Consider the following 57,671-nt stretch of genomic DNA (forward strand, 5'->3'; position numbering starts at 1 on the left):
TACCCTTCTATTCTTATTCTTTGCCAACCTATTCTTATGCGCCTACCGTCTCTTCCAAAGGGTTGTCCCTTATTTTGATCGCAACCCTTATTCTGGTTGCTCTAGATCTAGTATTAGTTCGCCCTCAGAAATCAAGGCCCGAAGTCCAAAGTTCCCTGTCCACCCCTTTATCCCTTGAATGGTTAACCCTCTAAAAAAGGACCCGTAGCGCACATTGTACGCCTACAGGTCCTTTTTTCATATAATTAACGGCTTGCCATATACAACTGTTTTAAGCGCTCCGGCAAGATATCATTTCGAAGCAAATCTGAATAAGTTTCACGTTTTACAATAACGTCTGCTTGACCATTCCGTACAAGAACCACTTCAGGCCTAGTAAGACGATTGTAATTCGAGGACATAGAATAGTTATAAGCACCCGTAGACGATACAGCCAGCAAATCACCAGGCTGAACTTTAGGCAAATCAATATCCCAAATCAGCATATCCCCAGATTCGCAACATTTACCAGTAATCGAAACAGTCTCAATTCCCTCTTCATTAGCGCGATTAGCAAGCACCGCTTCATATCGAGCTTGATATAGTGAAGGCCTAGGATTATCAGCCATTCCTCCATCGACTGCAACATATTTTCTAATTCCAGGGATCTCTTTAGTAGAGCCGATGGTGTAAAGAGTGGTTCCAGCCGTTCCCACGATTGAGCGACCGGGTTCAACAATAATTTTTGGACGCGGAAAGTTTTGCTTTGAGCAGGCTTCCTCTATCGCTTTGTGGACTGTTTTAGCATAATCCGAAATTTGGGCAGGATCATCACCTGAGGCATAATAAATCCCAAATCCTCCCCCGAGATTTAACTCTTGCAGGAGACAACTGGTTCGCTTTTGAATATCCGCCATATACTCAATCATGACCTGAACTTCATGTCGGAAAGATTCCAATTCAAAAATTTGTGAACCGATATGGGCATGAAGTCCTTTTACCACAAGGTTTGAATAAGATAAGGCCAAATCCAAAGCCCGATCTGCAGTGCCATCTGATAAAGTAAAACCAAATTTCGAATCGATCTGACCCGTCTGAATGTATTCATGGGTATGTGCTTCTATCCCTGGCGACACTCGGAGCAGGATGTTGACTTGGTGCTTAAGCTCTTGTGCTAAATCATTGAGTACACTCATCTCATAAAAATTATCAACGACTATTCGTCCGACCCCAGCTTTGATGGCCATGGTTAATTCATCTCGGGATTTATTATTTCCATGGAAATAAATACGAGCAGCTGTAAAATCGGCTTGCAGGGCAGTATAGAGTTCCCCCCCCGAGACAACATCCAGCCCCAGCCCTTCTTCCTCGATAATCCGACACATAGCCAATGTGGAAAATGCTTTTGAAGCATAAATGACCTCTGAATTATCAAAACCTTCCACAAACGAACTGTAATATTGCTGGCAGATATCCCGAATATGGGCTTCATCCATGACGTACAAAGGCGTCCCAAATTGATGGGCTAGCTCTACTGTGTCACAGCCACCAATTTCAAGGTGTCCTTGTTCATTCACTAATTGCGAACCGTGCAATCTCATTTTTCTTCCTCCCTTTTCTAAACAATAACTTCAATTAAAAATGGCAACAGAAGGAGGTCCTCTGTTACCATACACGATGCACGGAACAATGACCCTCTTCTCCTGTTGTGAGTAGTTCTCCACACGATAGCCTAGAGTATTGCACCGTATGACAGTCCTGTAGCTCTTTACTACAGACCCAGCACCAAAAAGCACGTATTTTTGGGCTTCGGCGAACTTCCCTTTCCCATGAATTCATCGGCCTTCGTAACCTTCTTCATGGTAATCTTGTCGTCCGCGCCTCTACCACACCCCCAAAGAGATGAGGTAATATGAAATTCTATCCATTAATAATACAGGGAATTTCTGCTTAAGTCAATCGAATTATTTGTTATGCTCCTCGTTGTCCCCTTTGTTGATCCGCCAACTTGTTATCGTTACTGGTACCAACTGTAAGAGACCACTTTCCACATCGATCTCCCCACCTTGCCAGACTTATCCCCTCTTGAATAATCTCTACAATTTCACAACGGTTTGCACACCCGGAGCACTCAAAACTTTTTGCTTGAAATTGTGTCTCAGAAAGTTTTAGGCCACGAAAACCAGTCGAGCTTTCTGGTCGATTTGCTAATCTTTCTTGGGCTAAAAACGCAGCACCCAAAGCACCCATGACTCCATAATGCTCCGGCACTATAATTGACTGTCCTAATTCTTCTTCAAAGGCCTTGCATATGCCAGGATTGGCTGCCACGCCCCCTTGGAAGAAAATCGGTCCCTTGATGTCTTTATTTTTACCAACGTTATTCAGATAGTTCCTGACCATCGCCTGACAGAGACCCGCCAAAATATCGGGAAGAGAGTGCCCTAACTGTTGTTTATGGATCATATCGGATTCCGCGAAAACTGAGCAACGTCCAGCGATCTGAACTGGAGTCTTTGACCTAAGGGCTAGAGGTCCAAATTCTTCAATAGGAATTCCCAATCTTGCCGCTTGTTGGTCAAGAAAGGACCCAGTCCCGGCTGCACATACGGTATTCATGGCAAAATCAGAAACAACTCCATCTCGAAGAATAATGATTTTCGAATCCTGCCCACCAATTTCCAGGATGGTTTGTACTTTAGGATTAACTCTTGAAGCAGCTACGGCGTGAGCAGTAATCTCATTTTTTACGACGTCAGCACCTAATAAAGTTGCCGCTAGCTGACGTGCACTACCAGTTGCTCCCACGCCAATAATTTCAGAAGAATTCGGAATTCGAGATCTTAATAGCTTAATTCCCTCTTGAATTGTTTGCATAGGACGTCCCTGCGTTCTCAGATAAAGTGCCTCTTTCAAGGTATTGTCTGGTCGCAACAAGACCATGTTTGTACTTACCGACCCAACATCAACACCCAGAAAGAATTTATCTTCCCCCAACTCCTAACACTTCCTCTCTTGTTTGTTCAATTCCTCGCAGCATAGTTGGTCTTTCCAAAAGATCAACAAACGCTTCTAAACGGGTTTTAATCCCCGCTTGACCCGTGTGTTCATCAACTATTAAGGTCATAATAGGTATCTTATAAGCTTCTTGAATTTTTGGTAAAACACTTGCGGCTACTATTTCAGGCATGCAAGATAACGGAAAAATTTGAATGATTCCATCAAAGCCCTCCCGTGCAAATTTCACGGCAGCTCCCACTGTTTCTTGACCATGTCCTCCTACAAAATGTGGTAAATATTGTTTAGCATAACCTGGATACGATTTAATAGAGCGATATCCCGGTGCAAGACCTTGAAAGACATGGTTCCCAACCCACCCCGAAAGATAAATTGAACGATCCACTTCTATTCCTAATCGTCCAAGCTCTTGCTCGACACCCATAGAAGAATAGGGATCAAGAATCGTGTATATCTCTCCAACGACTCCTATGCGTAGAGGTTTATAAATTCCGTCTACAGAGCTGCGTACATTTACTTGCCGTTCTCGAATAGTCTCTTGTACCCAGTGAATCGTATCAAAGATCCCCTTTTCCGACATCGTTTGTGCTAATCGAGCCTTGCCCTCTTCGTAAAGCTTTTCTGTATCCAAGGGAGATGGAAGCCTTGGCCGTGCTGCATGGATCAAATCTTCAATTCGATCTAACCCAACACTTTTGAGGTAGGAAAATCTTAGAGCCTTCAGGATTTTTATCCATGAATTTTAGTACCCGCTAGGAAACGGATGCGTTTGGCCAGCCCCAGCAAGCTTCCGTTAGGGGGTTCAAGAGTCACTACTTCATAATCATATCCAGCATCCCGCATGATTTCTCGTTCCACTTCGCCATAATAACCAAAGCGGCAGGGACCAATCCCTCCTGTAATCACAATCGTATCTGCCCCTTGATTTGCTGCTTCAATATAATTGCCCAGATTTAGTTTTAAGGGGAGACAGGCTGACTCTGGTGATAGCCTTGTTCCTAAATTCAGAGTTCGTTTACTATTGACTGGCGGGACCACTACCTCAACATTTAGGGATTCAAAGAGTGTTTGAATAACAATCCAAGCGTTCCCCATGTGTGGAAACGTAACCTTCATGGACCCTCCTCCTTTCGACCATATCCAAAAAGGCTTCTAACCGGGTAATAAGGCCAGCTTCACCACTGTGTTCATCCAGCGTAATCACCATATAAGGTTTATGTCGTTGACGGGCCTTTCGAGATAATAGTTCTTGAACTATTGAGTCTGTGCCACAACCGAAGCAGGTTAAATAAATAATTCCATCAATCTCTGGATCGGCCAAGAATTTGTTTCCAGCACCGTAAATTTGCTTAGAGTGACTCCAGAATAACTTTTTGCGCAACTCTAACAAATTCGTCTCTATTTCATTTTGATCAACATGTTGAATCAACTCCACCCTTGCTTTTTCACGAAGTTTCTTAAGGAGGTTCAAGTTAGCGTAGGATTCTTGAATTAAGTAGGAATGCCCAACAAGGGCAATTTTTAAACGATCAGGTTCGGGAAGCAATTGAGGGTTGGTCGGTTGAGGTTTAACCAGACAAGTCGATAGATTTTCGATTTCCCGAATGCTTTCCTCAAAATTCCACTCCGCTCCCCTAGTTTTCTGGAACTTTTCTTGCCACTTCTGACCCTCATAAAAGGCCTGTTTGATTTCAATTTTACTCTTACCCAGTGTCTCACCCATCTTTTGAAGGTCTTTTAAAACAAGACGTTGACCCTTACGCCAATTCAACGTGACTGTAAGGACTGGAATTCCCGTGGGAACCGAGGAAAGTAGGCTTTCCGGAATCCCTAAAAATTTGGGGCAGGTGTAGGTTTCTGCTTCTACACTGACCATACGGGGCAAGAAAACCCAATCAACTGCTTTAAGTGCTTGAATGTGCCCAGAAAGGAGCTTTAAAGGTAAACACGTTTCGTCGCTGGCATTCTTTAAACCGAGATCCATAATTTGTCGGTTTGTTGGCGGAGAGATTACCACTTCAATATTTAACTGATGGAAAAAACCAGTCCAAAAAGGGAAAAAATCAAAATAATAAAGTGCACGAGGAAAGCCTATCTTCACTTAACAAACATCCTTTCATGTTCCAATCAATTTGCCCTTCGTACCTCGCTTACGGCTGCCGGTCTTGATCTTGTGGTTTTAAGATACTTGGGCGTTGATTTTTAATGGGTACTGGAGAACGCACTAGAATAGCTTTCATGGCTTGAAGATCTAAAGGCAAGAGGGGCCACAGGTAGGGCACACCAAACGACTTTGTCCGCCATAAGAGAAAAAAGACAAGGGCAGCGCCGATCCAAAATCCCCAAAAATTAAAGAGACCCGTCATAATGACAAGAAATAACCGTGATAACCGATTTGCTAAACCCAACTCGTAACTGGGCGTTGCAAACGTTCCAACAGAAACAATGGCAATATACATTACCACTTCTGGGGAAAACAATCCTACCTTTACCGCAATATCCCCTAACATAAACGCTGCAATCAAACCTAGAGCCGTTCCTAAAGGACCCGGGGTATGAATTGTGCCTAGCCTCAAGAGATCTACCCCAAATTCAGCGATTAAGACTTGGGCAAGTAAGGAAACTTTAGCTGGTTTGGTAACGCCGATAAAATCTAACCATCCTGGTAGTAATTGTGGATTAAGTGCAGCACCTAGCCAAAGGGGAAGTAGAAAAAGGGCTGCAAAGATCCCGCCAAATCGAACCCAACGCAGATACGCCCCGACAATCGGTTCTTGTCGATATTCTTCTGCATGCTGAACGTGACTCCAGAAGGTCGAGGGTGCAATCATGACTGAAGGAGACGTATCAACCAGGATAACCACATACCCTTCCAATAAATGAATTGCTGCAACATCTGGTCGTTCAGTATACCGTACCCGAGGATAGGGATTCCATAATTTACTGCCGAGAATAAATTCTTCGACACTTTTCTCCGCCATAGGTATCCCGTCTATTTTAATGGCTTGAATATCTTTTTGAATCTTACTGACCATCTCCAAGTTAGTGACATCTTCAATAAAGGCAATACAGACGTCTGTCTTAGAGCGACCTCCTACTTGAACCAACTTCATCCGCAATTTCGGATCACGCAAACGCCTGCGAATTAAAGCTGTGTTCATAACGAGGGTTTCTGTAAATCCGTCACGAGATCCTCGAGTCACGCGCTCAATATCCGGTTCCATTGGCTGACGACTTGGGTAGGCGCGGACATCCACTATAATTGCTTTATCTTGACCCTCAACAAAGATGGCCATCGGACCGGAAAGAATGAAGTAAAACACTTTATCCATGGTTCGAGCATCTGAAACTTGTAAATTGACAATCCGCCCTTTAACCAATTTATCTAAGGCATTGACAATTAAATCTGAACGTTCCAGATCTATTAGAGCATCGAGTATCAAACTCACCACTTGGGAGTTGACCATCCCGTTGACAGAGTAAATGGCGATTCGTTTTCCACCCACGGACATTTCTCGAAGCACTATATCAAAACTATCTGGAACCCCTAATTCCTTATTAAGGTAATCCACATTTTCTTGATAATTCTTACTGACCGGAATATTTTTCTCGCTTGAATTATTATCCATGCAACTTCACCCCCTTATCGATGTTCGTGGTTCGTAGTTCGTGGTTCGAACATCAAATATCGAGTAGCCCTCTTGTCGTAGTTCGAAAATCACTGTTATGTGTTCGTATTTGTAATTCGAACCTCGAACCTCGAACCTCGTGTTATCCTTTGGGTTTAAAAGCCACTGACATTAAATACCCGAAAAACACAGCCGATGCGATCCCTACCGCGGTTGCTTCGACCCCCCCTGAAAAAGCCCCGATAATCCCACGTTTTCCAACTGCCTCCATAGCCCCTTTGGATAAGCTATAGCCAAACCCTGATAGGGGGATTGAAGCTCCCGCCCCACCTATTTTTATAAGAGGTTCGTAGAGGCCTAATGCCCCTAAGATTGCTCCACCCGTGACAAAGGTAACAAGGACATGAGCTGGAGTAAATGCTGGTTTTGTTAGATCCATAAGCAATTGTCCAATAACGCAAATTACCCCACCAACGATGAAGGCTGGAATAATCATAGCAAACATAGTTTCTACTCCTTTCAAGCATCAATAACAACAGCATGCCCAATTCCAGGAATGGACTCTCCCTGCAGCGAAGAGGTCGGACTATGTAATGCTCCGCTTCCCACTAGCATGACTCGCTTTAATTCTCCAACTTTGATTCGGCGCATAACGTTTCCAGCAAAAACTACTGCTGAGCAGCCACATCCACTCGCTCCCGAATGAACATCTTGGCTAGGATCAAAAACCATAACCCCGCAATCAGTAAATGCAGTTCCCATATCGATACCACTTTGCTTTAAAACCTCAGTAGCAAGTGCTAATCCAACTGCTCCCAGATCCCCGGAAGCAATTAAATCATAGTCAGTTGCTTTGCGCTGTAAGTCATGAAAATGATTCAGAATCGTATCCGCAACCGCAGGGGCCATGGCTGAGCCCATATTATTGACATCCTTTTCAGCGTAGTCGATAACCCTTCCAATCGTTGCGGATGAGATTCGAGGGCCTTCTCCTCTCCTCCCTAGAAGTACACTCCCTGCGCCTGTCACCGTCCACTGGGCGCTCATCGGCCTTTGAGTACCCTGCTCAGTTGGCGCACGGAATTGCCGCTCGGCTGTATCATGATGACTAGATGCACCTACTAAAACATTCCGAGCAAACCCTCCATCGATTAGCATGCTCCCTAAAGCTAGGCCCAAGGCCATTGTTGAGCAGGCTCCGTAAAGCCCGATAAAGGGAAGTGCTATCTTACGGGCCGCAAAACTTGAGGAAATGATTTGATTCAGTAAATCTCCAGCTAACATGTAATCAATTTGGTCCTTAGCAATGCCTGCTTGATCTATGGACCCTTGCATTGCCTCTTGGAGCATATTGCTCTCCGCAACCTCCCAAGATTTTGCTCCATTTAGCTGATCCTTCCATACTTTACTAAATGTTTTTCCTAGTGGGCCTTGTCCTTCTTTAGGCCCCACTACAGAATAGGAGGCTAAAATGACCGGAGGATTGGTAAACACCACGGTCTGATTTCCTGCTCGCTTCAAATCCATATCTGATTCATCCCCATTCATACATACAGTGTTTGGTCAAACCAGCCAACACGCTCCAATTTAGGGTTAGTGAATTAGAAAATATATGATTCCCACAACAATCGAAGTCGCAATACCATAGACAAGTACAGGACCTGCAACCGTAAATAACTTTGCTCCGACCCCTAACACATAACCCTCCCGCTTAAACTCTATGGCTGGAGAAACGATGGAATTAGAAAAACCAGTAACCGGAACAATCGAACCTGCACCTCCAAATTTACCAATTTCATCATAAATACCCAAGCCAGTTAAAAGTGCTCCTAAAAAGATCATCGTCGCTGTTGCAGCCGTTGATGCTTCAACACTAGTCAACCCAACACTCACAAAGAAATTTATGATCACTTGACCAATGGCACAAATAATTCCGCCCACCGCAAAGGCTCTTATAACATTTTTAACAATAGTAGGTTTGGGAGTATATTGTTGAGCTAGTGTTTTATAGTTTTCAGGGCTTACCGCGAGCGTAGGCTTACGTAAAGACTGGTTAGCCAATGTATTTCCTCCTTTCCTTTAATGACAGATAATTCCTATTATTAAACTGATTGACCAAAATTATACGAGAGAATCTTAAACCTACATTGAAAGCTTCAGATTCGACAGAGCTTTCTATGATATTCTAAAAAAATAAGCAGGAAAATTATGGATTACATCGAATTGATTAGTACTGCTAAAAGTAAGGGGGAATGGTCTTGAATCTTGAAAAAAAATAGAGCGCCTGACCCTAATCTTGCGCTTAGACGGCGAACTGGATATGTCCACAGCTAATATGCTAAGACAGACCATTGATGGTGAAATAGATAAGCGAGGAATTCGCACAGTCATTCTCAATCTTCAAAACGTCCAGTTCGTTGATAGTTCAGGTCTGGGAGTTATTTTAGGTCGATATAAAAAACTACTTCCTTTGGGCGGTAAACTCAAAATTACTAACGTACCTCCTCACATTTATAAAATCATGGAACTGTCAGGTCTGCCTAAAATCATCAATTTTTATCTGGATGAAGCACACGCTTATGAGGAAGGAAGGGGAGCCTAGTATGAAATCAAACCAGATCAACCTAACATTTTCAAGTATCGCAGAGAATGTAGGCATTGCCCGTTTGTTGATTGCTTCTGTAGGAGCACAACTGGATCTTCCACTTAACGACATTGAAGAACTAAAAGTCGCTGTTTCTGAGGCGGTCTCCAATGCTATTATTCACGGATACCGCAACATCCCAAACAACTTAGTCTATTTTGATTTGGAAGTCACTAGAGATACCCTCAAAATTGCTGTAAGAGATCGAGGGTGTGGTATCTCGAATGTCGAGCAAGCGATGCAACCTGCTTTTAGTACAGATCCAGAACGTATGGGCTTGGGCTTTGTCTTTATGCAATCATTTATGGACGACCTTCAAGTAGAATCTGTACTTGAAGAGGGAACAACCGTAACCATGATGAAGTACTTCAAGCAAACACCCAGCCCTACGCATTAGGGGGGCGGCAAATTATGATTCAACGATTATCCGAAATGAATCTCCCCCATTTTCCACTTCTCTCCGATAAAGAGATGATGCAACTCCTCCATGCTGCGAAAGAAGGAGACGTCGAGGCACGAGAAAGGTTGATTAATTGCAACCTTAAACTTATTTTTAATTTGGTTCAACGCTTTACTCATAGGGGCTATGAACTGGAGGACCTCTTTCAAATAGGGACAATTGGATTAATTAAAGCGATTGATAAATTCGATTTTACCTATGGAGTAAAATTTTCCACGTACGCAGTGCCTATGATTATCGGTGAAATCCGACGTTTTCTCCGTGATGACCATCCAGTGAAGGTCCCTCGTTCCTACAAAGAACTAGTTTATAAAGTCAATCGTGCTCGGGATGAACTTTCTGCGACGCTTGGCAGAGAGGCTACCATCGGGGAAATTGCAGCCAATATTGGGGTTGATCGGGATGAAATTGTCGCAGCACTTGAAGCAATCCAAAGTCCCACCTCGATCTACGACACCCTTTATCAAGACGACTCGGATCCCATATACGTACTTGATCAGCTCTCTGAAGAAAAGGGGCCAGAGTCTAGTTGGTTTGAAAAAATTGCCCTTCACGAAGTCTTAGACAAATTGCCCGAGCGAGAAAAGCGTGTCCTTATGATGAGATTTTTTGAAGATAAAACTCAAAGTCAAATTGCAAGTCTCCTCAATTTATCTCAAGTTCAGATTTCTCGCATTGAACGTGCCGCACTGCTTAGAATTCGTGAATTGGCGAAAATTAGTGATCGTTCAGATTTAAACTTCCCTGACTCAGAATGATAATTTTATAATTCATGACTTAATAACCGAAAACTCCTTTAAAAGTTCGTTCCAACTGGTCAACTAAACCGGCCTTTGCCACAGCATGATCCGCTATCAAATTTACGCTTGTCTGAAGTTGATCATTACGAAAGAGGAGAACTTCTCCTAATATTTGTCCCTTCTGAATAGGAGCATTGATTTCTGGGTTCAGCTTTGTCTCGACCCAGAAATTTTTATCTTTTCCTTTTTCCACTGTAGCGCCAAGGGGTTTTTCCGTATTGGCAATTACCTGATCTTCAACTCCCTTACGAACTGTAACAACACCCTGCTTTTCATTTGCGGGAGCAAATTGTTTAAACTCATATTTTGCAAAACCATAGTTAAAAATCTTCATGGATTCGGCAAAATGTCCTCTAACTTGAGGAACACCCATTACAACGCAAATCAACCTTAATCCATTTCTTTCAACAGTCGAAGCTAAGCAATATTTGGCTTCGTTAGTCCACCCAGTTTTAAAACCATCAGCTCCTGGATACCACCATAACAATTTATTGGTATTCCAAAGTTTAAATTTGCCGTCTCGCAAATCATATTCTTTAATACTAGTTAACTTTCGTATTAAGGGGTAGTTTAAAGCTTCTTTAGAAATCATCGCAAGATCATACGCGCTTGTATAGTGCCCCTCTGCCGGTAACCCGTAAGCATTCGCAAAATGCGTATTCTTCAACCCCAGTTCCTGCGCCTTACGATTCATTTCCTCTACAAAGGCTTCGTGAGTTCCGTTAATATGTTCCGCGACTGCAACACAACCATCATTAGCTGAACCAACAGCTATGGCAATCAACATTTGTTCTAATGTAAATGTCTCGCCCGGCTCAAGATAGATCTGAGAACCTCCAAGTTTGCTTGCATTCTCACTGGCGGTCACCTTGTCTGTTAATTTTACTTTTCCTGAAGCCACGGCATCGGCTGCAATCAGTAAGGTCATTATTTTTGTGACACTTGCCGGTGGCAATTCTTTATGAGATTCTTTTTCATAGAAAATCTCTCCGGATGCCGCATCCATTAAAATTGCACTTGCAGCTTCTGTCTGAATCTCAACCCCGAGCGCCGGTTGCACGCTTGCAAAACCAATATTCCCCAAGACAAGCAGCATGGTTAAAACAATCGCGAAACATTTCCTCATCATAAACCCCCTCAATATAGTGTGATTTTATTATTCCCAAAAAATAAAATTATATTGGACATATGAAATGAAATTGCACGTTCACCATAGCTCCCGGAGCTAATCGTAGATGAACAAGAAACAGCAAAAAACCTTAGGGTTGCTATCATCAGAAGAGCAACCCTAAGGCTTTAACATTAGATATAATTATTTAAAGGGAAAGTGGGTTTCGCAAGCTTTACTTTGCTGCAACTTTTTGAACCAATCCGTTAGAGATGGAAGAATACGTCTGTAAGATCTTGCGAATTGAATCGACAACTATGATCGCCGCCAAAATAATCATCAAACCAGCCAACACAGCGGGAAGGATTTGATGTTTTGGAATGTAGTTATTCACAATCGTCAAATATCCGGCAGTTGAAGACGTAATCCCCATGAAGAGCATCGGAATAAAAGTCGTCATCATATAACTTAGTTTCTTAGTACGGCGTAGAATCATGTTGGAGCCAATCGCCAAAGCCAACGTTGCCAGCAATTGGTTAGACACTCCAAAGATCGGCCAAATCGTTGTAATGTCTCCGCCATAGAGAAGATATCCCCAGGTAAAAGATACCAAAGCACTTAACACAATAGACAATATGATTGACTTAGAATTCTTTAACGGTTTATATATTAAACCCAGAAAATCTTGAGCAATATAACGGGCAACGCGGGTCCCTGCATCAATCGTCGTTAATATAAAGAGCGCTTCAAACATAATGGCAAACTGATACCAGTAGGCCATTAACCCTTTCATACCGGGAATACTTGAGAAGATGTGGGCCATTCCAACAGCCAAGCTTACTGCACCACCAGGACGTCCAGCAACATTTTCTCCCACCATTTGCGAAAGTATCGGTAAGTCTTTGACCTGCATCCCTAAGTTAGCAAAGACAGCCGGAGCGGTATTAATAGCAAAGTAATCTCCCGGAGCCAATACCGTAGCGGCAATAAGAGCCATCATCGCCACGAAGGCTTCCATGATCATTCCACCATACCCAACCAGCCTAATCTCCCCTTCGTCTTTCAACATTTTAGACGTTGTTCCAGAAGCAATCAGGGCATGAAATCCGGAAACTGCGCCACAGGCAATCGTAATAAAGAGGAATGGCCATAATTTCCCATTAATGATTGGACCGCCGCCATGGATAAATTGAGTAACTGCTGGCATTTGAAGTTGTGGGTGCACAAAGACAATCCCCAGCGCTAACGCAGCTATAGTTCCAATTTTCATATAAGAGCTGAGGTAATCCCGAGGGGCCAGAAGCAACCAGACGGGAAGGGCGGCTGCAACAAAGCCATACACTGGAAGAATGATTTCGAGCGTTTTAATATCATAGAAGAATAAATAGGCAAGAGGAGAATTCTTGATAACTGGTCCCAGCGCCACTGCTAAAAGGATCAAGACAACCCCGATGACCGAGGCCTCCCCCAACTTACCAGGACGCAGTTTATGCATATAGATGCCCACAAAAACGGCGATGGGGATCGTCATGGAAATTGTAAAAACACCCCAAGCATTTTTATACAAGGCATTGACGATAACCATAGCCAATCCAGCCATCGTAATGGTAATAATGAAGAGAATGGCAATCCCGGTAATAAAACCCGTGATCGGCCCGATTTCTTCCTTAGCTATTTCAGAAAGGCTTTTACCATCATGACGAATAGAGGCAAAGAGTACGACCGCATCATGGACCGCGCCTCCCAATACGGCTCCGATCAGTATCCAAAGTGTACCCGGCAAATAACCAAACTGAGCAGCCAATACTGGTCCAACCAAGGGACCCGCCCCGGCAATCGCAGCGAAGTGATGTCCAAAGACAACCCACTTGTTCGTCGGAACATAATCTTGCCCGTCCTCCAGGCGCACCGCCGGAGTAGTGACACTTGAATCTAGGGCAAGTACTTTGGCAGAGATAAAGGCCCCATAGAAACGGTACGCTAACATAAGAATTAGTGCTGCAGCAATAATGAGAGTTAAGGCATTCATTGTTTTTTACTCCTTTCACAATAAACTAAAACGTTATGTGCACAGTATACAATCGAATGGAATCGTTGCGTAAAATCGAACAAAAAACACAAGATTTGAGGTCTAATACACCCAAAATCCTGTGTAACTCTACGTCGTATTTATCTAGAGGCTGGTTGTTCGATTAGACTATAACCCCATTCGCTCACGAAAGACTTTAACATACGTTCTGCTAACCGGAATCTCACTATTATCGTTCATGATCAAATTATATGTATTGTTAAACCAAGGAATAATGGAATGAATTTGTTCCAGATGAGCTAAGTAACTTTTGTGAACACGCAAGAAGGACGACTTCAATATACTTTCTAATTCAGTCAAGGTGTAATTCGTTAGATAACTCCGTTCTCGTGTAACGACACGTACGGAACGCTCCTCAATGGTGGCATACAAAATCTCGCCAAAAGGGATGAGCAATATTTTTCCATTCTCTTCGATTTTTAACTTACTTTCTCGTCCCTCTACAGCGTGTAACGAGGTATAAATTTGATCTAATTTAGCCATAAATTCCCGAGTTTGACCCTGCTCGGTCATGGTTTGAATCCCTTCTGAAGTTCTCCCCTCTAGACGTTTCTTAATACGCTCTACGGTTTCCCATAAACGCTCCTCATGAAAAGGTTTCAAGAGATAATCCACTGCGTTAACGTCAAACGCTTCTATGGCATATTGGTCATAGGCTGTGGCAAAAACAATTGCTGGAGAGAACCCTAGCAGAGATAATTCCCTAGCGATATCCAACCCCGAAGTATCCGGCATCTGAATATCCAGAAAAATGGCATCTGGCTTATACTCTTGGAATTTTCGAATCGTTTCCTCTCCAGTTCCAGCTTCAACAACGATTTCCACACCGGGAATTTCACGCAATAAATAACAAAGTTCGTCTCGTGCAGGACGTTCATCATCCACCACCATTACCCGCATGCAATCTTCTCCTTTATTCCAGCATTTCAAAACGTTCTACTGCTGTGACAGGGGGAATCCTTAAAGTAACCTCAGTTCCCTTCCCTTCCCAGCTTACAATGTCAAAATCAGCTCTTTTTCCATATAGAATCTGAAGACGCTGTGCAACATTTTGGAGACCAATGCCCAGTCCCGAAGTCGATACTTCAACACCGGCATGGATACGGGTCAATTTTTCAGCAGGAATCCCCACACCATTATCCCAAATCCGCACCACCAGGATTTCTTCTTCGACAAGTGCAGAAATCAGGATCTCTGCAGGTGTGCTCATGGGATAAATCCCATGCTTGATGGCATTTTCGACGAGGGGCTGCAACGTAAGTCCTGGTAATCTCCAGTTTAATGCCTCATCCGTAATCTCCTCACGCACGCAAAGGCGTTCGGAAAAGCGGGCCTGTTCAATCGCCAAATAGGCACGGATATGTTCGCACTCCTCACGAAGCGTAACAATTTTTTCCCCACTTTTAAGATTCTTGCGAAAGAAATCTCCCAGTTGCAAAATAAGATGGCGCGCCTTTTCTGGATCAGTACGGCAAAACGAGACTACGGTATTTAACGCATTAAACAAAAAATGGGGATTAACTTGGGCCTGAAGCGCTTTAAGTTCTGCCCGCCTCACTAAACTTGCACGTGTCTCCAGAGTGGCTAATTCCAATTGCGTGGAAAAAAGCATGCCTAAACCAGCACCAAATTCCCAATCCACCGGGCTTATCCCCCGTGCCCGTTCCCGATAAATTTTTAGTGTCCCGACAATCGATTGTTGAAAATGGAGCGGAACAACTAATGCGGAAAAGAGCGGACAATCTGGTTCAGCGCAGCCAATTTCTACGCGAGTCGCGGCAAGCTTCAATTCACCTGAATCCAGGGCCTGATGGGTGGCCAGCGTCTGGATGGCATGTCCTGCTTCATGGTGATCGGAACCTTTTCCAACATGGGCTAGGATTTGATCTCGATCCGTTAAGGCCACGGCAGCCACATCGGTCTGTTCATAAATAATTCGTGCTACACTGCGTGCCGTTTCTTTAGTTAATCCTAAACGTAAGATTGGTAAGGTTAAATTAGCAATATATAGTGCCTTTTGCGCTTGAACCGCGCCAATTCGATCTTCTTCTTCCAATGATCCATTAATAACGGTCACAAAAATAGAAATTCCTATGCCATTCATAATAATCATAGGCAGCCCGATGTCTTTGACCAAATCCCAAGCCGCAGTATAGGGCCGAGCGATCAACAGAATAATAAGCATTTGGACGACTTCAATACCCATACCGATAAACAATGACCGTTTTCCGGTTAGGTTTCCAGAAAATTTCCGCCCCAAGTATCCGGCAATAGCTCCCTCGACGATCGTTGCAATACCACAGGCAATCCCAGTAAATCCACCCAAAAGAGCGCGATGCCCCCCAGCCAGTAGCCCTGCAGCAATCCCAACGAGAGGCCCACCGAGAAGCCCTCCAACTGCAACTCCAATAACCCGTGAATTTGCCAATGCACCTTTGATTTCTACCCCTGTATAAGTTCCTGCTATCCCAAGGCACCCAAAAAACAAAACCAGAAAAACCTTTTCCTGCGTATTCGCCTTGCCTCGCAACATACGCCTAAATAACTTCGTTCGAGTCATCAGATACGCTAACGTAACAATCAGACTAATATTGATCGCTAGGTCTTCGAATAATACCCAGAACATTATATATCCCCTTACCTTTTGTCACTCTCATTAAGATGATATCCAAATTTCTAAATCTTAAAGAAGATTTTAAATGAAAAAGGGCCCTAATACCTGCCAAAACGCTTCGCTGGCACCTTAACATCTCTTAGACCGTGCCAATAACAAGGACTAAAATAACGCAGGCTTATTTTAGACGGATAAGCTCTATGCCGTAACACACACCCGCGAATTACTTCAATTCCTGAGTTTTCACATTCTTGTTGAAGTTCCGGTGTCCACGTCTGTTCTTGGAACCAAATCTTGCTAACCCCTGCGGATACAGCGTCATTGACCAGCGAATCAAGTCTCTCCGGAAGTAGGCAGGGCACAACGACCGTCACCTTCCCAGTTAGTGATGCCAAATTTGGATAAACCTTACTCCCGTCTATGCGTTGGATTTCCTCTGCCACAGGATAAACCACACAGCCCAACTCTTTCAATGCCCTCCAAACCTTCCAAGCGTGTTTATGCTTTTTGAATTTTTCTACATCCCCAAGCGCGGCATACGTATCTTGAGTTGTCAACCCTTCAGCTAAAGGGTAATACTTCTTTTCCCTCACCATCATGAAATCCCCCTCCCCAATTGCACTCATATTATGCATACGTGAAGAAGGGGATTTTATGAATACTGAGCTGTTTACTGAATTACTTCTTCGATTAACGGAGGCAACTCAGGGGCTTCGTTCCCAACTGAAACTAAGCGATTAGCAAGCATAAGTCCCTCTGCCAACGTTTCCTTAGAGCTGCCATACAGTTGCAAGATGGGTTCTCCAGCTTCAACCCACTCTCCAGCTTTTTTAGCAAGGACAACCCCTGTTCCTAAATCTATTGAACTTTCTTTAGTAGCTCGCCCTGCCCCAAGGGTCATAGCCAAGATCCCAATTTTGTGAGCATCAAACTCTTGTACAAATCCAGAATCATGGGCAAGAATCGGTAGATTCCATGGTGCAATTTTTAGATGACGACCTGCTACCGCTTGAGCATCTCCCCCCTGTTCGGATAGAAAGGACAAGAATTTATTCCACGCAGCTCCACTAGTTAAGCTAGCACGTAACTTTTCCTTACCTTTCTCGACATCCGAAACGACCTGTCCGGCCACGAGCATCCAGGCCCCCAGTTCAAGACTTACCTCCATTAAATCGATAGGCCCTTTCCCTTGAAGGGCGTCTGCCACTTCAAGGATCTCAAGGCTATTCCCCACGGCTCGCCCTAAGGGTTGATTCATATTACTTAACACCGCAATCGTCTGACGTCCGAGTTCTTTTCCTATACCCACCATGGTCTTAGCGAGCACCCGTGCCTCCTCGAGAGTTTTCATAAAGGCACCTGAACCATACTTTACGTCGAGGACGATCCCTTGGGCTCCAGCAGCAATTTTCTTGCTCATGACTGAAGAGGCAATCAAGGGAACGGAGCTTACGGTCGCCGTGACATCACGAAGAGCATAAAGCTTTTTATCGGCTGGGACGAGATTCCCCGTTTGAGCGATAACGGATAACCCGATTTTTTTTACTTGTGCTAAAAATTCCTCTTGATTAAGTTCGACCCGAAAGCCCGGTACCGCACTTAGTTTATCAATAGTTCCTCCTGTATGCCCTAGCCCTCTGCCCGACATTTTCGCCACTGGCACTCCGCAAGCCGCAACCATGGGCCCAAGAAGTAGGGTAGTTTTGTCTCCTACCCCTCCAGTACTGTGTTTATCGACAAATCGCCCTCCGAGCGCGGATAGATCCAGTTGATCTCCACTTTGGGCCATCGCCAAAGTTAGGTCAGCAGTTTCATCAAGCGACATCCCCCGGAAATATACTGCCATAGCCCAGGCTGACATTTGGTATTCAGGGATAACCCCTTGGACATAGTTCCCAATAATGAAGCCAATTTCCTCCTTGGAAAGGATTTCTCCCTCCCGTTTCTTTTCGATCAGATCCACCATACGCATTAGAATCACTCTCTCTATATCACAATTCTCAGTTCTCAGGTCTTTCCTACAGTTCCTTAACCAGCCCTCGAACAAAGCTCACAAACTGCTTAGTAACCCGATCTGCAGTTTCCATTACTTCTGCGTGATTGAGTTTTTGGGGTAAGATTCCAGCGGCCATATTGGTCACACAGGAGATTCCCAAAACTCGCATTCCCCCGTGATTGGCTACAAGTACTTCTGGTACGGTGCTCATGCCAACCATATCAGCGCCAATCGTTCGTAAGAAACGAATTTCGGCAGGAGTTTCATAGTTTGGACCACTCATAGCCGCATAAACTCCTTCCTGGGGGCGTATTCCATAGTTTGGCATGATTGCTAACGCTTTTTGACGCCATTCCGGATCATACCCTTCACTGAGATCTGGAAAACGAGGTCCAAAACTTGATAAATTTGCCCCACGTAACGGATTATCCCCCATCATATTGATATGATCCTTGATAAGAATAAGGTCACCTGAACGAAATTCGGGATTGATTCCCCCTGCGGCATTTGTAACAAGAAGGCCCTTGACTCCTAGTCCTTGCATAACTCGAATCGGGAAGGTCACCTCATGCATCGCGTACCCTTCATAATAATGAAAACGCCCTTGCATGACGACAATCGGTAGACCATCCACCTTTCCGAAAACCCATTGTCCAGCATGCCCTTCCACCGTCGAAACTGGAAAATGAGGGATTTCCTGATAGGGAATGGCAATTTTCTCTTCGATCAGGTCTGCAAAAGAACCTAATCCTGAACCTAAGATTATTCCAAGTTCAGGTGATAGCCCTACCTGGTCCCTAAGGTAGTGTTGTGCTTCTTCTAATTTGGCATTCTGTTCTAGTTCCGAGATCATTAACTTATACCCCCTCAATTTCTGCGTAAAAACTTTTTCCATTGACGATCTGCTCAGTCCCTAAATATTCAGCGACAGTCGCCCCTAAATCTGCAAAGGAAGATCTCACTCCAAGGCTTGCACCGTGAAGCAGATTTAGCCCATAAACTAGTAAAGGCACGTATTCCCGAGTATGATCCGTACCTAAAATAGTCGGATCACATCCATGATCAGCTGTTATGATGAGCATATCCTCTGGTCTCAGGGCAGCGTAGATCTCTGGTAGACGAGCATCAAACTCCTCTAAGGCCCTCGCATACCCTTCTGCATCGTTGCGGTGACCATACAACATATCGAAGTCGACTAAGTTGCTCATGATCAATCCCTTTTCTACCTTTGTCATATAAGCTAAGGTTTTATCCACGCTTTCCATATTCCCCTTTGAGGTCACAAAGTCAGTTACACCCCGTCCTGCATAAATATCCTTTATTTTTTCCAACCGCACAGACCTCAAGTCCTCGTTCTTGAACAGATTCCAATAGAATTTTATGTGGGGGTAGCATCGCAAAATCATGTCGGTTTGGAGTACGATAATACGTCCCAACCGTACCGAGAAATGGCCTCGCAATCACTCGTCCAACTTGCATCTCGTCGGTTAGCATGTCGCGCGCAATCTGACAGATACGCATAAGTTCCGAAAGTGGGAGTACCTCTTCATGCGCTGCCACTTGAAAAACCGAATCTGCGGAAGTATATACTATTGGCTTTCCCGTCTTAACATGTTCTTCCCCAAGGCGCTGGATGATCTCTGTACCAGAGGCAACTTCGTTACCCAAGACCTCTCTCCCGATGGCTGACTCGTAGCGTTGAATAAAGTCTTTAGGAAAGCCATAAGGAAAGGTTGGAAGTGCCCTCTCCAAAATGACCCCCGCCATCTCCCAATGTCCAGTAGTAGTATCCTTCCCAACAGACTTTTCCGCCATTTTTCCATAACAACCTTCTGGCTGGTGGATAGCCGGAACACCCATGATTTGCTCAATATTACCCAGTCCGAGTTTTTGAAGATGCGGAAGATGAAGGCCCCCCCGAAAATCTGCGATGTTTCCTAAAGTATGGCTCCCAAGATCTCCATAATCGCCAGCATCAGGCATTTCTCCGATGCCTACACTATCTAAGACAATAATTATGGCTCTTCGTGACATGTTCTTGATTCACTTCCTTGTTCATTAATCCGCCCTTGGATGCGCTTTTCTAAAGACATCCAATAAACGATTTCGGGTTAGATGCGTGTAAATCTGAGTCGTAGCAATATCGGCATGCCCGAGCAATTCTTGCACAGAACGCAAGTCAGCTCCGTTATCAAGCAGGTGGGTTGCAAAACTGTGCCTAAACACATGAGGAGAAATCGTTTGCTCCAAATTATGAGTTTGTGCCCACTTTTTTAAGATGAACACGACTCCTTGACGCGTAAGAGGTTGACCATGGACATTCAAAAAAAGGATATCAGTTTTTTGCTTACCACATAAACGCTCTCTTGGACCGTTTAAATAACACATCACGTCTCGGACCGCAGGTTCTCCTAACGGTACAATCCGTTCCTTGCTTCCTTTGCCAATGCAACGAACATATCCGACGTCCAACGATACATCCGTCAAACGCAATCCGATCAGTTCAGAAACACGAAGACCACTACTATAAAGAACCTCTAACATTGCTAGATTGCGTAGATTAAGGTCTGTTTTATCATCTACTCTTAACAGGTTGTCCATTGTCACTTCTGATAACACCCTCGGAAGTGGCTGATTTAGTTTTGGAGTCACAATATAAGTACTTGGATTATCGTTTCGATGACCTTCCTCTTGCAAAAAGGCAAAAAATCCTCTCAGCGTGGCATTACAGCGAGCAATAGTACGAGGTGCCTTGCCATTCTCTTTACATTTAAGCTGAAATAAAAACAGATCATTGCCTTCACAGAGAGTGATATTTGTTTTCCTCTGTCTTAGAAAGCTTAAGAGTAGACGTAAATCTCGCTCATAGGCCTGCCTCGTGTTCTCTGAAAGCCCCCGCTCAACATGCAAGAAGGTCAGGTATTGTTCAATGAGTTGTTCCTCGAAGGTCACCCTTATGTCCCCCTTCTCGCCATTTTTGGCCGGCGGTTGCCTTAGTTGCACCTAAACTTCCAGAAAGTGTTACTGACAAATAGTGTTAAAAAGCTCCCTTTCTTTTATTATGTTCTACATAGCATGAGAGTTTTCCTTGTACCCGACAGAAGTCAAAGTATAAACTTTACTGAATCGTCTTTTCGAGTATAATTTTCGTCTCCCCTAAGGGGTACATCCACTCGCAATGGGTGACCAACAGGTTTTTGATCATTATGTAAGAGCGTTGACATCCAATTATTACAGACCATAACTAACTTGGGAAGAAGCACCGCAAGTAAAATAAGGAGGATTAAAACCCTTCCAAGATAAAGAAATAAATCACTCCAGCGTTTGGTTGGTGGCATTATACACTCCCCCCTATCCTTTAAACCTATGCACCGCCTGTTTGTACTTATCCTAGAAACAATATTCTTGATTCAGGTGGAATTTTTACCCCATCTGAATCTTAGAAGCTGTTATCCAGGAACTTAGTGCCCCTTATTCCGCGATGGCGAGAAGCTACCCTAAATAACTAATTCTTTAATAGCTTCTTTGCGGAAGATCCTAATGTGGGTCAAATGGCTGTACAAAAAAATCGAGTGGAACCCTAGCGACGGATTCCACTCGACATTATTTTAGAACATAGACTTTCAGTATGAAACATCGCTTAAGACCTCGGTCTAAAGCAACGCTTCCTCTAACGGAGTATACATAATGTTCAGCCCTTCGGCAACTGCTTTATAGGCTAATTTGCCATTAACAACATTAACCCCTTTACGAAGAGAACGATTTTCCTGAATTGCTTTGAAATATCCTTTATTGGCGATCTCAAGAGCATAACCCAACGTCACATTGGTCAAAGCAAACGTTGACGTTCGGGCAACTGCTCCAGGGATATTGGCCACTGCATAATGCACCACTCCGTATTTTACATAGGTTGGGTCACTGTGGGTGGTAACACGGTCAATCGTAGCAATACTACCACCTTGGTCAATTGCAACATCGACGATCACGCTTCCAGGGGACATTGCTTTCACCATGTCCTCTGTTACTAAATGCGGTGCACGGGCTCCAGGAATTAGTACTGCCCCCACCAACAAATCTGCCTTAGCTACACTATTGGCAATATTAAAGGGATTGGACATCAAGGTTCTAACCCGACCATTAAAGGCTTCATCAATCTCTCTTAACCTTTGAGCGCTTTTTTCCACAATGGTAACTCCAGCGCCTAAACCAATTGCCATCCTAGCTGCATTTGTCCCGACAATTCCGCCTCCGATAATGGTGACGTTAGCGGGAGTAACGCCGGGGACTCCACCCAGCAAAACACCTTTTCCACCGAAGGGCTTCTCGAGTAACTGAGCTCCGATTTGAATCGCCATTCGCCCAGCTACTTCGCTCATAGGGATAAGTAGAGGCAGTGAACCGTTATCAAGTTGGATCGTTTCGTAGGCTATCGCCACAACTTCCTTTTTCATAAGAACTTTCGTTAATTCTGGTTCTTTTGCTAGATGTAAATAAGTAAACAGAATTTGTCCTGGTTTAAAGTATTCGTATTCAGCAGCAATAGGTTCTTTAACCTTTATAATCATGTCGGCATTCCAAACATCTACTGCAGAATCAACGATCTGAGCGCCTGCATCAATATACTGTTGATCTGTGATGCCACTACCTTCACCAGCAGACTTTTCCACAACCACATGATGCCCTGTCAAAACAAAAGCATGGACACCTGCAGGAGTAATAGCCACACGACTCTCATTGTTTTTAAGCTCTTTCGGTACGCCAATCAGCATTAGTTTACCCTCCATCTCAATCATTAGGCCTTGTGTATTATTATAATTAACTATTGTGCCCTTAGCAAGCAGTTTATACTGTTACTTATCTTCAATATAACCCAAAATCAAGTCTTACAATCTCAATAAACGAAGGCCGAGGATCGAAAAATAGCCTTGTGCAACCCCTACCGCAACCGCTCCAATCGAAACAAAGGCTGCTGCAGCCGTATAGTAAAGAAATTCTCTGCGCAAAGATTCGCCTCTAGCTTTCCCTCGAAGTAACAGAAATGAGAAGATAGTTGCTAGTCCTGCCCCAAGGAGCAACAATGGAATAGCAAAAATTGTGGGTACAAGTACAGTCGTAAGAATCAAAGCAATTCCAAGCGTTCCTTTTACTCCGATGATAAAGCTTACAGCAAAGCCAAGAATAAATCCCCTTGTAAAAACAATCAGATAGATTAATGGTGCGCCGATGATCGTGAGCCCTAAGATCCAAATTCCAGCCATCATAATAAACATGTCCCTGGCAAGTTGCCCAAGGAAAGTAGGTTCAAAAGTTGTAGGTTGGCTTTTTAACAGCATGTCCAAAAACTTACCGAGCTGAGAGGTTTCGGGCACTCCCAAAGCACCGACTCCTACCGTCCCAAACACCACACCTGCAAGATAAACGCTTGAAAGTGTGAGATAAATTACCCAATATTGACGAATGTGTTCACCGAGTTGTTTCCACATCCCCGCATCCCCTCCCATACCTTTCTATGGGAAGTTTATTCCATTCAAAGAGAAAGTATGTCCACAACTCTTCCGAAAATACCCCCGCCTCCTGCCTCGATGATTAAATCACCCTGACGTCCCCCCGCAAGTTGGTCAAGTCAGCATAGGCGCAGGATTTCTAATAACCTTTTTCACAGGTTAAACAATACGTACGATGGATATCTCCGAACGAGGACTGTACCTGCTCGAACGTATTATATTCACGAGCAATATTTGGCAAAGAGTGAGCATCTACAATTAAATCTGCGAAGATCATTTAATGAGCCCCTGTACAAGTAGGATCCCAAGGATGGTTTTAGCATCCTTAAACTTATTCTCTTGTGCCTTTAGGACAGCCTCATCCCAAGCCACCCTTTCGACCTCTAAGAATTCATCGTCATCCGGTGCAAGCGGATCCCAGATTAAATCCCGGGCTAAAAAAAGATGCATAACTTCGTCTGTGAAGCCAGGGGTGGTATAAACGGAACCTATAGGTTCCAAAGTCCCACGATACCCTGTTTCTTCACGAAGTTCTCGTTCGGCACAATCCTGTGGCAGTTCTTGAGAATCGAGTTTACCTGCCGGAATTTCAAGGGTTTCTTGGCCAATGGCATAACGATATTGACGAACCATGAGAAGGTGGTTATCCTGCAAAGCGACAATTCCTACCGCTCCAGGGTGTCTTACAACTTCACGGGATGTCTCTAATCCATTAGGTAAACGAACTATATCCCGTTCTAGTCGAATCATACGACCTTCAAAAACAACTTGGCCTGTGATACGTTCTTCCCGTCGATGATCCTCTTCCAATCCGGTTACCTCTTTCCTTAACCTAACATCTAATTATTATCTTACCTTATACTCTGACTAAGATTCAAGTTAACTGAGAAAGATTATATTCACGAATCTATTAGATGTTACTCTTCCTATCCCTGGAATTTTATTTTATTTCTCGAATGCTCTTATAGGTTCATTCAGTAATGGCTTTGGACTCTATTTTCATTTGTTTAAACAGGACATGATTCTGCAAATAGTTTTTGCTGTTGGATACAACTAAAATAACCACGACCTTGATGATTATCCGGCCGTAGTTATTTTAGTTAGTTTGTTTTGAGATAAACCGAATTAGATTAGCTAAATTGATTCTTTTGCTAACATAACCCCTATCTCAAGTGCCTGACGATTAAGCGGGATAAGATTGTGTCTATATTCTGGCAGGACTTTCTTCAGAGCCCCAATGACAGATTCAAGAGTCACCGCTCGCGTCAACTCGATAAAGGCGCCGAGAATAATCATATTGGAAACCCGAGTATTTCCTAATTTCTCCTGAGCGAGTTCTGACGCCGAAATTTTTAGAACTTTAAGATCTTGGCGCTGAGAGGGTATATCAATCATTGACGAGTTAATCAGTAACCGTCCTCCTGGTTTGACATCCTGTTCGAACTTCTCAAGGGAGGGGCGATTCAAGACTATTAACGTATCCGGTTCAGTAATGATTGGAGAACTTACCTCTTCATCCGATATCGTAACAGAACAGTTTGCAGTTCCACCGCGCATTTCCGGGCCGTAGGAAGGGATCCAGCTTACATGTTTCTCTTCTACAAGACCAGCATATGCAAGAAGTTGCCCCATAGACATAACCCCCTGTCCCCCAAAGCCAGCCAGGATAATTTCTTGAAGCATTAGACCTTCACCTCTCTTCAGGCATTTTTTTGACACCGAGCGGATAAACAGGAATCATATTGTCCACTAACCATTTTAACGATTCTTTGGGGGTATATCCCCAGTTCGTAGGACAGGTCGATAAGATTTCCACGAACGTAAATCCGATACCGGCCATTTGTAATTCAAAGGCCTTCTTAATTGCTTTCTTGGCCTTGGAAACTTCTTGAGGGTTATGCACTGATACCCGGGCAATATATGCCGCTCCTTGCAAAGTGGCGAGCATCTCTGATACTCGAATTGGATATCCTTGGGGAATAGCAGTTCGTCCCTCGGGGGAAGTCATACTAACTTGGTTTAAAAGCGTTGTAGGAGCCATTTGCCCGCCGGTCATTCCATAGATGGTATTATTGACAAAAATTGTGGTGATTTTCTCACCGCGGGCTGCGACATGGACAATTTCTGCGGTACCAATGGCCGCCAGATCACCATCACCTTGGTACGTAAAAACTATCTTTTGGGGATGAACTCGTTTGATTCCCGTGGCGACTGCTGGTGCCCTGCCATGAGCAGCTTGTTGCATATCAACATTAAAGTAATTATAGGCTAAGACTGAGCATCCTACCGGAGACACTCCAATGGTTTCTTCTCTAACTCCCAGTTCGTCAATCACTTCGGCAACAAGGCGATGAATAATGCCATGTGTACAACCTGGACAATAATGAGTCTTAGACGAGGTTAGTGTCTCGGGCCGATCATAAACAGTTTTCATGCGTTTCCACCCCCTGATCGCCATTGACCCAGCGTTTGACTTCTTCAAGAACTGCACGAGTGGTAGGGACCATTCCCCCGACACGCCCATATAGGTGAACTGGGACTTTAAACTCTAAGTTATAGCGAACATCTTCTACAAGTTGTCCCAGGCTCATCTCAACCGTAAGGACATTATGAGCATACTTACAGGCCTCTTGGAGGGCATTTTTGGGGAAGGGGAATAAGGAAATCGGCCGGAATAAACCTACCTTGATTCCTTGCGCTCTTGCTTGATCTACTACCGCTTTAGCAATCCTTGCTGAAGAACCGTAACCGACCAAAACCAGTTCGGCATCGTCCGTCTTATAGTTTTCCCAGAGTACCTCTTTAGCCATTCGGTCATATTTTCGTTGCAGGTGCATGTTATGCTTTTCCAGTTCAAGTGGATCTAGAAATAAAGAGTTGATCAGATTGGGCTTCCGACCTTTCGCACCCGTCGTGGCCCATGGTTTCTCCATTTGTGAAGTTTTCTTTTCTTCTTTAAATTCAACTGCTTCCATCATCTGTCCGAGAATGCCATCCCCTAGAATCATGACAGGATTTCGGTATTCGTCAGCAAGGTTAAAGGCTTTCTCCATGAGATTGGCCATTTCCTGAACAGAAGCTGGGGCGAGTACAAGCAATTTATAATCCCCATGCCCCCCTCCTTTCACTGCCTGAAAATAGTCTGATTGGGCAGGCTGAATTCCACCAAGTCCTGGCCCCCCACGTTGCATATTTACTATAACACAAGGGAGCTCCGCTGCTGCAATATAGGAAATGCCTTCTTGTTTAAGGCTGATACCAGGGCCTGATGAAGATGTCATCACTCGTGCTCCAGCCCCCGCTGCCCCGTAGACCATATTAATGGCTGCAATTTCAGATTCAGCCTGTACAAATACTCCTCCGACTTCCGGAAGGTGTTTCGCGAGATATTGCGGAATTTCGTTTTGAGGGGTAATCGGATACCCGAAAAAATAACGGCAGCCAGCTCTAATTGCAGCTTCGCCCAAAGCTTCATTTCCTTTCATAAGCACTTTCGCCATTACTTATTCTCCTCCTTTCGAACCGTAATCACTACATCTGGGCACATTCTGGCACAAAATCCGCAAGATATGCACTCTTCTTGGTTTATTACAATGGCAGGATAAAAACCCATTGCATTTAAGCGATCGGCCATGCTAATAATGTGTTTTGGGCAAGCCTCTACACACAGTTCGCATCCTTTACAGCGGTCTTCATCAAACTCAACTTTTAGCATATAAAGCTCCTCCTTGTCTATGCTGATCACTTTCGATGATTAGCCTAAATAATTCGAGCGAATTCGTCCAATCCTCTCAATGCGTTGTTCAGCCATACGATCCGCTGCAATATAGGTAGGTATTTTAGACTCTTTGGCTATTTTAATGACTTTTGAGACATTATCATAAATCATTTCTACTTTTTTAAGGGCACGCTCATAATTATACCCTTCCAACTCATCTGCTACATTGATAACACCGCCACTATTAATAACATAGTCAGGCGCATAAAGAATTCCCAGCTTATGCAGTCTATCTCCATGCTGTTCTTCTTTCAGTACATTATTGGCCGCACCCGCGATCACTTGAAATTTAAATTGTGGAATTGTTTCATCATTTACCACTGCTCCCATGGCACAGGGCGCAAAGACATCCGCTTCAACACCAAAGATTTCTTCTGGACGGACGGCAATCGCTCCTAGTTCGTCAACCACACGTTTTATAAGTTCATCATGAATATCCGTAACAATAAGTTTGGCACCCTCTCCGTGCAAGTGTTTTGCCAAATAATAGCCGACATGCCCGAGCCCTTGAATGGCAATGGTTTTGCCTTTCAAAGAATCGCTGCCGAAGGCTTCCATCGCGGCAGCTTTCATTCCCCGCCATACTCCACGCGCTGTCATCGGGGAAGGGTCTCCGGAAGCGCCATAGGAAGAGGACACTCCTGTCACAAAATCGGTCTCTAAATGCACCCAATCCATATCTTGGACAGAAGTGCCTACATCTTCAGCAGTGATGTAACGACCGTTTAGTGATTGAACATAACGGCCAAAGGCTCGGAATAATTCTTCATTTTTTTGAGTTCGAGAATCCCCAATAATTACCGTTTTTCCGCCACCAAGATTTAAACCCGCGGCTGAATTTTTATACGTCATTCCTCTAGCAAGCCTTAATGCATCAAAAATCGCATCTTCTTCGCAGGCATAATTCCACATTCGCGTTCCGCCTAAAGCCGGTCCTAAAGTAGTGTCATGAATGCAGATAATCGCTTTTAGACCAGACGTTCGATCTTGACAAATAACAAGCTGTTCGTAATCATACTTTCGCAGGTATTCAAAAATCTCCATGTTATTTCCCCCTTAGGTCTTTTTACTATCCTCAATCCCAAACATTCTCCAGACACTTTTCTATTAATGCAATAACAGTGCCAGAACCTTCGAAATTTTCAATTTAAATAGTTTCCTATTTTTTAATTTCCCGACACCTGTACTTCTATGATTGGGGTGGGCTCTTCACCTCGTATTGTCCCTTTTGGGATAGTCGTCTTGAGATTGAGGGATACGTATCAACGAGAATCCAAGTAAACGACCTAATTATTGCGCAAAAAAATTCATGGTCTGCAGTAATTTGCCAGCAATAAATTGCTAGCAAATTTGCAAACCATGAAATAAACTTGTTCAACATTATTTTAGATAAGAGCATGCCGCTCAAGTTTGTAATAGAAATTGCGTATGGACATTTTCAGTTCCTGAGCCGCCTTCGTTTTATTACCTCCATTTCTTTGAAGTGTAACAATAAGAATAGCACGTTCCCATTGCCGTTGCAGTCCTTCGAACCCACCATCCTCCATTGTCAAAGAAGTTGGCATCGAGTTAACGAGACCCATTTCCGAATAATTGACATTTGGAAAGGCTAAGACCGGAAGATGCTGTAACTCAACAACTGTTTCCCCTATTCGCATATTAATGATTGCTCGACCTAATATATTTTCTAATTCTCGAACATTTCCCGGCCAATGATAACCCATCAGAATTTGTAACGCTTCATCACTGACCTTCTCAACACAACGGCCGTAGTCCTGATTAAAGCTCCCAATAAGGTGGTGAACGAGTAAGGGGATATCGTCCCTTCGCTGCCTCAACGGCGGAATAATGATCGGAATTACATTTAAACGATAATACAAATCTTCGCGAAATTTACCAGCTCGTAAAGCGGCTTCTAAATTTGCGTTAGTGGCTGCTATGATCCGAACATCTATATTAAACGAACGATTATCTCCAACTTTCACGATTTCCCGTTCTTGTAGCACCCGCAAGAGCTTAGCTTGAAGGTTTAGACTGATTTCACCAATCTCATCAAGAAAAATAGTGCCTCCGTTGGCTTCTTCAAACAACCCCGCTTTCCCACCACGTTTGGCTCCAGTAAAAGCTCCCTCTACATAACCAAACAGTTCACTCTCCAGAAGCCCCTCCGCTAAAGCGGAGCAATTGACTCGAATGAATTGTCCTTTCTGTCGTTCACTTGAACGGTGAATTGCATGCGCAAACAGTTCTTTACCAGTCCCACTTTCTCCACGCAGCAGGACAGTTGCCGGCGTTACTGCAGCGCGCCCTGCTTGTTCGATGGCTGCTTTAATAACATCACTTTGACCGATGATATCACTAAACGTATATTTTGCTTCCAAATGGCGAATTAATCGCTTTGCTCTTTCTAGCTCCTCCGAGAGCTTATGGATCTCAGAGATATCATGAAGCACACCAACAGTTCCCCTCAACTGACCAGATACAATAATCGGAGCAACATTTACAATCACTTCTTTACGTTTAGGTCCCACTTTCATAAAAACTCCTTTAACAGGAAGATGGGTTTTCAAGACCTGGATATGCATACTTTCTCCTTCTGCAATGTCAACAGTAGGAGGTTTACCAATGACCTCATTCGCATTAAGACCTGTCAATCGAGTGTATGCCGGGTTAATCAATAATCCAAGACCCTTTTCGTCTACTACAGAAATGGCATCCTGAGTGGAATCAATGATGGCGGAAAGCAGAATACGCACTTCTTGAAGAGAGTTTACTTTGGCTCTTAGCTCGTCAAATTCCGTCATATCTTGTAAAAAAGCAACCGCTCCGATAACGCGGCCTTGATCATCTTGATAGGGTACCCTACTGGCTATAAACATCTTTGAACCGACTCGGTTAAATCTATTGAATTCAACCGTTTGAGAATCTCGAATATTCGGGAGAGAATCATCCGGTAAGATTTGCCATAAATCCTTGCCTATGATTTCTTCAACGGACAGCTCCAATAGCTTGGCTGCCAGCGGACTACAGATCACAATTTCATTTAAGAGGTTGATACCTATGATCGCATGTTCCCTTTCTTCTGCCATTCTCTCCAGCTCTCGACGTATAAACATCTCTACTCCGCCTTCCGACTATAACCTTTCGTTATATATCCATAAGTTCTCTCTTTATATGCAAAATCCTTCTTGGCAATACTTTGCAGGTTAATTTTTTAAAAATAATTCTTGAATGGAAATTAAAAAAGCACCCTATACCCCGTCGTGCGGGTATAGGGTGCTTACATAATGCTGCGTTAAATTTTAAAACTAGCAATTGCAGATTGTAATGTATTACCCAATCCTGCTAATGAAGCAGCCGATTCAGCGATTTGCTCGGTTATAGCACTTTGTTCTTCCGTACTGGCTGATGCTTCCTCTGCCGCAGCAGCAGTTCCTTCGGCCACTGCAGAAATGGAGGCTATTGTTTCAGTGATTCCCTTTGCGGACGTATCAATTTGCTCTGCCGAAACATTCACCGCCCCAATTTTTTCTACCATATCACCTACAGACCCAGAAATTTCATGGAAGATTTGATCTGTACGAATCACCGCAGAATTTTGTCCTTCGACAATTTGCCGGGTATTATCCATCTCACGAGCAGCATCTTCGGCGCCAGCTTGAATTTTTTGTAAGATCACGGCAATTTCATGGGTAGATTGCGCAGACCCTTCGGCTAATTTTCTAACTTCCTCTGCCACAACCGCAAAGCCACGTCCTTGTTCGCCGGCACGTGCGGCTTCAATTGCAGCATTTAAGGCTAAAAGATTTGTTTGACCAGCAATCGCCGAGATAGTTTCTAATATCCGTCCAACCTCATGTGATTGATTTACTAAATCCTCAGTAGCTCTGACAACCTTTTCCGTTGCGGCTATATTCTCTTTCATTTTCTCATTTTGATTCTGTATAGCACTAAAACCGTCTTCAACAAGTACTTGAGCTTGTTCCGAACTTCTAGCAATTTCTTCAATTCTTTGTGTTACATCACTAATAGAACAGGTAATGTTTTCAACCATACGGGCAGCTTCTTGGGCCTGTATGGCTTGTTCGCTAGCACCCTGAGCCATATTTTGTACTGTGAATGCAACTTGTTCGACAGACTTTGTTGCTTCGGTAGTCGAAGCACTCATTTCTTGGGCCGAAGTAGCAATCTGCAAAGCGCTTTCTTTTGAGCGTTGAATCAAAGAGCGAAGGTTTTCTTTCATTCGATTGACAGAGTCAACCATCATACCTATTTCATCCCGTCCATTGATTTCAATATGATCAAACGTAAAATCTCCTTTGGCAATCCTCTCCATTGTTCCCGAAACCTTTGCTAAAGGATTGGCAATCATGCGTGATAAAACTAAAGCGACTAACAGCCCCCATAAAATACCTACAATCGTAATAATTCCTAAGCTAATTTGTGCTCTTTTGCTCGCCATTTGTGATTGGTTTAAGGCACTTTGGGTAATTCGATCTATTTCTTGGCGGATATCATTATTTACAGCTCGAAAGCCATCCGTTGTTGCCTTTGTACTCCCGATTTTTAAACGTGCGCTAACCATATCGCCTTGCTGAACTAATTCAATTTGCTGAAGAAAATATACTTGAGCCTGATCAATTAATGGTTGTCCACGCTCCATTAATTCAGCCATCCCGGGATGTGACGGCAGATAGACAGCAATTTTATCTAAATCTTTTTGAATTTCATCTTTTCCCGCAGAGTAAGAGGCCAAATAATTGACATCACCACTCACAACATATCCTCTTACTCCTGATTCTTCATTGACTAATTGAGTAAACAGGTCTTCCGCTAATCTCCCTAGAGGCATCGCATCTTGTGCAATTGCTGCTGTAGCCTTTTCCATTTGCATATTCTGATAGAGGGAAAAACCTGAGGAAAATATCATCATCAATAAAACAAGTCCAAAGCCCAAAATAAGTTTTCCACGCAGCTTCATATCTTTAAGAAAAGCTCGCTTGCTGTTGCTTTTTTCGAAAGTTGGCTTAAATTGACCTACATTCGATGTGCGTTCAGTTGGGTCTGTAACCACTGACATCCTTTCCATATTTAAATACATCTCCTTAATGTCTATAAGTCATTTAATCACTATATATGAAAAACACCCCCATAATCATAGAGATGTTTAACGGACAGAAGTTTGTTATATTAATACATCATCGACATACGCAATTTATCAGCAACCATCGCCACAAATTCAGAATTCGTCGGTTTACCACGATCTACATTAATGGTATAGCCAAAAAAACGGTTCATAAAATCAACGTTACCACGGTCCCAAGCTAATTCAATGGCATGTCGTATTGCCCGTTCGACACGGCTGGGAGTTGTTTGATATTTTTGGGCAATCATGGGATAAAGTTCTTTCGTAACAGCTCCAAGTAATGAAACTTCCAAAACGACGCTTACAATGGCATCCCGCAAATATTGATACCCTTTTACATGAGCAGGTACCCCCATCTGGTGTATCATTCGCGTAACTTCAACTTCGAGATTTTTGGTCGTTGGAGGTAAAATCCCATTGAAATTCTGCGAATTCGAATTAGAACTGTATTTGTCACTAACAGTATTATTATGTGGTATATTCATAGTGTTGGAAAAATCATCTTGTAGCTGACGAATACGTTTACCCAAGATATCTAAATCAAATGGTTTCAATATGTAATAATTTGCGCCAAGATTAACTGCTCGTTGTGTCATCGCTTCTTGCCCAAATGCAGTTAAAATAATGATTTTTGGTCTTATTGGTGCGTTTTGAAGTTTCTCGAGTACTCCCAAACCATCAAGATGAGGCATAATAATATCCAATAAAACTACTTGAGGTTCTTCCCGTGCTATTAATTCCAAAGCTTCATTTCCATGATATGCAACCCCTACAAGGGTCATATCCTCTTGCCGTTCGATAAATTCTTTGACAATCTCAACAAATTCCCGGTTGTCATCCGCCAATAAGACTCGTATAGGCCTTTGCATTTCCCAGGATCCCCCTCATTTCAGCCGTATTAAATTTATATTTTCGACAATTGTTTCCATACTCCTTCTTTTATTTGATAGAAATGTTAGTTTTTATTAAATAAAGTGAACTTGTTCAGCTAAAGCTGAACATCGAGACTTCGGTGGGGGACTCTACAAGCGTTCCTATTAGGAAAGGCTGCTCGGCGATACTCCCCATTTGAGGCTATCGTCACCGAAGCAGAATATAGAACACCCACTTATAGAATTGGGTGTCTTAAACGTGGATCAACTATTTTAAAATAAAATGAGTAACTATTTTTAAAAAATAGTTACTCATTTTGAATATTCCATTCCGATCTCTCTATGCGGCTTCATTTTTATTCATTTGTTTTGCATCATTGAGCATGTTTTGAATGAAGACACCATAACCTCGCTGGCTATCATTCACAAAAACATGAGTTATTGCTCCAATTAGTTTACCATCTTGAATTATTGGACTACCACTCATTCCTTGGATAATTCCCCCTGTCAAATCTAAAAGTCTTGGATCTGTGACACGCACAATCATATTTTTGCTATCTGTCCGATTATGCATAACACGATCAATATTAACCTCGAATTCCTCAATTTTTTCCCCCTTTATTACAGTATAAATCTTAGCTGGCCCTACTTTAATTTCAGATTCCCATCCTACAGGGATAGCCTCTTTGAAATAAGTGTTTTCAATTTGACCATTCATCGTACCGAAGATCCCAGTCAAGGTATTCTTTTCAATGGTTCCACTGAAGATCGAATTTGAGATAAAGGATCCTATTTTCTCTCCGGGATGTCCGCGTCTTCCCTTTTCAATCGCATAAATTGTAGAGGCAATTATCTTACCTTTTGAAACTTCAATTTTCTGGTTGGTATCTGCATCCGTAATTACGTGGCCAAGTGCTCCATATTGTTTAGAAACTGGGTCAAAAAAAGAGAGAGTCCCCACTCCGGCTGCTTCATCGCGAACAAATAAGCCCATTCGATAGCGAGCAGTCTCAGCACAATAGATTGGTTTTACAATTTTTTCCAATGTTTGCTCTTGATGTTTAAATAATACGCTGACGCTTCCTTTTTGTTCTCCGGCAGAATTAATGGCATTAGAAACTTCTTGATCTGTTCTAACTTCTTGATTATTCACTTTCAAGAGAATATCCCCAACTTCTATACCTGCTTCTTTAGCGGGGTAGACCTTTTTTCCACTCTTGTCTAAAACAGGAGATTGGCCCACAACCATAACACCTTTAGTTTGTAAAGTTACTCCAATAGAATGTCCGCCTGGCATCAATTTCATAGGTTTCATCACTTGAATTTCACTAGTTTTTAACGGAAAAATCCCAAAAAGTTTGTACGCAACATCTAATTTTTCTGACATCTGAGAATGGGATCCCGAGGTTACTGAAATAGTTTGCCTTGACGGTATTTTTTCGACTTGAATAATATTGGACCAAATTCCTTTGAATTCTGACTCTACTTGGCTTACTTGAGATTTATGAAGCTCGGGTAAATTTACTAATAATTGAAGGAAGGTGCAACACAAGAGACTGATTAATAATAAGATGCTTCTTTTTTTCACTCTCTTATCATCCTCCACTCTAATTCTCCCCATTTTCTTCCTTTTCCTCTTGTTAGAGTATCCTATAATAAGCAAAGTGAAGGTTTTTGGATTTTAAATCCTAAGCTTAAATTGTCCAAATTCAAAGTGTTTCATCCTGCTAAATCAGTTCCATATTTTCTAAAACAACGGCAATTTAGACAAAAAAAGACTGCATAATTTTAGCAGTCTTATCTCTTGAATCAATTAATCAGCAATTTTTAACGTTATTAAATGTGGTTTATGCGTTAGCTAATCTTTACCTATGTCGTCCCGATCGTTGCCATAACTCTTGGGCATGTTTACGAGTAATCTCGATTTCTCCGCCCCCGAGCATCCGCGCAAGTTCTTCAATGCGTTCGGATTCTACCAGAGGATCAACTCTCGAACGTGTCCTCGTACCCTCTACCTCTTTGGCGATGCCATAATGAATATCTGCGAATGCAGCAACTTGGGCTGCATGAGTAATGCAAAAAACTTGTTTTGCAGAGGAGATTTTTGCCAGCTTTTCTCCTACTTTATGAATTGTTCTGCCCCCGACCCCACTATCGACCTCATCAAAAATAAACGTTCCGACCGACTCGACGTTTGCTAATAAGCTTTTTAAAGCTAACATTAAACGAGACATCTCCCCTCCGGATGCAACTTTAGCCAAAGGCTTTGGGGGTTCACCGAGATTGGCAGAAAAGTAAAATTCAATCCGCTCTGCTCCGCCTGTTGTAGGTTCGGTATTTGGCATAAATCGCACTTCAAACCGACTTTTCTCCAAGCCTAAATCTGACAGTTCAAGGGCCAGTCCTTCCTCGATTCGCTGTGCAACTTCCAGGCGTTTTCGACTAAGTTGTTTGGCAAGGGTATCATAAGCTTTAAGAGTTATTTTTTGATCTTTATGTAAGGTTTCAAATTGCTCCTGGACATGAGTAATTTGATCCAACTCTTGAATCATGCTCGAGCGCTTTCCCATAATTTCTTCCACTTTTAGCCCGTATTTTCTGAGCTTATTCAGCTGGATAAGCCGATCTTCAATCTGATCAAGCCTTCCTGGTTCAAATTCAAAACTATCACGGTAGGTTCTCACCTGTTCAGCTAAGTCTTCCGCCGCATAATAGAGGGATTCAATTTGCTCGATTACATCAAAGGTCCCATCCAATCGATTCAGTTCCAGGAGTGTTTTTCGAGCTTGGCCTAAAAGATCACAGGCAGCCGGCCTCCCCGAGACGCCTTCATAAAGTGCGACAAAGGCTTCAGAAGTCAGACTAGTAATACGTTCCGCATTGTTTAGGCGTTTCTTTTCTTGGGTCAGCTCTTCCTCTTCACCTGGAATGGGGTCAACCTGTTCAATCTCCTCAATTTGATAACGTAAGATTTCCTCACGTTTTTGGCGTTCCTCGACCGATATTGACAACTCCTTTTCTTTACGGATCAGAGCTTGATAAGCTTTGGCAGCCTGATTTACCTTGTTGACTTCGTCTTGAACTCCTCCTAAGGCATCTAATAGCTCTCTATGAGTTTCAGGTCGAAAGAGGGACAAATGTTCAATTTGTCCATGAATATCCACGAGTCCTACACACAATGAACGGTAAAGGGTCAGAGGAATTGTACGACCTTGAACACGACAGACGTTTTTTCCTGAGGAGTTCAATTCACGATAGAGGAAGAGTTGGCCCTCTTCCATAGGATATCCAGCTTTCTCAAGCCTTACCATATTCTCGTGGGCGAGACCTTCGAACACGCCTTCAATTCGCGCCTGTGCTTCTCCGTGCCGAATAAGATCTGCACTAGCTCGCCCACCTAAGAGAACCCCCAGAGCGTCAATCAACATTGATTTACCTGCGCCAGTCTCTCCCGTAAATACGGTCAACCCTTGTTTGAAATTCAAGCGAACAGATTCCATTAACCCGAAATTCTCTACGTGCAACTCCGTTAGCATGACGTCCCTCCTATCCAAGCAAGGTGCTAATCCTGTTCAAAACCGTCGGAACAGCTTCTTTTGGCTTAATAACCAGCAGAATCGTATCATCCCCAGCTATCGTTCCTATAAGCTCTTCCCAATTGCTATTATCCATAACTGCCGCTAAGGCATGCGCATTCCCTGGAATGGTACGAATGACGATTAGACTTTCCGTGTCATTGATTGATACCATCGTTTCTCGCAGAACACGTTTTAAGCGATCTTGAAGGTTATTGGGATGGGCCTCAGTCGGGGCAGCATAGCGGTAATCATCGCCAGCACCAGGAACTTTAATCAGGCCCATTTCTTTAATATCTCTAGACACAGTTGCCTGGGTCACCTCAAACCCGGCAAGGCGCAGTTTTTCTGCCAGATCCTCCTGGGTATGGATTGTCTCCTTAGTGATTATTTCTTGTACCTTCATCTGGCGACGTGCTTTCATTCACTTGCCTCCTTTGCGCGAAGCGCGAGGTTCGATGCTCGATGCGCGAAAATATGACCTCACAATTACTCTCCATAATTCGCACCTCGTGCATCGCACTTCGCGCCTCGAATTATTCATGCCAACGGTCTCTCAGTTTTTCTCGTACCACTTGAGGAAAACTTCTGCTTCCTAAACGAATTAGCAGAGCCTTGATTGGTGACGCTTTGATAATTACAGTTTGACCGGAATAAATCAAGTCATTTTGACGACCATCAAATGTCACCCTACATTTTTCCCCATTCGTTAAAAGAATTTGAATTTCTTCCTTTTCTGAAACTACCATAGGACGTGCAGACAGAGAATGCGCGGCTAATGGAGTCAGCAAAACCGCTTGAACATCGGGGCTGACAATTGGCCCACCTGCCGAAAGCGAATAAGCTGTAGAACCAGTAGGAGTGGACACGATCAAGCCATCTGCAGGATAACTCACCGAAAGCTCTCCGGAAAGGTTAACTTGGAGCGTTATGATCCCATCTGTGCTCTCCCTAGAAAAAACAACGTCATTTAAAACCAGATGGGAGATATTATCCTTACCTATCCTATTGACAACTGCATTCAACATCAACCGCTCTTGAATTTTATAATCCTGATTCAAAATCTTTTCTAAAGCTCCAAAAACATCTTCCCGTTCTATTTCACATAGAAATCCTAAACGTCCAAAGTTCACTCCCAAGACAGGAATACCCAACGACGCACCTTCCCGAGCTGCTTGAAGCAGGGTTCCATCTCCCCCTAAGGAAATAAGAAATTGAGCTTTGCGTTCAAGTATGTCTTCCCATTCCGTTAAAACAAGCCACCCGCGGGCTAGGAACCAATCAATTATTTGGCGAGCCAGCGTTAACGTATCCGGTTTACTCATATTTCGCCATAAACCAACGATTTTTTCCATCGCTATTCCGTCTCTTTCCGAGCGTCGTGAACTACGCGTTCCAGCTCTTGATGCCAATCTATGCTTAATTCATCGCCTAAACCCAGCCAAGCTAAGTACTCGATATTTCCCTCAGGACCACGAATTGGCGAATAATCCAAACCTAAGATATGAAAGCCTAGCTTTTCCGCCTCACCGAGAACAGTTTGTAATACTTGTTTATGAACATTTTCATCTTTGACAACGCCTTTCTTTCCCACATGCTCTCGTCCAGCCTCAAATTGTGGTTTCACAAGAGACATGACTTGCCCTCCGTCTTTAAGAATAGCGATCATGGCCGGAAAGATCTTAGTGATTGAGATAAATGCGACATCAGAAACGACCCAGTCAACCTTTTCCGGAAGGGAATCCTGATTCAGATAGCGGGCATTCACACGTTCCATGGAGACGACGCGAGGATCCGTCCGCAGCTTCCAATCCAGCTGTCCGTACCCTACATCCACAGCATAGACTCTTTTAGCGCCATTTTGCAAAGCACAATCCGTAAAGCCTCCAGTGGAAGAGCCAATATCAGCAACGACTTGATCCTTAAATGGAATCCGGAAGGCATCTACCGCTTTAGCTAATTTTAATCCTCCACGTGAAACAAATGGTAGAACTTCCCCTTTTAATTCGATCACAGCGTTTTCTGGCAATTCAGCACCTGGCTTGTCTACCCGCTGTCCCCCAACAAACACCACCCCAGCCATAATGGTTGCTTTCGCCTTTTCACGACTAGACGCCAATCCATTTTTGACCATTAAAATATCAATGCGTTCTTTTCCTTTAGCCACTGTATCCCTTCCTTTTATCTAAGAGAACCCAACTATGATTGTGCCACCCGGCGAAACAATTGCAATCGTTCAGCGGCTTGCACTATACCTTTGATTGATAATCCGTGTGCCATGAAAAGTTGAGAAATTGATCCTTGCTCGACGAATCCAGGATATCCTAACCGTTCAACCTTTACGTTATTGATACCTTCCTCTTCAAGAAACTCCAAAATCGAGCTTCCCATACCTCCTTTGAGGGAATGGTCTTCAATAGTAATGAATTTTTTCGTCAGTTGCGCATAGTGGGAAAGTACTTCGCGATCGAGCGGATTAATATAACGCAAGTTAATGACTGCCGCATCGACACCCTGGTGTCGTAATTCTTGAGCTGCAAGTAAACAGATCTGCACTAAGGGGCCAACCCCTATTAAAGTTACATCTCGTCCGTCCCGCAATACCTCAGCTTTGCCAATCGGGATTAACTTTAGTGTTTCATCCAATGTCACGCCTTGACCCACTGATCTTGGGTAACGCAAAGCAACTGGCCCACTTTGTTGTAAGGCAGTATAAAGCATATGACGCAACTCGTTTTCATCTTTCGGTGCCATAAAAATCAAGTTCGGAATAATTCTAAACATGGAAATATCAAAGACTCCGTGATGCGTGGGTCCATCATCCCCGACGACCCCAGCCCGATCGATTGCTAAAACTACATTGGCCTGCTGTAAGCAAACATCGTGCAGTACTTGGTCATAAGCTCTCTGATAAAACGTAGAATAGATCGCCACGACGGGTTTTAAACCCCCAAATGCTAGTCCTGCAGCAAACGTTACAGCATGTTGTTCTGCGATTCCAACATCAAAAAAACGTTCTGGGAATTGTTTAGCAAACATATTGAGCCCAGTTCCACTGGGCATAGCGGCTGTGATTGCTACAATCCTCGAATCTTGACTGGCCAGTGAACAAAGAGTATCTCCGAAAACTGCCGTGTAAGTGGGCGGCGCAGCCTTTTTCGTTATATTTCCAGTCGCTGGGTCAAAGGGACCCACACCATGAAAGATATCCGGATTTTCCTCTGCAGGCTTATAGCCCTGACCTTTATGTGTTAAGACGTGGACCAGAACGGGGCCCTTTTTATTTTTAGCTTGGTCCAGTACCTCTTCAAGCAAGGCTTGCTCATGTCCATCAATCGGTCCTAAATACGTGAAACCTAATTCTTCGAAGATAACACCTGGGACAAGCAGATACTTCAAACTATCTTTTGCTTTAGCCGCCAACTTTGCAACTTTTGTTCCAATACCCGGAATACGTTTGAGGAGGTACTCCAGATCTTCTTTACGTTTATCATAAAGTGGGTCTGTTCTCAGACGATTAAGATAGGTTGACATTGCCCCTACATTTGGAGAAATCGACATTTCGTTGTCATTCAGAACCACGATTAAATTCGTTTCACTATGCCCCGCATGATTTAACGCCTCGAAGGCCATTCCACCGGTCATTGCCCCATCCCCAATTACAGCCACTACGTGGTGTTTCTCCCTTAGAACATCTCGAGCTTTTGCAAACCCCACAGCTGCTGAAATCGAGGTACTGGAATGTCCAGTTTCAAAGCAATCATGGACACTTTCCCCTCGTTTTGGAAAACCGGACAGTCCCAGATATTTACGAACGGTCTTAAAACGTTCCAAGCGACCTGTTAATAGCTTATGGACATAAGTCTGATGACCTACATCCCAGACGATCTTGTCGTTAGGGCTATCAAATATCCGGTGTAAAGCCAAGGTAAGTTCTACCACTCCAAGGTTCGGCGCCAAATGCCCTCCATTCTTGGAAACCACATCGATCATTTCTTGCCGAATCTCCTGTGCTAGCGTTTTTAGCTCGGTCAAGTCTAACAAGCGCAAATCCTTTGGCTCTTGAATTGTCCCGAGTAGCCCCATCCTTTTTGCCCCCTCATTTTTTCGGTCCGGTTAAGTCCCAATTCTTTAAAATAAGAGCCCCACACTAATCCCTACCAGTACACCCCCGAAAACCTCCAAAGGTGTGTGGCCTATCAATTCCTTTAACTTCTTTTGGGCAGGGTCAGGGCCATGATATAAGCGTTCAATTAACAAATTAAGAACTTCTGCCTGTTTGCCTGCTGCACGTCGTACCCCAGCAGCATCATAGAGTACTATCATACCAAAAACTGTGGCTACTGCAAAAATTGGTGAATTCCATCCATAGTATTTCCCAATTCCCAAGGCTAAAGCGCTTACCGTTGCGGAATGGGAACTTGGAAAACCACCAGAGCTCATCATTAAATGAAAGCTCAGTTTTTTTAGTATAATGAGATTGACTATGACTTTCAGTATTTGGGCAATCAGCCATGCTGTTATAGCAGAATTTAAAATAGCATTGTTTAAAATACTTGGGATTATTGGCATACAAACGACCTCTTTTAATGCTGACGTTGTTCAATATAGTAGGCTAAATCACTTAAAAAAATTGGCTCTTCGCCAAAGGGCTTTAACGCAAACAATGCGGCTTGGATTTGGGCATGTAACTGCTGCTCCGCACCCTTTAATCCTAGCAAAGAAACATAAGTCGCCTTATTTTGACGCTGGTCACTACCAGCTGGCTTTCCAAGAGTCTCACTATCCCCAACAACATCTAAAATATCATCTTTAATCTGGAAAGCTAATCCCAAGGCTTGAGCATAGCTGGTCAAGGCCTGAATCTGCTCCTCGGTGCCCCCAGCCAAAATCCCACCGAGCCGGGCAGAAGCCGTCAGCAAGGCACCGGTCTTCGCTTTATGAATCTCCTCAATCTCGTTCAAGGTCAGTAATTTTCCCTCTCCAGCTACATCAGCAACTTGCCCCCCAACCATACCGGTCTTTCCGGCTGCAATGGCAACGTCTCGAATAATGCGCAGTTGTCTTTCAGGTTGACCCAGTTGAGGATTTGCCAATAATTCGAAGGCATAGGTTAGCAATGCGTCTCCAGCTAAGATAGCGTTAGCTTCCCCGAAAACCTTGTGATTAGATAATCTTCCCCTTCGGTAGTCGTCATTATCCATGGCTGGTAAATCATCATGAATCAAGGAGTATGTATGAATGAGTTCTAGCGCAACAGCCGCAGGTACTATGAGTTCCGGATTACCACCGACAGTTTCCGCCGAAGCCAGTGCTAAAACAGGTCGAATCCGTTTACCTCCGCCAACCAGAGAATAGTACATACTTTGATTCAAGACATCGTCTTCCCACGGTAATTGGGCAAGAGTTTGTTCAAACATTGTAAGATAACGTTGGAACGTTTCCTTAAACACGCTGTTCATCCTTCCCATCAAAACTGGCAGGTCTTATCTGCAACTGTCCATCAGGACCTTCAAGTAGAATTTCCATCTGTTTTTCCGCTAGATCCAAGACATTAGAACAATGCTGAATTAGACCCACACCCTCCTTGAAAAGGTTTAAAGCCTTTTCCAAGGGAAGGTCTTTTTGTTCAAGAGTTTTAACAATTAGTTCTAAATTCTCAAGCCCTTTTTCTAGGGTCATGACTTCTGATTTCTGTTCATTACTATCAGCTTGCGTTTCCTCAAAGGCAAGCACTTCTTCAATAACCACTTCCCCAGAAGGCTCCTGAAAGAGGTCATCAAGCCATTTGTCTTTGCTCATGGATTAAAACTCCTTCTCTAACACTTCGCAACGCAGACTTCCTTCTCCTAGGCGAACCCGTATCTGCTGGTGGCACTCCACCTGATCCATTGAACGCAGGAGGTTCCCTTCTTGATCATACGTCAACGAGTATCCTCGGCCTAAAATAGCCAAGGGACTCAACAGGTTTAGCTTGGCAGCGAATAGTTTTAGTATACCATTTTTATCCGCTACAAATCTAGTCAAGCCTTCTTGAAGGCGCATTTGTAGTGTATCCAAGCGTTGTCGATTTTGATCAATACGCCAAAAAGGATCTTTAAGGGGTCCTCTATTAGAGATTCGATCCAGACTCTGACGCCTTCGCTCAATGAGTGTTCCCATTGCACTTTGAAGTTGAACAAAAAGTTGATTCACTTGAAACTGCAAATCCTGTAAAATAGGCACAGCCAACTCGGCAGCTGCAGACGGAGTCGGAGCTCGAAGGTCTGCCACATAGTCCGAGATAGTCACATCTGTTTCATGCCCAACTGCAGAAATTACGGGTATTACCGATGCGGCAATCGCGCGAGCCACTACTTCAGTATTAAAAGCCCAAAGTTCTTCCAGTGATCCCCCACCTCGACCGACAATGATCACATCGACCGTTCTTAAGCGATTGAGCCGAGCGATCGCCTGAGCCACTTCTCGAGGCGCCGCCTCCCCCTGTACAGCTGTAGGCGCTAATACCCAAGACATCTTAGGGTGCCGACGTTCCATAATGTTAAGGATATCTCGAATTGCCGCTCCAGTCGGACTCGTCACAATCCCAATTCGCCTAGGATAACGGGGGATTTCCTTTTTTCGCATGGGATCGAATAACCCTTCCCCAGCAAGTTTTAGTTTAAGTTGCTCAAACGCCAGGTAAAGTTGGCCTAATCCACTTGGTTCCATCTCTTCGGCGTAAAACTGAATCGTGCCCTCACGCTCGTATATACGGATATTTCCCCGAATGATCACTTTTAACCCATCTGTTGGGATAAAACGCGCGCGTTCTGATCGGCTTTTAAACATTACCCCTTTAAGACTCGATAACTCGTCTTTCAGGGTAAAATACCAATGCCCAGAGGCGCGATGATTCTTGAAGTTGGAAAGCTCACCGCTGATCCAACAATTTTGCAGTTCCCCTCGTTCCTGTAGAACGTAGCCAATTTGACTGACAAGTTCAGATACTGTCCATATCTTTGGCACAAACTTCACCTCAATGCCTATCATAACATAAAGAAAAGGGGGGATAAAATAATTCCCCCCTTTTCTTTATGTCGAGGCGCGATGCGCGAGGTTCGAGGTTCGATCGTTGAATGTCGCACATGAAGCCTCTTACATAAATTCAGCTAAAACCTAGGATGAGTGCAAAACTTCATCCTAGGTTTTCTTCTCAGTTATCCTATAAATTGCCGCTTAAACTTCGTGCATCGAGCCTCGATCATCGAGCCTCTTAATTCGTGCATCGAGCCTCGAACCTCGCGCTTCGCGCTTACATCCGACTTTGTACCACAGCGACTGTCTCGGCACAAATAAGCGCAGCTTGTTCGAAGAGACGAGCGCGTTCAGCCTTAACTCGCTCTTGATATCCTTCATCTTTAATTCCGGGAAGGTTTATATCGACACTAAGCATAGCTGATTTAAGGGCACTTTCAGCCAGATAAGCAGACACGCCGACATCACTAATTGCACCTTTATTTCCGATTGGAGCTAACTTCTGTGCTAATTGCAATACTCTGAAACAGTTTTGGGAAATTCCGAGTGGAGTATCCGTTGCTGAGACTAAGACCTCCTGCATTTTGCCAGCACGAACAGCCTTTTCCTCATCTGTGCCTTTTGGTAATTTCAGAACATCCATGAAATTGGAGAATTCGGCAATATCCTGGCTTAACCCAGTCTTCAACAAACCAAGGACTTTTTCCGCTTCAGCCAAAATCTCTTTCACTTCAGGTTCAACCTCTTTATACTTCTCCTTACCGACTGTCAGGTTAGCCACCATACAGGTCATAGAGGCAGCCAGTGCTCCAACATAGGCAGAAACACTTCCACCACCCGGAGTTGGTGAAGAACTAGCAGACACCGTCAAAAATTCCTCCGTCGTCCACTCCCAAATCTTATTCATATCCATTAACGCTCTCCCCCCTGTAGAACGATTCCCTTAAGTACATTGCGCATAATTAAAGCGGTGGTCAAAGAACCAACTCCACCAGGCACTGGAGAAATTAATGAAGCTATGTCTTGAACTGCTTGGAAATCGACGTCCCCACAAATCCCCTCTGGAGTTTCGTTAATTCCTGCATCGACAACGATCGCTCCCGCTTTAACCATATCTTTTTTGATCAATTTAGCACGACCTACGGCAGCAATTAAAATATCAGCCTGACGGGTAAACGCTCCTAAATCAGGGGTTTTGGAGTGACAAATAGTCACAGTGGCATTGTGCTTTAGAATCAAGAAAACTAACGGTTTGCCAACCGTTTCTCCCCGTCCGACGATCACGACATGCTTCCCGGAAATCTCGACTCCCGAACGCAGAAGCAGCTCAATACAGCTCTGTGGAGTAGCAGGGAATAACCCTTCCTCGCCGCTCAAAATATAACCTCGATTAATAGGATGAACTCCGTCTACATCCTTATCTGGTCGGACGGCAGCCATAATCTTTTCTTTTCGCATTCCCTTAGGAAGCGGAAGTTCAATCATGATACCATGAACTCCTGGATCATTATTAAGGCTTTCAATCCGCGCCAAGACATCTGCTTCAGGCGTTGCTCCTGGCATTGTAAAAAGTTCAAAACCCATGCCAATCCCTTCACAGACTTTCTGCTTGGAACGGGCATAAACCACGGAAGCTGGGTCATCTCCTACTAAGATTACGGCTAATTTAGGTTGCACTCCTTTGTCTTTCCACTGTGCAATTTCCTCACGAATTTCTTCTTTCAGAATCTTAGAAACCGCTTTACCATCTAATAGTTGAGACAATAGACACACTCCTTTGATCCTATTTTTAAGACCCCCACTTTTAGAAGTGGGGGTTCTTCGCGAACTTCAAGTTAGGGTAGAAGCCTCGATATCTAGCTTTAGCTTTGCGATTTTAGATATTGATCGATGCCTGCAGCTGCTTTCTTACCTGCTCCCATAGCCAAAATAACCGTAGCTGCACCCGTTACAATATCTCCACCCGCAAAAACTCCAGGTTTTGAAGTCATTAACGTTTCATCGTCAGCAACAATATTTCCTCGTCTATTTAACTCCAAACCAGGAGTTGAGGTTGTTACCAAGGGGTTTGGTCCTTGTCCAATCGCCACAACCACAGTATCCATTGGAATCTCAAATTCTGATCCCTGAATGGCTACTGGAGCGCGTCGTCCTGATGCGTCTGGTTCTCCGAGCTCATAGCGCAGGCAGGTCAGGCTTTTAATCCAACCACGCTCATCTCCTTGAATGGAAACAGGATTGGTTAACAGCCGAAATTGGATGCCTTCTTCCTCAGCGTGTTCAAGTTCTTCTTTCCTTGCTGGCATTTCATCACGGGACCTACGATAGATAATGTAAACATTTTCGGCGCCTAAACGTAAAGCAGTACGCGCAGAGTCCATCGCAACATTCCCTGCGCCGAGAACAGCGACATTTTTTCCAACTTTTACAGGAGTAGCATAGTCAGGGAACTTGTAACCCTTCATTAAATTAGTACGAGTTAAAAACTCATTGGCAGAATACACTCCATTGAGATTCTCCCCCGGAATATCCATAAAATATGGAAGCCCAGCACCTGTACCAATAAATACAGCATCGTATCCGTTTTCCATAAGCTCATCGACAGACGTGACTTTCCCGACGACTTGATTCGTGAGAATTTCTACTCCCATCTTTTTGAGGTTAGCAATCTCAGTTTGCACAATTTCCTTCGGCAAACGGAACTGAGGAATTCCATACATTAGAACTCCCCCGGCAACATGCAACGCTTCTAAAACCGTCACCGCATGACCGGCTTTTGCCAAATCCCCGGCACATGCTAAACCAGCAGGACCTGCTCCGATAATTGCAACTCGTTTACCACTTTGAACTGGTTTCTCAAACTCAACTTCTTCTGACTTCATACCAAAATCTGCTGCAAAACGTTCAAGTCGCCCAATAGCAACGGACTCCCCTTTGATCCCTAGAATACATTTGCTTTCGCATTGAGCTTCTTGAGGACAAACCCGTCCACAAACGGCAGGCAAGGAATTTTTAATCTTCAGGACTTTTCCTGCTTCTTGGAAATCTCCTTGAGCAATTTGCTTGACAAAATCCGGAATGAGGACTTCCACAGGGCAACCTGTCACGCATAACGGCTTTTTACATTGCAAACAACGTTTAGCTTCCTCTACCGCCATCTCCTGAGTATAACCTAGAGCGACTTCCTCAAAGTTATGCGCTCTAACCTGAGGGTCTTGGCAAGGCATTTCATGACGAGGGATTTTAACTTTTTTTGCGCCCTCCACTTTCTCTGCCATTAATGATGCCCTCCTTCATGGTCACATTCCAGCCGTGCCTTAGCCCGGTTTTCTTCATCTTTATAAAAAGCCAGACGTTTCATCGCTAAATCAAAATCTACCAAATGTCCATCGAACTCTGGTCCATCAACACAAGCAAATTTAGTTTCATTGCCAACACTGATTCGGCAAGCTCCGCACATACCTGTCCCATCGACCATAATTGGATTCATGCTGACAATCGTTTTAATACCCAAAGGACGGGTATACTCCACGACCGCTTTCATCATGACCATGGGGCCAATTGCCCAAATCACTTTCACGTCATGTCCTTGAGCCAGAACTTGGGCAAGTCCATCGGTTACAAACCCCTTAACCCCTGCACTCCCGTCATTTGTAGCGATAACAACCTCACTACTTACAGCACGCATTTCTTCTTCAAGAATCATCAGATCCGCACTTCGTGATCCCAAAACAGAAATCACATGATTCCCTGCTTCTTTGAGAGCGCGAGCAATTGGATGAATAGGAGCTATGCCAACGCCCCCTCCAATACAGACGACGGTACCATGGTTTTCAATTTCGGAGGCAACGCCTAATGGTCCTACGAAATCTTGGAATTCATCCCCCTCATTCATGCGGGTAATAAGGGCCGATGAGTATCCAACATCTTGTACAACGATCGTGATAGTGCCCTTTTCCCGATCAAAGTTCATGACAGTAAGCGGTATGCGCTCACCCAACTCATCCACACGCACAATAACAAATTGGCCTGGCTCCACTTTCGCGGCCACGGCCGGTGCCTCAACGTCTAGCAAAGTTATGCCTGTTGATAGCAGTCTTTTTTTAACGACTCGGTACATGGGACTCCTCCTCAATGTCAATAAAATTTCTCTCATATCTTTAGTTAATTCGATATCTTTATTCATTATCCTTCATCGCAATACCAAAAATTTAAAAAAGTGTGACAGCCTGATTAATAAGAAAAGTGCCAAAACTCAAGTTTCAGCACTTCTTTAAGTTTTGTCGATTTGGCTGATTTAGCCTTCAACAGGAACCTTGGGTTCAGATTTGGTGACACTATCCACTATTCGATCTAAAATTCCATTAACAAACTTGGCAGATTCTTCTCCCCCAAAGCGTTTTGCTAATTCGATTGCTTCGTTGAGAGTAACTCGCCCAGGAATATCCGAACAAAAAAGCACCTCGTACGTTGCTAAACGCATTACATTTCGATCCACCTTCGCCATACGGTCTATAGACCAATCTTGGGCAAATGAAGCAATCTTTTGATCAATTTCAGGAAGATGTTCAAGCGTACCATCGACAAGTTGTTGAGCAAAGGCTCTACTAGGCTCTGGAACTTCAAATTCCTCAGCCCACCGTTGGACTTCTTGCGCTGAACTCAGCGGTTCTTTCGTCAGGTCCCTCTGAAAGAGCACTTGTAATGCCGTTTCACGGGCTAATCTTCGACTCAAGAAAAATTCTCCTCCCAAATGTTTTCTTTCAACATTACTAAATACTATAATACTTGCAAAATTGACTACCTATTAAAAATTCTTTCTAACCATGTGGAAATATCATTGTGATCATCCTGACGCTTCCCTACGATGAAGCCCACTGCCGAAAACAGTATTATGACCAAGGTCTGCCAAAAGCCCAGCGTCACCATCAGCAAGCCTACAATGAATCCAAGAGCTGTTCCGATCGATTTGCCCGGATGATTGTCAATGGCCCAAGCGGAATAATTCATAACCTTGTTTCCCATTTTCGACCAGAACTCTCTCATCGGACGCGTGCCGAATACGCCTTTTGTAGCCGACGTACCAACACTTTCACCTCAATTACTGTAATTCCAGTGTAAAGTTCAACATCCTGTTTAACCTTTTTCTGTAACTCTCCAGATGTCTGCGGAATGAGAACGCCCTGTTCGAATTGACAAAACGCAAGAATCTCAAGTCCTGTTTCACGCTCTCTCAAACTCGCTTGTACCTCAATTACACCTGGCAAAGTTGTTGCGCTACGAACAATGATCTCTTGCAAGGCCTCATGAGAAATCCGAACATCCCCCCCTTGGGAAGAAGTTCGATAAGCACGCTCAGTATTCTCGCGAGGTCGCATAAATAATAGTAATCCCAGTAGGAGCAAAAGTCCAGCCACAACAGTACTTTCCCAAGGGTTTATCTTCAACCAATTAAGCCCTTGTGCTAATAGAAAATAAGGAAGCCCCCACCCCGTGGCAATGGCTAATATCCAAAGCGCTCCCAGGATCAGAAGGAATCCTAAAGCATAGGCCAACATTTGCCGTCCCCTCTTTCAGAAACCCCCCTGGCATTTCCAAGGGGGGCCCCACTCTACTTCAGACGAAAATCTTCTTCTTTGTTTTCTGGTAATGGTTTGAAGTTTACCCCTTGTACATGCACATTCGCTTCAACGACCTTGAGCCCAGTCATACTTTCTATAGCTTCCTTCACTGATTCCTGCACACTAAAAGCAACCTCAGGAATTGATACACCATATTCTACGACGATATAAAGATCGACAGCTACCTCATGTTCTCCAACTTCAACCTTTACTCCTTTGGACAGGTTTTTATTTCTCCCTAACATGTGTGCAAGATCTCCCACAAGACCCCCACTCATTCCGACTACACCTTCCACTTCAGAAGCTGCTAAACCAGCGATAACTTCGACAACTTCATCTGCAATTCGTATTGACCCGAGGGAATTATCCGTTCCCAAACTTTCCATACCTGCTCCCTCCTAATCGATGTTCGATGTTCGTGGTTAGTCGTTCGAAATACCGAATATTATCAAACATCACTTCGCATTACGTACATCGTACATTTAGTCTCGGATAAGTACTGTTAATTACTAGATTTAGGTAGAGAAACTCTAATTAGGTAGCTTCTTTATCCCTATAACGTTGTTATTATACCAAATTTAGGCTGATCTAGCAAAGACTATTATCGAGATTCGTGATTCGTACCTCGCGCATCGAACCTCGCACATCGCAGTTCACTCCCCTAAAATACGGCGCTGAATAAAATTCGTGTACACTTCCCCACGCTTATAGAAGGCATTCTCCAAGACGATCATGTGGAACGGTATTGTCGTATGTATTCCTTCAATCACGAATTCCTCAAGGGCTCGCTTCATACGGGCAATGGCCTCCTGCCTAGTGGCACCCCAAACGATCAATTTTCCGACCATTGAATCATAGTAAGGGGAAACCATATATCCTTGGTATACCGCACTGTCAATCCGCACTCCCGGTCCACCAGGAACATGATAGCTTTTGATCACTCCAGGTGAAGGCATAAAATTCTTCTCGGGATCTTCCGCATTGATTCTACATTCTATAGCCCAACCTCGAAGCTGAATATCCTCTTGGGTATATCCCAAGGGTTCTCCTGCTGCGAGGCGAATTTGTTCTTTGACTAAGTCAATGCCAGTTACCAGTTCAGTGACCGGATGTTCCACCTGAATGCGCGTGTTCATCTCGATAAAATAAAATTTGCCATGACGATCCAACAAAAACTCGATTGTACCAGCGTTAGAATAATTAGCGGTCTTGGCCGCTTTGACTGCAACAGCGCCCATTTCCGCTCTTAATTCTGGAGTTAAAGCACTTGAGGGTGATTCTTCTAATAATTTTTGATGGCGACGTTGTAAAGAACAATCCCGCTCTCCTAAATGAACCACATTGCCATAGTTATCTCCAAGTATTTGAATCTCAATATGTCTAGGCTCTTCGACGTACTTCTCCAGATAAACCTCAGAGTTACCAAAGGAAGCCTGGGCCTCGTTCTGGGCAGCTTGAATTGATTTACTCAGTTCTTTAGAATTTTGGGCAACCCTCATTCCTTTACCACCGCCACCAGCAGATGCTTTAATCAATACGGGATATCCAATTTCTTCAGCAACGGCCTTAGCTGTCTCTTCATCTTTAATTATGTCTTTGGAGCCAGGCACCACAGGAACACCACATTCGATCATCGTTTTCCTAGCAGTAGCCTTGTCTCCCATAGTTTCAATAACAAGCGGAGATGGACCGATGAAGGTGATTCCGCAGGATTCGCATATCTCAGCAAACCGCGCATTTTCAGATAAAAATCCATATCCGGGATGAATTGCATCAACACCCGTTAATTCGGCAGCACTTATAATGTTAGGGATATTGAGGTAACTCTTGGCACTTGCTACAGGTCCAATGCATACTGCCTCGTCGGCAGCCTTAACGTGCAAAGCCTCCCGATCTCCCTCTGAAAAAACTGCGACCGTTTCAATCTCAAGCTCGCGACATGCCCGAATGATGCGCAAGGCAATTTCTCCACGATTCGCGATCAGGATTTTCTTAAACATGCTCTCTTCTCCTTATTTTTCAATGACGAACAATGGTTGCCCATATTCTACAGGTTGCCCGTTTTCTGCAAGAACCTGGATAACTTTGCCTTTGAATTCTGACTCAATTTCATTCATTAGTTTCATGGCCTCAACAATACATACGATTTGCCCTACTTCAACCATCTGTCCTACTTTTACAAAAGCATCGGAATCCGGAGACTGTGAACTATAGAAAGTTCCAACCATAGGAGCAGAGATTATTTCAGTATTTGCATTAACAACAGCTTCTGGAGTATTGGCTACTACTGTTTCCACGTTAGGAGAAACCCGAACAACAGGGTCTGCACCAAGCGCCCTGTCCACCTGGCGTGCAGCTGCAGTGACTGGAACACCCGCCACCTGATTAGGTCCTTTGCGGATGGATATTTTTACGCCATCACTTTCAAGATTTAATTCACTAATTTCGGTTTCGTCGATGATCTGAATCAATTCTTTGATTTCTTGTAAATTCAAGTTTGAATCCTCCTTAGACAACCAGGTTGTCTTTGTTTCCTTTGTTTCTGCAATTCCCGAGGAGCCTTTGACACTCTTCGTTTCCTCTTTCGAAATAACACCTTGCTCACGCTCTTCAAAAAACTTCTTAGCAATTTGGGGGAACAAAGCATAACTGACGATATCCTCGGGAGAATGAGCTAACCCCATACTATCTTTCACAGCTTTCGGCATTCCAGGTTCTAATTTATCAGCCGGGCGAACAGACAAAGGTTGTTCGTCTCCAATAATTTTCTTTTGAATTTCAGCATTAATCGGAGCTGGAGGACGGCCATATAATCCTCGTACATAGGCCTTGACTTCCCCAGGCACTAACTTATATCTTGCCCGGCTTAAAACATTTAATACCGCTTGGGTCCCAACAATTTGGCTTGTGGGTGTAACCAAGGGCGGATAACCCAATTCCGCTCTAACCTTAGGGATTTCATCCAATACCTCATGTATTCGTTCTAAGGCCCCTTGTTCTTCCAATTGGGAAACAAGGTTAGAGATCATCCCCCCAGGAACCTGGTGTTCAAAAACTCTCATATCCGAGATCCGGGTGATACCACGTTCAAACCCTCGGCTCTTACGCAGGGCTTCAAAATACTTTGCGATACGGAATAATTGGCGTAAATTCAAGCCCGAATCATATCCAGTGTCTTGAAACGCCCGTACCACTGTTTCAACAGGAGGTTGACTAGCACCAAAGGCAAGGGGGACACTAGCTGTATCTATCACATCCGCACCTGCTTCTACTGCCTTCAGATAAGTTCCAACAGCCATTCCACCAATATAATGACTGTGCAAATGAATCATAATCCCTAATTCTTTTTTCAATAAGGAAATTAATTCATACGCTTTAAAAGGAGTAAGCAATCCGGCCATATCTTTAATGCAGAGGGAATCCGCACCCAGTTCCGCTAAAGCGGTGGCTGTCTCCAAATAGTGTTTTGTCGTGTGAACCGGACTTATTGTGTAAACAACAGATGCCTGAACATGAGCTCCTGCCATCTTGGCCGCTTGCATGGGCACAACCATATTTCGCACATCATTCAGAGAATCAAAAATCCGAATTATATCAATCCCGTTCTTAACACTAAGCGACACAAATTCCCGTACTACGTCATCCGGATAATGTTGATACCCCACTAAGGACTGGGCTCTTAAAAGCATCTGCAAAGGGGTCTTTTTAACATGCCGTTTAATTTCCCTTAAACGTTCCCAAGGATCTTCACCCAAGAAGCGTAAACATACGTCAAACGTGGCTCCTCCCCAGACTTCCATTGAAAAAAATCCCATATCATCCATGTCAGAAAGGATTGGCAGCATATCTTCCGTACGCATCCGAGTAGCCCAAAGGCTTTGGTGAGCGTCCCTCAAAGTTGTATCTGTAATCTTAACTGGTTTCACTGCTTTCCCCCCTCTAAAATTCCCGAGAGTCAATAAAAACTGGACACGGGTTAGTTATTAATAAATGACCATTAAAACATATGTATTATTATATGAGGGTACTTTATCTTTTTCAATGAAACAAGTGTAAGTATACAATATATTATCAATTGATGCATTCATTATATCATCAACGACGTATCCAATCACTTTACAATATGCCCAATATAGCAAAAAGCCATCACCTTAAGGCAACGGCTTTGATTACTTAGTTAAGCACGATCAACTTACTAAGTTAGATGATTTTTTTACCGTCCGTAGAAGTTCTTCAGGTCGAAAAGGTTTTGCTATAAAGTCCACAGCCCCACGCTTTAAAGCTTCTAAAACCATACTTTCATTAGCAACTGCACTACAAATGATCACCTTAGCCAAGGGGTTAATCCCTAGAATCTCGTCAAGGGCATCTAAACCATTGAGTTCCGGCATGGTAATATCCATGAGAGTCAAGTCCGGGGCCTGAGATTTAAATTGCTCTACAGCCTGCCGTCCATTTTCTGCTTCTATGATGTTCTTTAGGTCTTTGCGGGCAAGAATCTGAGAAATCATGAGTCTCATAAAACTTGCATCATCCGCAATAAGAATTTTGTTCATTTACGGTGTCCCTCACCCTTTCGACTGGGACTTTCGTCCTAATTCATTTATGTGTCCCATACTCTCGCGATTGGGACTTTCGTCCTAAACTAGTTAATTCGCGTTTATATCCTTATTTTCCTGCACGAAAATCCATATTTTGAAACAAGCTTTATTATTTTTTTGCTGTTACAGTAATTTTATCCAATCGAACATTGGTTACTCGTAAAACGATCTCTTGAATGAGAATCACGTCGTTCGGCGTTAGCTTTTGAGAATAAACAATGACCGTAACACTTTCCTGAAAAACATCTGCCACTGCATCCTGAAATCCTTTGATTTTAAGCAGATTCTCTATTTCGCCTTCTCTTTGTATTTTCGTACTAAGTTCAAGCCATTTTTCTTGCGCTTGAACTTTACTCTTTTCCACGCTTGAATTGAGTAATTCAGAGAGCATAGCCTTAGTCTCTTGGCGAAACTGGTCACGCTTTAATCGATAATTCACGAAGTAATTTTCGCCGGATACGTCTTGTTTGACTGATTCAACTTGAAATTCAATGGTAGGTCCCTCCGCTGGAGCAATTACCGGAATATCCACCTGGCTAGAAAAGTGGGCTTTTGGATTAGCCGTCATTAAGATGATTCCTGAAATTCCAAAGATGACTGCCAACCCTATTAGGCTTAAGAGCCATAATCGAGTTTTACGTCCTAAAATCATAATAACCGGGCGTCTATTTGGAAAAACCATCATACTTCACCCATTGGAACAACCGTGATCCTCGCGCTCGGAATATTCAAGAGCGTTTGAACCGCTGAATGAATCCCCTCTCTCACCTTTGCATCCCTCGCCCCCTCAGCAATGACCAAAATACCCGCTATCTCTGGACGATCTTCCATCACCATCACGGGTTGAGACGAACCACTGGGTAGAACCACTTGGTTATTTTCCGTAATCTCTGTCGTTTCTCGCGTCCCCCCCGTTTTATCTGTTTCCTTATTCGTTCGTTTCGTAACGTTATTATTCCTAGCGTACTCATTTTTTAGTCCAGTCATAAAGCTCACTGAAACTTGAACCTTACCAACTCCGTTCATCATTAAGAGATTCGTTTGGAGTTTACTTTCCAGCTCTTTTTCCAGCAAACCAATTTTTGTATTGGTTGCAGAAATGTTGGTTTGGGCTGATTTAGCTTGTAGACTCTGACTAGGATCTACGGCTCCTTTCCCAAGGTAGATAAAGGACATCCCCACAACGATGACGGCGACTAACCCAACCAACACCTTATCTGATGAAATCTGTTTCATCCAATTCACCTTCATTTTGCTCCTTTCATTCCATTACTTTCTAACTTTCTTGAACGAAAATAATATTTTTGGATAAATTCATCAACGTAGCGATACGTTCTCGAACCTCTTCCGCCCTCTGTGAGAGAGTTTTCGCAGGTAAAGTGGACTTATCGATAATAATAGGTTGCACACTCTGAATTTCTTCTTTAGCTGAGGTTAACATAACCCTAACCTTAGTAATCTTAGGCTGATCATTGAAACCTCCGCCTCCCTCCTCAAATTCAACATCGACTTCCGCCGTTTTAACTCCAGGTGTACCCAATACAAGCGCTTTAATCTGGTTGTTCAGAATCAGACGGTATTGCTCCTGAACAGCATTTCGTCCAATTTTAACCCCTTGTCTTTCTGAAGCAAGAGCTGGCAAATCCTGAGGAATTGTGGCTGTCCAAGCTGGAATTTCCATTGACAATGGCGTATGTAAAAGTGTGGTAATTGGCGCAAGAACTGCTGAAATAACGAATAATCCCATCACCATTTGAACAAAACCACGCATTGATTTATTGGGTAAAAGCATCTCAAGAAATGTGGCCAAAAGTAGAATGACCGCCAAATTACGTACTAGTGTTTGCAACGTTTGCACAATGGTCGCCTCCTTAGTGCAACATCACTGAAAAAGTCCCCGTTCCAACAACCACGGCTACGGACATAAAAAACATGATTCCAACTGATGCGACAGTCACTAAAATCAAGATTAAGCTTTTAGACATATCTTGGAGACTGTCCGCAAGGGCCTTTTCGCCAAGAGGTTCAATGAGGGCAGCGGAGATTCGAAAGACTAGGATCATCGCTAAAATTTTCACCAAAGGTCCCAAACAGATAATGATAATGGCGATCAAAGCTATGATTCCAACCGCGTTTTTAAGAAGTAAACCAGACGTGATCACTAATTCAACAGCATCTTTAAAAAATTTACCCACAACAGGAATAAGATCCGCTGAATACTTAGCGGTACGAAAAACTACGCTATCGGCAACCCCACCAGTCACTCCTTGAACTGTCATGACTCCGATAAACACAGTCATGATAACTCCCAAGGAAAGTTTCCCGGCAAATTCGAAAAGTCCAGCCAGTTTATTAAGTCTAAACTGTTCTGAGATATGATTAAAAAGTTTAATGATGGCCGCGAGAAAAAAGAGCGGTAAAATAATCGTTTTAATCATGGTAGCTAAGACTGTCAGACTACCCATAACCAAGGGTTTAAATAATGCTGCACTCGTCAGATTTCCCATTGTTATTAATAAGGTTAGAATCACTGGAAACATCGTCTGCATTAGACTTGTCATCTGTTCAATAGCCCCTGTAGCAATGCTTAATGCCTCCCTAAATGACGTAATAGCAAGACTTAAAAGAACTAAATACGTCATCACCTGGGCGGTTTTTCCAACACTTCCCTCAAACGCAACTTGAAGTTGACCTAAAACCGCCCCTAATACAGCTAAAATTAACAGTTTGCCAATCAGTGGAGCCGTACCTAGAATCTGATGACCCAGTAAGGCTAACAAAGTATGTCCAATATTCTCCGGTCGCAAGCTTAGTTTTCCGCTTTTTAAATCATCAAATATACGAACTAGAGAAAAACCCGGCATCGCTTTCTGAACATCTCCGTCCAGTTGGTCCAAAAATCCTCGCATTTGGCTCAGATCAACTTCTTGTGATAATTCAACCTTTCCAGTGCTTGGAGATGTAGCTTCCTCAGCAAATACAGGAGAAGTTGTCCCACATAAGAAAATGACAGATAAGACTAAACTTTGGAAGAATCTCAGCAAACACATCACCTCACGGAACGAGTCGTACCAGCGACTCTGTAATAGCTACAATAATAGGGATCGCTAAGAGGATAACCCCAATTTTAGCTGCCAGCTCAATTTTCGTTGCCAACGAGTTTTCTCCAGCATCACGGCAGATTTGAGCACCGAACTCGGCCAGATAGGCTACACCTACA

At 43.6% G+C, this 57,671-nt stretch carries 59 protein-coding genes, 2 pseudogenes and 1 riboswitch (1 of these 62 running past the window's edge); of the genes and pseudogenes, 4 read left to right on the forward strand and 57 right to left on the reverse strand.

Annotation, left to right across the window (positions count from 1 at the left end; genetic code table 11):
* Window positions 1-194 (forward strand): annotated as a pseudogene (locus UF75_RS29595) (hypothetical protein); the annotation flags it as partial.
* 51 nt (window positions 195-245) lie between these two features.
* On the opposite strand, the gene lysA reads toward UF75_RS29595, so the two are convergent.
* The 8 genes and pseudogenes from lysA to spoVAC form a co-directional block, all read right to left on the reverse strand.
* Entirely contained in the window at window positions 246-1,580 is a 1,335-nt protein-coding gene (gene lysA, locus UF75_RS04455; RefSeq protein ID WP_045573402.1) for a diaminopimelate decarboxylase, read from the reverse strand.
* 104 nt (window positions 1,581-1,684) lie between these two features.
* A riboswitch (Lysine riboswitch) is annotated at window positions 1,685-1,873 on the reverse strand.
* 77 nt (window positions 1,874-1,950) lie between these two features.
* Complete coding sequence (locus tag UF75_RS04460; RefSeq protein ID WP_156146221.1) at window positions 1,951-2,976, reverse strand: acyl-CoA dehydratase activase; 1,026 nt, start codon at window positions 2,974-2,976, stop codon at window positions 1,951-1,953.
* Window positions 2,963-4,113, reverse strand: a pseudogene (locus UF75_RS04465) (CoA protein activase). Before UF75_RS04465 ends, UF75_RS04460 begins: the two are co-directional and overlap by 14 nt.
* A complete protein-coding gene (locus UF75_RS04470; RefSeq protein WP_045573403.1) occupies window positions 4,055-5,098 on the reverse strand; it encodes an acyl-CoA dehydratase activase-related protein in 1,044 nt (347 codons plus the stop codon). The pseudogene UF75_RS04465 and the gene UF75_RS04470 overlap by 59 nt, the downstream one beginning before the upstream one ends.
* A gap of 49 nt (window positions 5,099-5,147) precedes the next feature.
* Window positions 5,148-6,626: a spore germination protein gene (locus tag UF75_RS04475; protein ID WP_045573404.1), complete on the reverse strand. Its 1,479-nt coding sequence runs from the start codon at window positions 6,624-6,626 to the stop codon at window positions 5,148-5,150.
* A 142-nt stretch (window positions 6,627-6,768) separates the two neighbouring features.
* Window positions 6,769-7,131 carry a stage V sporulation protein AE gene (spoVAE, locus tag UF75_RS04480; RefSeq protein ID WP_045573405.1) on the reverse strand — a complete coding sequence of 121 codons (363 nt, stop codon included), beginning with the start codon at window positions 7,129-7,131 and terminating at the stop codon, window positions 6,769-6,771.
* A gap of 14 nt (window positions 7,132-7,145) precedes the next feature.
* A complete protein-coding gene (gene spoVAD / locus UF75_RS04485; protein WP_045573462.1) occupies window positions 7,146-8,153 on the reverse strand; it encodes a stage V sporulation protein AD in 1,008 nt (335 codons plus the stop codon).
* 66 nt (window positions 8,154-8,219) lie between these two features.
* A complete protein-coding gene (gene spoVAC, locus UF75_RS04490; RefSeq protein ID WP_045573406.1) occupies window positions 8,220-8,687 on the reverse strand; it encodes a stage V sporulation protein AC in 468 nt (155 codons plus the stop codon).
* Between the two features lie 214 nt (window positions 8,688-8,901).
* On the opposite strand from spoVAC, the gene spoIIAA reads away from it, so the two are divergent.
* Genes spoIIAA through sigF form a run of 3 tightly spaced genes read left to right on the forward strand, consistent with a single transcriptional unit; the run spans window position 8,902 to window position 10,488 of the window.
* A complete protein-coding gene (gene spoIIAA, locus UF75_RS04495; RefSeq protein ID WP_045573407.1) occupies window positions 8,902-9,228 on the forward strand; it encodes an anti-sigma F factor antagonist in 327 nt (108 codons plus the stop codon).
* A 1-nt stretch (window position 9,229) separates the two neighbouring features.
* Window positions 9,230-9,667, forward strand: coding sequence for an anti-sigma F factor (spoIIAB, locus tag UF75_RS04500; protein ID WP_045573408.1), 438 nt, complete (start codon window positions 9,230-9,232; stop codon window positions 9,665-9,667).
* Window positions 9,668-9,681: 14 nt separating this feature from the next.
* A complete protein-coding gene (sigF, locus tag UF75_RS04505; protein ID WP_045573409.1) occupies window positions 9,682-10,488 on the forward strand; it encodes an RNA polymerase sporulation sigma factor SigF in 807 nt (268 codons plus the stop codon).
* Window positions 10,489-10,507: 19 nt separating this feature from the next.
* Here the strand turns inward: sigF and UF75_RS04510 are convergent, their stop codons facing one another.
* The 49 genes from UF75_RS04510 to spoIIIAD form a co-directional block, all read right to left on the reverse strand.
* Window positions 10,508-11,656, reverse strand: a complete 1,149-nt coding sequence (locus tag UF75_RS04510; RefSeq protein WP_045573410.1) for a D-alanyl-D-alanine carboxypeptidase family protein — start codon at window positions 11,654-11,656, stop codon at window positions 10,508-10,510.
* Between the two features lie 217 nt (window positions 11,657-11,873).
* On the reverse strand, window positions 11,874-13,667 hold the full coding sequence (locus UF75_RS04515) for a carbon starvation protein A (RefSeq protein ID WP_045573411.1): 1,794 nt from the start codon (window positions 13,665-13,667) through the stop codon (window positions 11,874-11,876).
* Window positions 13,668-13,835: 168 nt separating this feature from the next.
* Window positions 13,836-14,627, reverse strand: coding sequence for a LytTR family DNA-binding domain-containing protein (locus UF75_RS04520; protein WP_045573412.1), 792 nt, complete (start codon window positions 14,625-14,627; stop codon window positions 13,836-13,838).
* Between the two features lie 13 nt (window positions 14,628-14,640).
* Window positions 14,641-16,353 carry a sensor histidine kinase gene (locus UF75_RS04525; RefSeq protein ID WP_052692988.1) on the reverse strand — a complete coding sequence of 571 codons (1,713 nt, stop codon included), beginning with the start codon at window positions 16,351-16,353 and terminating at the stop codon, window positions 14,641-14,643.
* An 86-nt stretch (window positions 16,354-16,439) separates the two neighbouring features.
* Complete coding sequence (locus tag UF75_RS04530; protein ID WP_052692993.1) at window positions 16,440-16,937, reverse strand: CoA-binding protein; 498 nt, start codon at window positions 16,935-16,937, stop codon at window positions 16,440-16,442.
* Window positions 16,938-17,011: 74 nt separating this feature from the next.
* Window positions 17,012-18,313 (reverse strand): pyrimidine-nucleoside phosphorylase, encoded by a 1,302-nt coding sequence (locus tag UF75_RS04535; protein ID WP_045573413.1) that lies wholly within the window; start codon window positions 18,311-18,313, stop codon window positions 17,012-17,014.
* Window positions 18,314-18,359: 46 nt separating this feature from the next.
* The gene (locus tag UF75_RS04540; protein WP_045573414.1) at window positions 18,360-19,190 is read right to left on the reverse strand and encodes a purine-nucleoside phosphorylase; all 831 of its coding nucleotides are present in this window, start codon (window positions 19,188-19,190) and stop codon (window positions 18,360-18,362) included.
* Window positions 19,191-19,194: 4 nt separating this feature from the next.
* Window positions 19,195-19,668: a hypothetical protein gene (locus UF75_RS29845; RefSeq protein WP_242860107.1), complete on the reverse strand. Its 474-nt coding sequence runs from the start codon at window positions 19,666-19,668 to the stop codon at window positions 19,195-19,197.
* Window positions 19,625-20,371 (reverse strand): phosphopentomutase, encoded by a 747-nt coding sequence (locus UF75_RS29850; RefSeq protein WP_242860108.1) that lies wholly within the window; start codon window positions 20,369-20,371, stop codon window positions 19,625-19,627. Before UF75_RS29850 ends, UF75_RS29845 begins: the two co-directional genes overlap by 44 nt.
* Before the next feature lie 24 nt (window positions 20,372-20,395).
* Entirely contained in the window at window positions 20,396-21,289 is an 894-nt protein-coding gene (xerD, locus tag UF75_RS04550) for a site-specific tyrosine recombinase XerD (protein ID WP_045573415.1), read from the reverse strand.
* Window positions 21,290-21,441: 152 nt separating this feature from the next.
* A complete protein-coding gene (locus UF75_RS04555) occupies window positions 21,442-21,675 on the reverse strand; it encodes a hypothetical protein (RefSeq protein WP_045573416.1) in 234 nt (77 codons plus the stop codon).
* 315 nt (window positions 21,676-21,990) lie between these two features.
* Window positions 21,991-23,106, reverse strand: a complete 1,116-nt coding sequence (ald, locus tag UF75_RS04560) for an alanine dehydrogenase (RefSeq protein ID WP_045573417.1) — start codon at window positions 23,104-23,106, stop codon at window positions 21,991-21,993.
* 114 nt (window positions 23,107-23,220) lie between these two features.
* The gene (locus tag UF75_RS04565; protein ID WP_045573418.1) at window positions 23,221-23,820 is read right to left on the reverse strand and encodes a stage II sporulation protein M; all 600 of its coding nucleotides are present in this window, start codon (window positions 23,818-23,820) and stop codon (window positions 23,221-23,223) included.
* 160 nt (window positions 23,821-23,980) lie between these two features.
* Window positions 23,981-24,118: a hypothetical protein gene (locus UF75_RS27990; protein WP_156146223.1), complete on the reverse strand. Its 138-nt coding sequence runs from the start codon at window positions 24,116-24,118 to the stop codon at window positions 23,981-23,983.
* Window positions 24,115-24,651 (reverse strand): NUDIX hydrolase, encoded by a 537-nt coding sequence (locus UF75_RS04570; RefSeq protein WP_045573419.1) that lies wholly within the window; start codon window positions 24,649-24,651, stop codon window positions 24,115-24,117. The genes UF75_RS27990 and UF75_RS04570 overlap by 4 nt, the downstream gene beginning before the upstream one ends.
* Window positions 24,652-24,975: 324 nt before the next feature.
* Entirely contained in the window at window positions 24,976-25,524 is a 549-nt protein-coding gene (locus UF75_RS04575) for a 2-oxoacid:acceptor oxidoreductase family protein (RefSeq protein WP_045573420.1), read from the reverse strand.
* Window positions 25,525-25,531: 7 nt separating this feature from the next.
* Window positions 25,532-26,275 (reverse strand): thiamine pyrophosphate-dependent enzyme, encoded by a 744-nt coding sequence (locus UF75_RS04580; protein ID WP_045573421.1) that lies wholly within the window; start codon window positions 26,273-26,275, stop codon window positions 25,532-25,534.
* On the reverse strand, window positions 26,259-27,341 hold the full coding sequence (locus UF75_RS04585; protein ID WP_045573422.1) for a 3-methyl-2-oxobutanoate dehydrogenase subunit VorB: 1,083 nt from the start codon (window positions 27,339-27,341) through the stop codon (window positions 26,259-26,261). The genes UF75_RS04580 and UF75_RS04585 overlap by 17 nt, the downstream gene beginning before the upstream one ends.
* On the reverse strand, window positions 27,341-27,556 hold the full coding sequence (locus UF75_RS04590) for a 4Fe-4S binding protein (RefSeq protein WP_045573423.1): 216 nt from the start codon (window positions 27,554-27,556) through the stop codon (window positions 27,341-27,343). The genes UF75_RS04585 and UF75_RS04590 overlap by 1 nt, the downstream gene beginning before the upstream one ends.
* Before the next feature lie 39 nt (window positions 27,557-27,595).
* Window positions 27,596-28,663, reverse strand: coding sequence for a Glu/Leu/Phe/Val dehydrogenase (locus tag UF75_RS04595; RefSeq protein ID WP_045573424.1), 1,068 nt, complete (start codon window positions 28,661-28,663; stop codon window positions 27,596-27,598).
* 341 nt (window positions 28,664-29,004) lie between these two features.
* Window positions 29,005-30,735 (reverse strand): sigma-54-dependent Fis family transcriptional regulator, encoded by a 1,731-nt coding sequence (locus UF75_RS04600; RefSeq protein ID WP_052692990.1) that lies wholly within the window; start codon window positions 30,733-30,735, stop codon window positions 29,005-29,007.
* A 179-nt stretch (window positions 30,736-30,914) separates the two neighbouring features.
* A complete protein-coding gene (locus tag UF75_RS04605; protein WP_045573425.1) occupies window positions 30,915-32,708 on the reverse strand; it encodes a methyl-accepting chemotaxis protein in 1,794 nt (597 codons plus the stop codon).
* 101 nt (window positions 32,709-32,809) lie between these two features.
* A complete protein-coding gene (gene spo0A / locus UF75_RS04610; protein WP_045573426.1) occupies window positions 32,810-33,634 on the reverse strand; it encodes a sporulation transcription factor Spo0A in 825 nt (274 codons plus the stop codon).
* 343 nt (window positions 33,635-33,977) lie between these two features.
* Window positions 33,978-35,243, reverse strand: coding sequence for a SpoIVB peptidase (spoIVB, locus tag UF75_RS04615; protein WP_242860109.1), 1,266 nt, complete (start codon window positions 35,241-35,243; stop codon window positions 33,978-33,980).
* Window positions 35,244-35,502: 259 nt separating this feature from the next.
* Window positions 35,503-37,173, reverse strand: coding sequence for a DNA repair protein RecN (gene recN, locus UF75_RS04620; protein WP_045573427.1), 1,671 nt, complete (start codon window positions 37,171-37,173; stop codon window positions 35,503-35,505).
* 10 nt (window positions 37,174-37,183) lie between these two features.
* The gene (gene argR / locus UF75_RS04625) at window positions 37,184-37,636 is read right to left on the reverse strand and encodes an arginine repressor (RefSeq protein WP_045573428.1); all 453 of its coding nucleotides are present in this window, start codon (window positions 37,634-37,636) and stop codon (window positions 37,184-37,186) included.
* A gap of 112 nt (window positions 37,637-37,748) precedes the next feature.
* A complete protein-coding gene (locus tag UF75_RS04630) occupies window positions 37,749-38,567 on the reverse strand; it encodes an NAD(+)/NADH kinase (protein WP_045573429.1) in 819 nt (272 codons plus the stop codon).
* A gap of 2 nt (window positions 38,568-38,569) precedes the next feature.
* The gene (locus UF75_RS04635) at window positions 38,570-39,379 is read right to left on the reverse strand and encodes a TlyA family RNA methyltransferase (RefSeq protein WP_045573430.1); all 810 of its coding nucleotides are present in this window, start codon (window positions 39,377-39,379) and stop codon (window positions 38,570-38,572) included.
* 32 nt (window positions 39,380-39,411) lie between these two features.
* Window positions 39,412-41,298, reverse strand: a complete 1,887-nt coding sequence (gene dxs, locus UF75_RS04640; RefSeq protein WP_045573431.1) for a 1-deoxy-D-xylulose-5-phosphate synthase — start codon at window positions 41,296-41,298, stop codon at window positions 39,412-39,414.
* 45 nt (window positions 41,299-41,343) lie between these two features.
* On the reverse strand, window positions 41,344-41,784 hold the full coding sequence (locus UF75_RS04645; protein WP_045573432.1) for a divergent PAP2 family protein: 441 nt from the start codon (window positions 41,782-41,784) through the stop codon (window positions 41,344-41,346).
* 14 nt (window positions 41,785-41,798) lie between these two features.
* Window positions 41,799-42,665: a polyprenyl synthetase family protein gene (locus UF75_RS04650; RefSeq protein ID WP_045573433.1), complete on the reverse strand. Its 867-nt coding sequence runs from the start codon at window positions 42,663-42,665 to the stop codon at window positions 41,799-41,801.
* Window positions 42,658-43,014: an exodeoxyribonuclease VII small subunit gene (gene xseB / locus UF75_RS04655; RefSeq protein WP_082075009.1), complete on the reverse strand. Its 357-nt coding sequence runs from the start codon at window positions 43,012-43,014 to the stop codon at window positions 42,658-42,660. The genes UF75_RS04650 and xseB overlap by 8 nt, the downstream gene beginning before the upstream one ends.
* Window positions 43,015-43,017: 3 nt before the next feature.
* Complete coding sequence (gene xseA / locus UF75_RS04660; RefSeq protein ID WP_045573468.1) at window positions 43,018-44,220, reverse strand: exodeoxyribonuclease VII large subunit; 1,203 nt, start codon at window positions 44,218-44,220, stop codon at window positions 43,018-43,020.
* Between the two features lie 286 nt (window positions 44,221-44,506).
* The gene (locus UF75_RS04665) at window positions 44,507-45,142 is read right to left on the reverse strand and encodes a cyclodeaminase/cyclohydrolase family protein (protein ID WP_045573434.1); all 636 of its coding nucleotides are present in this window, start codon (window positions 45,140-45,142) and stop codon (window positions 44,507-44,509) included.
* Window positions 45,142-45,993 carry a tetrahydrofolate dehydrogenase/cyclohydrolase catalytic domain-containing protein gene (locus UF75_RS04670; RefSeq protein ID WP_045573435.1) on the reverse strand — a complete coding sequence of 284 codons (852 nt, stop codon included), beginning with the start codon at window positions 45,991-45,993 and terminating at the stop codon, window positions 45,142-45,144. The genes UF75_RS04665 and UF75_RS04670 overlap by 1 nt, the downstream gene beginning before the upstream one ends.
* Window positions 45,994-46,091: 98 nt before the next feature.
* Window positions 46,092-47,507 carry an NADPH-dependent glutamate synthase gene (gene gltA, locus UF75_RS04675; RefSeq protein ID WP_045573436.1) on the reverse strand — a complete coding sequence of 472 codons (1,416 nt, stop codon included), beginning with the start codon at window positions 47,505-47,507 and terminating at the stop codon, window positions 46,092-46,094.
* Window positions 47,507-48,349 carry a sulfide/dihydroorotate dehydrogenase-like FAD/NAD-binding protein gene (locus UF75_RS04680; RefSeq protein ID WP_045573437.1) on the reverse strand — a complete coding sequence of 281 codons (843 nt, stop codon included), beginning with the start codon at window positions 48,347-48,349 and terminating at the stop codon, window positions 47,507-47,509. Before UF75_RS04680 ends, gltA begins: the two co-directional genes overlap by 1 nt.
* A gap of 177 nt (window positions 48,350-48,526) precedes the next feature.
* Window positions 48,527-48,964, reverse strand: a complete 438-nt coding sequence (gene nusB, locus UF75_RS04685) for a transcription antitermination factor NusB (RefSeq protein WP_045573438.1) — start codon at window positions 48,962-48,964, stop codon at window positions 48,527-48,529.
* Window positions 48,965-49,029: 65 nt separating this feature from the next.
* Complete coding sequence (locus tag UF75_RS04690) at window positions 49,030-49,254, reverse strand: DUF2273 domain-containing protein (RefSeq protein ID WP_242860110.1); 225 nt, start codon at window positions 49,252-49,254, stop codon at window positions 49,030-49,032.
* Window positions 49,255-49,271: 17 nt separating this feature from the next.
* A complete protein-coding gene (gene amaP / locus UF75_RS04695; protein WP_045573440.1) occupies window positions 49,272-49,787 on the reverse strand; it encodes an alkaline shock response membrane anchor protein AmaP in 516 nt (171 codons plus the stop codon).
* A gap of 53 nt (window positions 49,788-49,840) precedes the next feature.
* On the reverse strand, window positions 49,841-50,236 hold the full coding sequence (locus UF75_RS04700) for an Asp23/Gls24 family envelope stress response protein (protein WP_045573441.1): 396 nt from the start codon (window positions 50,234-50,236) through the stop codon (window positions 49,841-49,843).
* Window positions 50,237-50,503: 267 nt separating this feature from the next.
* Window positions 50,504-51,850: an acetyl-CoA carboxylase biotin carboxylase subunit gene (gene accC, locus UF75_RS04705; protein ID WP_045573442.1), complete on the reverse strand. Its 1,347-nt coding sequence runs from the start codon at window positions 51,848-51,850 to the stop codon at window positions 50,504-50,506.
* A 12-nt stretch (window positions 51,851-51,862) separates the two neighbouring features.
* Complete coding sequence (accB, locus tag UF75_RS04710; RefSeq protein WP_045573443.1) at window positions 51,863-53,776, reverse strand: acetyl-CoA carboxylase biotin carboxyl carrier protein; 1,914 nt, start codon at window positions 53,774-53,776, stop codon at window positions 51,863-51,865.
* Window positions 53,777-54,037: 261 nt separating this feature from the next.
* The gene (locus UF75_RS04715) at window positions 54,038-54,406 is read right to left on the reverse strand and encodes a response regulator (protein WP_045573444.1); all 369 of its coding nucleotides are present in this window, start codon (window positions 54,404-54,406) and stop codon (window positions 54,038-54,040) included.
* Window positions 54,407-54,560: 154 nt separating this feature from the next.
* Window positions 54,561-55,136, reverse strand: a complete 576-nt coding sequence (locus UF75_RS04720; RefSeq protein WP_242860111.1) for a SpoIIIAH-like family protein — start codon at window positions 55,134-55,136, stop codon at window positions 54,561-54,563.
* Window positions 55,133-55,696: a stage III sporulation protein AH gene (locus UF75_RS04725; RefSeq protein ID WP_045573446.1), complete on the reverse strand. Its 564-nt coding sequence runs from the start codon at window positions 55,694-55,696 to the stop codon at window positions 55,133-55,135. The genes UF75_RS04720 and UF75_RS04725 overlap by 4 nt, the downstream gene beginning before the upstream one ends.
* A gap of 31 nt (window positions 55,697-55,727) precedes the next feature.
* The gene (locus UF75_RS04730; protein WP_045573447.1) at window positions 55,728-56,309 is read right to left on the reverse strand and encodes a stage III sporulation protein AF; all 582 of its coding nucleotides are present in this window, start codon (window positions 56,307-56,309) and stop codon (window positions 55,728-55,730) included.
* 13 nt (window positions 56,310-56,322) lie between these two features.
* Window positions 56,323-57,495, reverse strand: coding sequence for a stage III sporulation protein AE (gene spoIIIAE / locus UF75_RS04735; RefSeq protein WP_045573448.1), 1,173 nt, complete (start codon window positions 57,493-57,495; stop codon window positions 56,323-56,325).
* A 10-nt stretch (window positions 57,496-57,505) separates the two neighbouring features.
* Window positions 57,506-57,671: the final stretch of a stage III sporulation protein AD gene (gene spoIIIAD / locus UF75_RS04740; protein ID WP_045573449.1), read on the reverse strand. Its footprint extends 221 nt past the window's final position; only the last 166 of its 387 coding nucleotides appear in the window; the start codon falls outside the window, past its right edge; its stop codon occupies window positions 57,506-57,508.

Origin of the sequence: Desulfosporosinus sp. I2 (assembly GCF_000960765.1) — a bacterium.
GTDB lineage: Bacteria > Bacillota > Desulfitobacteriia > Desulfitobacteriales > Desulfitobacteriaceae > Desulfosporosinus.

Coding starts and splice junctions, on each gene's coding strand:
- UF75_RS04525 (WP_052692988.1), bottom strand. CDS start 16,353: ATGTTCTGGGTATTATTCGAAGACCTAGCGATCAATATTAGTCTGATT.
- spo0A (WP_045573426.1), bottom strand. CDS start 33,634: ATGCAAAGGCCTATACGAGTCTTATTGGCGGATGACAACCGGGAATTT.
- xseB (WP_082075009.1), bottom strand. CDS start 43,014: ATGAGCAAAGACAAATGGCTTGATGACCTCTTTCAGGAGCCTTCTGGG.
- UF75_RS04580 (WP_045573421.1), bottom strand. CDS start 26,275: ATGAAAACTGTTTATGATCGGCCCGAGACACTAACCTCGTCTAAGACT.
- UF75_RS04555 (WP_045573416.1), bottom strand. CDS start 21,675: ATGCCACCAACCAAACGCTGGAGTGATTTATTTCTTTATCTTGGAAGG.
- UF75_RS04600 (WP_052692990.1), bottom strand. CDS start 30,735: ATGTTTATACGTCGAGAGCTGGAGAGAATGGCAGAAGAAAGGGAACAT.
- UF75_RS04565 (WP_045573418.1), bottom strand. CDS start 23,820: ATGTGGAAACAACTCGGTGAACACATTCGTCAATATTGGGTAATTTAT.
- UF75_RS04515 (WP_045573411.1), bottom strand. CDS start 13,667: ATGAATGCCTTAACTCTCATTATTGCTGCAGCACTAATTCTTATGTTA.
- ald (WP_045573417.1), bottom strand. CDS start 23,106: ATGCTGATTGGCGTACCGAAAGAGCTTAAAAACAATGAGAGTCGTGTG.
- UF75_RS04665 (WP_045573434.1), bottom strand. CDS start 45,142: ATGGATATGAATAAGATTTGGGAGTGGACGACGGAGGAATTTTTGACG.
- UF75_RS04680 (WP_045573437.1), bottom strand. CDS start 48,349: ATGTACCGAGTCGTTAAAAAAAGACTGCTATCAACAGGCATAACTTTG.
- sigF (WP_045573409.1), top strand. CDS start 9,682: ATGATTCAACGATTATCCGAAATGAATCTCCCCCATTTTCCACTTCTC.
- UF75_RS04585 (WP_045573422.1), bottom strand. CDS start 27,341: ATGGCGAAAGTGCTTATGAAAGGAAATGAAGCTTTGGGCGAAGCTGCA.
- UF75_RS04575 (WP_045573420.1), bottom strand. CDS start 25,524: ATGCTTCAAGAAATTATCCTGGCTGGCTTTGGGGGACAGGGGGTTATG.
- UF75_RS04535 (WP_045573413.1), bottom strand. CDS start 18,313: ATGCGTATGGTGGATCTGATCGAAAAGAAACGGGAGGGAGAAATCCTT.
- accC (WP_045573442.1), bottom strand. CDS start 51,850: ATGTTTAAGAAAATCCTGATCGCGAATCGTGGAGAAATTGCCTTGCGC.
- UF75_RS27990 (WP_156146223.1), bottom strand. CDS start 24,118: ATGATCTTCGCAGATTTAATTGTAGATGCTCACTCTTTGCCAAATATT.
- UF75_RS04645 (WP_045573432.1), bottom strand. CDS start 41,784: ATGCCAATAATCCCAAGTATTTTAAACAATGCTATTTTAAATTCTGCT.
- UF75_RS04595 (WP_045573424.1), bottom strand. CDS start 28,663: ATGGAGATTTTTGAATACCTGCGAAAGTATGATTACGAACAGCTTGTT.
- argR (WP_045573428.1), bottom strand. CDS start 37,636: ATGAAAGCACGTCGCCAGATGAAGGTACAAGAAATAATCACTAAGGAG.
- UF75_RS04510 (WP_045573410.1), bottom strand. CDS start 11,656: ATGAGGAAATGTTTCGCGATTGTTTTAACCATGCTGCTTGTCTTGGGG.
- UF75_RS04715 (WP_045573444.1), bottom strand. CDS start 54,406: ATGAACAAAATTCTTATTGCGGATGATGCAAGTTTTATGAGACTCATG.
- UF75_RS04630 (WP_045573429.1), bottom strand. CDS start 38,567: ATGGAAAAAATCGTTGGTTTATGGCGAAATATGAGTAAACCGGATACG.
- UF75_RS04690 (WP_242860110.1), bottom strand. CDS start 49,254: ATGGGAAACAAGGTTATGAATTATTCCGCTTGGGCCATTGACAATCAT.
- dxs (WP_045573431.1), bottom strand. CDS start 41,298: ATGGGGCTACTCGGGACAATTCAAGAGCCAAAGGATTTGCGCTTGTTA.
- UF75_RS29850 (WP_242860108.1), bottom strand. CDS start 20,371: ATGTCACGAAGAGCCATAATTATTGTCTTAGATAGTGTAGGCATCGGA.
- UF75_RS04605 (WP_045573425.1), bottom strand. CDS start 32,708: ATGGAAAGGATGTCAGTGGTTACAGACCCAACTGAACGCACATCGAAT.
- UF75_RS04475 (WP_045573404.1), bottom strand. CDS start 6,626: ATGGATAATAATTCAAGCGAGAAAAATATTCCGGTCAGTAAGAATTAT.
- recN (WP_045573427.1), bottom strand. CDS start 37,173: ATGCTAACGGAGTTGCACGTAGAGAATTTCGGGTTAATGGAATCTGTT.
- spoVAE (WP_045573405.1), bottom strand. CDS start 7,131: ATGTTTGCTATGATTATTCCAGCCTTCATCGTTGGTGGGGTAATTTGC.
- UF75_RS04530 (WP_052692993.1), bottom strand. CDS start 16,937: ATGGTGAGGGAAAAGAAGTATTACCCTTTAGCTGAAGGGTTGACAACT.
- gltA (WP_045573436.1), bottom strand. CDS start 47,507: ATGGCAGAGAAAGTGGAGGGCGCAAAAAAAGTTAAAATCCCTCGTCAT.
- UF75_RS04540 (WP_045573414.1), bottom strand. CDS start 19,190: ATGATCTCGGAACTAGAACAGAATGCCAAATTAGAAGAAGCACAACAC.
- UF75_RS04700 (WP_045573441.1), bottom strand. CDS start 50,236: ATGGAAAGTTTGGGAACGGATAATTCCCTCGGGTCAATACGAATTGCA.
- lysA (WP_045573402.1), bottom strand. CDS start 1,580: ATGAGATTGCACGGTTCGCAATTAGTGAATGAACAAGGACACCTTGAA.
- amaP (WP_045573440.1), bottom strand. CDS start 49,787: ATGTTGGCCTATGCTTTAGGATTCCTTCTGATCCTGGGAGCGCTTTGG.
- UF75_RS04590 (WP_045573423.1), bottom strand. CDS start 27,556: ATGCTAAAAGTTGAGTTTGATGAAGACCGCTGTAAAGGATGCGAACTG.
- UF75_RS04520 (WP_045573412.1), bottom strand. CDS start 14,627: ATGCGGGTAATGGTGGTGGATGATGAACGTCCTGCACGAGACGAACTT.
- UF75_RS04720 (WP_242860111.1), bottom strand. CDS start 55,136: ATGATGGTTTTTCCAAATAGACGCCCGGTTATTATGATTTTAGGACGT.
- spoIIAB (WP_045573408.1), top strand. CDS start 9,230: ATGAAATCAAACCAGATCAACCTAACATTTTCAAGTATCGCAGAGAAT.
- spoVAD (WP_045573462.1), bottom strand. CDS start 8,153: ATGGATTTGAAGCGAGCAGGAAATCAGACCGTGGTGTTTACCAATCCT.